This window comes from Rhizobium sp. ZW T2_16 (genome assembly GCF_044987325.1).
Lineage (GTDB): Bacteria > Pseudomonadota > Alphaproteobacteria > Rhizobiales > Rhizobiaceae > Neorhizobium > Neorhizobium cellulosilyticum.
Map to the genome: position 1 here is coordinate 1 of NZ_JBJDRG010000012.1, position 57,671 is coordinate 57,671.

The following is a 57,671-nucleotide window of genomic DNA, read 5'->3' on the forward strand; positions in this document are numbered from 1 at the left end:
GCCCTGGCTCGATCGCATCGGCGAGATTCTGGCCGATCACGCGACAAGCGGTATCGTCCTGACATGCTCGTCACTGAAGAAAGCGTATCGCGACAGATTGCGTGCGGCGGCGGGCGGAAAGCTGGCCTTCGTGTTTTTGGATGGCAGCAAGGCGCTGCTGACCCAGCGCATGGGCAGCCGCGAAGGCCACTTCATGCCGACCAGTCTTCTGGAAAGCCAGCTCGCGACACTGGAGCGACCTGATAGCGAAGCCGGCGTTGTTGTCGTCAATATCGACAACACGCCGGAGATGATTGCCGAGCTGGCAATCGAGGGGCTGAAGGGGCTTGTCTAGCCTAAGACAACAAAGCTGGCTCACCGGTACGGCTGAGCCGTCATTTTAGGCCGACGGCGCCACGCGAGCATAAGCGCCTAGAATAAAGCGCTCGGCACGCAGCAGATAAGCTTCCAGCTTTTCAGCTGCGGCCCCCGAGCGGCCAGCTTCAAGTTCCAGCAGTATTTCGCCATTCTGGTCGATGAACGGGCCGTGCAGAAACTCGGGATCCTGAAGCAGGCCGAAGACGAGGCGCAGTTCCAGCGAAATATGTGCATAAAAACTTGATAGGCGCGGGCTGTCTGCAAGTTCGACGATCGCCGAGTGGAACGAGATGTCGGCGCTCCCGACGCCGAGCCAGTTTCCTGCCTCGCGGCAACGATGCGCATCATCCACCGCCAGCCGCATGCGCTGCGTACCCGGATGGCGCGGATGCGCCTGCGCCAGTGCAGAACATTCGATGAAGCGCCGCACACGATAGATGTCTATGATGGTCGACATGCTCGGCGTGGAAACGAACACGCCTCGGTTTGCTTCGTAGCGCAGCAATCCTTCCTTCGTCAGGATACGGAAAACTTCACGCAGCGTGTTTCGCGAAACCTGCAGCTCTTCACACAGCACCATTTCAGAAAGGTGACTTCCAGGCGTGAGCGTGCCCGATATGACCTTTTCGCGAACGCGCTCGGCGACCGTTTCGGCCAGCGTCTGTACAGGCTCCGCCGCTCGCGATCCTGTCGCGTTGCTGCCGCCAAGGTTTGAGTATCCTGTTTCATCACCTTGCGGTTTACGTGCAGCCAAGCCTTACCCTTTCGCTTCGGACGAGCTTTTCATTTTCGGTAATGCGCTTCCAAGCCGCTCACAAGCAAAATGAACTGAAGGCAGAGGCAGAAAGCGAACTTATCCGTGCAGAATTCATCTTTTGCGCAAATATTGAGCAATTGATCATTTGTAGGGCAATACACAAAAATTGTTCAACACTCTGGACAGTATTGTTCGCCTTTGTTAGCGTTTAGTCAACTTATCAAGACGGATGGAATTTCATGCCGACCATCGACATCAACAGTGACTTGGGCGAGAGCTTCGGAGCCTGGACGATGGGCGATGATTCCGCCATGCTCGATATCGTCAGCAGCGCCAATGTGGCCTGTGGCTTTCATGCGGGCGACCCGGCCGGTATCCTCAAGACCTTGAAGGCAGCTGCCGAGCGCGGCGTCGCCATCGGTGCGCATGTAGGCTACCGCGACCTCGCCGGTTTCGGCCGCCGCAACATGGACCCATCCAGCGAGGAACTGATCGGCGACGTGATCTACCAGATCGGCGCGCTGCAGGGTCTCGCAAAGGCCGCGGGCACGCGCGTCACCTATGTCAAGCCGCATGGCGCGCTCTACAACACGATCGCTATTGATGCCCGCCAGGGCAAAGACGTCATCGACGCGATCCTCGCTGTCGATCCCTCATTGGTGCTGATGGCGCTCGCCGGCTCTCCGCTTGTCGCTCAGGCTCGCACAGCCGGCCTGACTGTCGTTGCCGAAGCCTTTGCCGACCGCGCCTATACACCGGAAGGCAATCTCGTCTCGCGCCGCGAAAAAGGTTCTGTTCTGCACGATCCAGACCTCATTGCCACGCGCATGGTGCGCATGGTCAGGGAAGGCGTGATCGAGGCGATCGACGGGACGTTCACCAAGGTCGATGCCCAGTCGATCTGCGTGCATGGCGACAGCCCGGGTGCCGTTGCCATGGCCAAGCGCTTGCGCGAGGTTTTCGAGCAGGCGGGCCTCAGCATCCGAGCCTTCAGCGGAATTGCCTGAACGATCATGCAGCCCGTCATGCCGAACACGACCCGAGACACGTCGATGCGCATCCTGCCGGTGCGCGGCGATTGCATTCTCGTAGAACTCGCCGACCTCGGTGAGGCGCTGGCGCTGTTCGATGCGCTGAAGACCAGACCAATCAAGGGCATCACCGAAATCATTCCGGCTGCACGCACGCTGCTCGTCTCGTTCGATCCCTACACGGTTTCCGATGAAGCACTGGTTGATGCCATCACGGCCCTAGCCGGTGGTGAGCGCAGGGCGGCAACCGGTGCGCTGGTCGAAATTCCAGTGCGTTATAACGGCGAGGATCTGGCCGAGGTTGCCGGCATTCTCGGCATGAGCGCTGCAGATGTCATCCGGCTGCATGGCGAAAGCGATTATGTCGCCGCCTTTACCGGCTTTGCGCCCGGCTTTGCCTATCTGTCCGGCGGCGATCCGCGCCTTGCCGTGCCGCGTCGCAAGTCGCCGCGCACGCAGGTTCCGGCTGGAGCTGTTGGTTTGGCCGGCGAATTCAGCGGCATCTACCCGAAAACCAGCCCCGGCGGCTGGCAGCTGATCGGCACCACGCCGCTCGCGATGTTCGATATCGACCGCACGCCCGCCTCGCTGCTGCAGCCGGGCAGTCGCATCAAGTTTCGCGACATGGCGAAGGATGCGGCCTACGAGATCCAGACATCGGCCAGATCTGCCGCAGCCAAGGCGATTGTATCGCCAGAAGCCGATACGGCATCGATCGAAATTCTCTCCATCGGCCTGCCGATCCTGTTTCAGGATCTTGGCCGTGCGGGTCAGGCCGGGCAGGGCATCAGCGTTTCGGGCGCCGCCGACCGGGCAAGCTTCAAGGCCGCCAATCGCCTCGTCGGCAATCCGGCAAACACAACCGCACTGGAAATTACCCTCGGTGGCCTCAGCTTCCGCATGCGTGGCCAGAGCGTCATGGCACTGACCGGCGCTACGATGCCGATCTCGATCACCGGCGCTGACGGCAGCAAAATCTCGGGCCTGCACCACACAGCCATCGCGCTCGATGACGGCGACGTCGTTTCGCTTGGCACGCCGGAAAGCGGCATGCGCTCCTATCTGGCGTTGTGCGACGGATTTGATGTTGCGCCGGTGCTTTCCAGCACGGCGACAGACACGCTGGCGCAGATCGGCCCTGCCGCCCCGGCTGTCGGTGATATCGTCAACATTCGGACCGCACCGGCAAACACATTCGTTTCATTGGAAGAGCCTGCCTTTGCCCTGCCGTCCGCCACCGAAACCATTGTGCTCGACGTCGTGATGGGCCCACGCACCGACTGGTTTAGCGACTCCGCCGTCGAAAGCTTCCTCACCCAGGAATGGTCGGTCACGCCGCAGTCCAGCCGCGTCGGTATCCGGCTGTCGGGCGATGCTCTCGAACGGTCCAACCACAGCGAGCTACCGAGCGAGGCCACCGTACGCGGCGCGCTTCAGGTTCCGGCCAGCGGCCAGCCCGTGCTGTTCCTTGCCGATCATCCGCTGACCGGCGGTTATCCGGTCATCGCCAATGTCGCCGGCCATCATCTCGATCTCGCCGGCCAGATACCTGTCGGCGCAAAGATCCGCTTCAACGCGGTGAGCCGCTTCGCGCCCCGTTTCATTCCAGGAAAATGCCCATGAAAAAGGTTCTGATAGCAAACCGCGGCGAGATCGCGGTGCGGATCATCCGGGCCTGCAAGGATTACGGCCTGACCTCGGTCGCCGTTTACGCCGATGCCGATGCGGACGCGCTGTTCACAGACTTGGCCGATGAGGCCTATGCGCTGAACGGCGTGACCGCCAAGGACAGCTATCTCGATATCGACAAGCTGATCGCCATTGCGAAGCGCTCGGGCGCCGATGCCGTGCATCCCGGTTACGGTTTTCTCTCGGAACGCAGCGAGTTTGCGCAAGCTGTCATCGATGCCGGCCTCATCTGGATCGGCCCCGATCCGAAGGTGATCGAGGCACTCGGCGACAAGCTGAAGGCGCGTGCGATTGCCCAGAAGGTCGGCGCGCCTCTGGTTGCCGGTTCCGATGGCGCGATTTCCTCGCCCGCCGAGGCTCTGGCCTTCGCAAAGAAATTCGGCCTGCCGATCGCCATCAAGGCAGCCCATGGCGGTGGTGGTCGCGGCTTGAAGATCGCCCGCGAACTCGGCGAGGTCGAGGAGCTGTTTTCATCGGCCACGCGTGAAGCGGTGGCCGCCTTCGGTCGCGGTGAATGTTATGTCGAGCAGTTTCTCGACCGCCCGCGGCATATCGAGGCGCAGGTTCTGGCGGACCGTCTCGGCAATGTTCTGGTGGTGGGGACCCGCGATTGCTCGTTGCAGCGTCGCAACCAGAAACTTGTCGAGGAAGCACCTGCGCCTTTCCTCTCCGATGAACAGCGCCAAAAAATCCATTCGGCTGCGCGCGATATCTGCGCTGAAGCCGGTTACACCGGCGCCGGAACGGTGGAATTCCTGCTCAGCGCCGATGGCGTGATTTCCTTCCTCGAGGTCAACACCCGCCTGCAGGTGGAACATCCGGTGACGGAAGAAACGACCGGCCTCGACCTCGTCATCGAGCAGTTCCGCATCGCAGAAGGTCTGCCGCTCAGCGTAACGACGATGCCGGAACCCCGCGGCCATGCCATCGAGTTCCGTATCAACATGGAAGATCCCGGCCGTGGCTTTTTGCCGTCTGCCGGCGAGATTTCCGGATTTGCCGCACCTTCCGGCCCCGGCGTGCGTCTGGATTCCGGCGTCGTTTCCGGCTCGGCCATTCCGCCGATGTTCGATTCCCTTTCGGCCAAGCTGATCGTATGGGGCGCGACCCGCGAGCAGGCGATCGCCCGCTCGCGCCGTGCCTTAAGCGAATTCACCATTGAGGGCGTGCCGTCCGTGCTGCCCTTCCACCGCGCCGTCATCGCGCATGACGATTTCGCCAAAAATTTCCGCGTTCACACGCGCTGGATCGAAACCGACTTTGCCGAAACGCTAGAGGCCGCCAGCCGCCCTGCCCCGGCATCGAGCGCCAGCCTTCTGCGCGGCCATGTCGAAATCGACGGCAAGCGTGTGGAAATCGGTATTCCGGATGCCTTCCTGCGCTTGCTCGGACCACTTTCGGCAACCTCGAACAGCGACAAGAAGAACCAAGAGAACGATGCGGGTGCGGTGATTGCACCCGTGCCCGGCCTTCTCGTTCACTGGAATGTTTCCGATGGCGCACTTGTAGAAAAAGGTGAAGTTCTGGCAATGATGGACGTGATGAAGATGGAAACGGCGGTCACCGCATCGGTTTCCGGCACCATCACCATCCTTGCTGAAGCAGGTTCATCACAGACGGCAGGCGCCGTCATCGCCCGCATTGATAGCGGCAAACCTTCAACGACCGAACAGGCCAAGCCGGAGACACGGACATGACCACGAGCGAAACCATCAAACCGCTTCTGTCGGTCGAAAATCTGAGCGTCGAATTCGGCTCCAGCCGTGTCGTCGACGATCTGTCGTTTACGGTCGAGGCCGGCCAGACCGTTGCCGTCGTCGGAGAATCCGGTTCGGGCAAGTCGGTCACCTCGCTGTCGACCATGCGACTTGCCGACATGATGGGCGCGAAATACGCGAGCGGCCGCATCATGTTCAACGACAAGGATCTGCTGAAGGCGTCCCAGAAGGAGATGCGGTCGATCCGCGGCAAGGAGATCGCCATGATCTTCCAGGAGCCGATGACCTCGCTCAACCCGGTCTTCACCATCGGCGACCAGATCTGCGAAGTGCTGATGCTGCATGAAAAGCTCGGCAAATCAGCCGCCATGACGGAGGCCCAGCGCCTGCTCGACATGGTGCGCCTGCCGGATTCAGCCCAGCTTCTTCACCGTTTCCCGCACCAGCTTTCGGGCGGCATGCGCCAGCGCGTGATGATCGCCATGGCGCTTGCCTGCCGCCCAAAGCTGCTAATCGCCGACGAGCCGACCACCGCGCTCGACGTGACCATTCAGGCGCAAATCCTCAACATCATGCGCGACCTGCAGAAGACACTCGGCATGGGCATGGTCTTCATCACCCATGACATGGGCGTGGTTGCAGAAATGGCCGACCATGTCGTCGTCATGTGGAAGGGCCAGAAGGTCGAGGAAGGTCCGGTCAACGAGATTTTCGCCAACCCGCAGCATCCCTATACCCGCACGCTTCTCTCCGCCGTGCCTCGCCTCGGCAGCATGTCCGGCGAAGATTTCCCGAAGCGCATGCCGCTCACCGTTCTTCAGGATGGCGAACCGACCGTGGTCGGTGAAGAGCGCGTGCAGGACACCGCGAAATACAACGAAAAGCCGCTTCTGTCGGTCAAGGACCTGTTCGTTCGTTTCGACATCAAGAAGAACCTGTTCGGCAAGGCCACCCATCGCTGCAGCGCCGTGCAGAAGGTTTCCTTCGACATCCATCCGGGCGAAACGCTGGCACTGGTGGGCGAGAGCGGGTCCGGCAAGTCGACGATCGGCCGCACGATCCAGCAGCTGCAGTCGTCCATGGGCGGCGAGATCGCCTTCAATGGCCGCACCTATTCGTCCATGTCCGCCGCCGAGCGTTTTCGCATGCGTCAGGAAGTGCAGTATATCTTCCAGGACCCGTTCGCCTCGCTCGATCCGCGCAAGACGGTCGGCTTCTCGATCGCCGAACCGATCAACACCCATGGCCTGATCAACGATAGCAAGGCAGTCAAACGCCGCGTCGATGAACTGCTGGAGCGGGTCGGCCTACCTTCGAATGTCGCCTCGCGTTACCCGCACGAATTCTCCGGCGGCCAGCGCCAGCGTGTCTGCATCGCCCGTGCGCTTGCGTCCGATCCCAAGCTGATCATCGCCGACGAAGCACTGTCGGCACTCGACGTGTCGATCCAGGCGCAGATCATCAACCTGTTCATGGACCTTCAGGCAGAGCGTGGCCTCGCCTATCTGTTCATCAGTCATGACATGGCCGTTGTCGAAAAGATGAGCCATCGCGTCGCCGTGCTTTATCTCGGCCAGATCATGGAAATGGGTTCGCGCCGTCAGGTGTTCGAAAACCCGAGCCACGATTATACGCGCCGCCTTCTCTCCGCCGTTCCGGTTGCCGATCCGACGGCGTCGCGAAACACGGCGCTGATTGAGGGCGAAATTCCAAATCCCGTCCGTCGCGTCGGCGACGAGCCGGCCATTCTTTCCCACGAGGAAATCAATCCGGGTCATTTCATCGCCAAAAGCGCCTGAAGAAACCCGGATCACAAACCGCGACACAATCGCAAGCATCTGAAGAGGAACAGGTAATGACAACGTTCAAAAGGGGACTGGCGTCGGCGTTCGTAGCTTTCGCTCTCGCCGGCACCGCACTTTCCGCCGCCCCGGCCTTTGCCGCAGGCAAGATGACCATCTCGTCGCCGCAGGATCCGGGCAGTTGGGATCCGATCGACACTTTCCTTGTTCAGTGGGCGGCGGTTGCCACAAATATCTTTGACGGCCTGACCTATCGCGGTCCCGACCTCAAGCTCGTTCCCGGTCTTGCCGAGAGCTGGGAAGAACTGGACGAAGGCAAGCGCATACGCTTCAAGCTGCGCCAGGGCGTGAAATTCCATAACGGCGAAGACTTTAACGCCGCCGCGGTCAAGTTCACCTTCGAGCGCCTTCTCGGCGAACAGGGTGCCAAGGGCCCGCAGCGTTCCAACTATATCGCCATCGAAAGCGTTGACATCATCGACGATTACACGGTCGACCTGAAGCTGAAGGCGCCGGATCCGGTCCTCTTGACCAAGCTCGCCGGTTACGGCGCGATGATCGTTCCGCCGAAATACATCACCGAAAAGGGTGAGGACAATTTCAACCTTAACCCGGTTGGAACAGGCCCATTCAAGTTTGTCTCCTATCAGCCGAAGGTCGACATCAAGCTTCAGGCCAACCCGGATTACTGGGGCGGGGCGCCGAAGCTGTCGGAACTCGAATACCGCTTCATCTCAGAGCCAGCGACCGCGGTTGCCGAACTGCAGGCCGGCCGCGTCGATCTCGTCATCCCGCCGACCATTCCGATCGGCATGCTGCCGGTCATCCAGGGCGACGACAAGCTTGAGATCGTTTCCGTTCCCGGCCCGTCCGTCGATGCGCTGCGTTTCAACACCCGTGACGGCATCACCGCCGATCCGAAGGTGCGCAAAGCGATCATCATGGCCGTCGATCGCGGCACGATCGTTAAGTCGATCCTCGCCGGCCAGGCCTCCGAGATCACCAGCTTCCAGAGCGCGCTTTCCTTCGGTTTCGATCCGGACCTGAAGGCGATCCCGTATGATCCGGCAGGTGCGAAGAACCTACTGGCGGAAGCCGGCGTAAAGGCTGGTGCGACGCTGCAGATCGACATCCGCGGCAATGACGCGACGATGAACGAAGTTGCGCAGGTTATTTCCAGCTATCTGTCGATGGTTGGCATCACCGCCACGATCAAACCTTACGAAACCAACGTTCTGCTGAACGACATCATCCCGCAGGGCAAGACCGGCGCGATGTTCCAGCAGAAATGGGGCGGCTGGACCTTCGATTACGACAACACGGCGTATTCGATGTACCACTCGGGCGAAAAGTGGAACCCCTACGACAAGGACGAAAAGCTGGACAAGCTGCTGGAATCGCAGCGCCCGCTGACCGACCGTGCCGCGCGCGAAAAGATCCTCAAGGAAGTCGGTGCCTATGCATCCGAACGCGCCCTTGAGCTGCCGCTCTACAACACCAACGCGATCTTCGGCATCAATAAGCGGGTCAAGGGCTTCATCGCGCCTCCGGACAACCGCATGAAGCTGACCGACGTCACCGTCGAATAATCTTCGCGGCGATTTTTCTGTCAAATCGCTTCGCCCGCGTTGCGGGCGAAGCTGAACTTCTCTTTTAGGAACTAGAACTTGGCCGGTTTCCTCATTAAGCGACTGCTACAGGCGATCTTCGTCGTTATCGCCATCACTCTCGTTGTCTCCTTCGCCATTCGCCTGACCGGTGATCCGGCAGTGACGATGTTTCAGGGCGGTGGCAGCATGACGGAGGACGATCTTGCGCGCATTCGTGCAGCGCTCGGCACCGACCAGCCGTTCTTCGTGCAATATCTCAACTTCCTCAACGGTCTGGTCACGCTCGATTTCGGTCGCAGCTTCTCCGGCGGCACCTCTGTCTCACTGCTGATCGGCCACGCCCTGCCCGCCACGCTGCTGCTCGCCTTCATCTCGATGTTCGTGTCGATCGCGCTGTCTATCCCACTCGGCATCAAGGCCGCCACCTCGCGCGGCAAGGCCGCTGACCAGGCGATCCGTATCTTCTCGCTAATTGGCCTGTCCTTCCCGAATTTCTGGCTGGCAACCATGCTGGTCCTACTATTCGCCATCACGCTCGGCTGGCTACCGCCAAGCGGCATGTCTGGCTGGGCAAGCTATGTCATGCCGGCTGTCACCATGGGCGTCATCCTGACAGCGACCAATGTCCGCCTCGTGCGCACGTCGATGCTGGAAACCCTGCAATCACAATATATCATGGTGGCCCGTGCCAAGGGGCTTTCCGAAAGCAAGGTTCTCTACAAGCACGCGCTGCGCAACTGCGCCATTCCGCTGATCACCTATTTCGGCCTGCAATTCGGCGGCCTGCTTGGCGGCATCGTCGTCATCGAGCGCGTCTTCAACTGGCCGGGCATGGGTACGCTAGCCTTCGATGCCGTTGGCGCACGCGATTTCCCGGTGCTCCAGGCCGTCATCACCGTTCTGTCGCTGATGATCGTGGGCATCAACCTTTTGGTCGACATCGCCTATGGCCTCGTCGACCCGCGCATCCGCACGGAGTAACCGACCATGGCTTCCAAAACCTCCCGCCTGTCGCGCTTCGCGAACCTGGAATTTATTCTCGGTGCAGCACTGACCATCATCATCTGCCTCGCCGTGCTGTTCTCCGACCTGCTGTTTCCCGGTGGCGCAGACAAGATCGACCTGATGGCACGTCTGGCAAAGCCCTTTGCGTCAGCGGCGCATCCGTTCGGCACCGATCCGCTTGGGCGTGACGTGCTGGCCCGTGTCGTTGCCGGCGGCAAGATCTCGCTTCTGGTCGGTTTCACCTCCGTCATCGGCGCCGTCATCTTCGGCGTGGTGGTCGGCCTGATCGCCGGTTACTATCGCGGCTTCTGGGACATGCTGGTCATGCGTTTTGCCGACCTGCAGCTCGCCATGCCGTTCATCCTTCTCGCAATCACCTTCATCGCCATCGTCGGCGGCAGCCTGACGAACACGATCATCCTGCTGATCGTGTCGCAATGGGTGCAATATGCCCGCCTCGTGCGCGGCTCCGTCCTGACGCTGCGCGAGCGTGAATTCATCCTTTCGGCGCGTGCCATCGGCGTGAAGGACTGGCGCATCATCTTCCAGCATCTTCTGCCGAACCTGATCGGCCCGGTAATCGTGCTGATGACGCTCAACGTCGCCAACAACATCCTGCTTGAAAGCAGCCTGACCTTCCTCGGCCTCGGCGTTGATCCGACCATTCCGAGCTGGGGCGGCATGCTGGCCGACGGCCGCACCTATCTGCAGACCGCATGGTGGGTCAGCGTCTTCCCGGGCCTCGCCATCTTGCTCACCGTGCTTGGCCTCAACCTGCTCGGCGACTGGCTGCGCGACAGCCTCGACCCGACCGGTCGCACCTCAAGATAAACACTTCGATACACAGCAAGGCATGACACCATGACCACGATATTCGAGACTTCAATCGAGCGTACTCTTGAAACTCTGGTCACCGGTGCCAAGCCCGGCCTCGCTTTCGAAGCCTGGACATTTGACGATACAAAAAGCCGCCGTGCCACCGAGCAGGCGCTGAAGGACAACGGCATCACCGCCCGCATCCGCAGCGCCTACAAGCCGCTTCTCTTCACCTTTCTGGAAGAGATCGACCTTACCGGCGTGACGGAAATCGAGGTGCGTTATCCGGTACATGCCAATGCCCCGGCAAACCGTTTCCGCCTCGAAGCTTATCCGCTTGCATCGCTCGTTGGTGACGCGAAGATCGAATTCATTGCCCGCGAGGACGGTGAGTTCTTTTACGACGTGACGCTGACCCGCAATGGCCAGAGCGAAACGCTGAAAATTCTCGTGCCGAACCGCGTCCACGAAGATGTCGTAGGCGAAACCAATGTCTCGCCAACCGGCTGGTATCGCGCCGAAGGCGATACGACCGGCGAGCGTCTGGAAACCGATTACGAGCGCCTCTTCCACGGCGCCATCGAAGCGGTTGCCGGTTACGACTGGGGTGCCACCGAACCCTATTTCGAAGAACTCAATATCCGCGTTTCCCATCCGGCCGAAGACATGGATCTGCCGGTCGGCGTTGAAGTCGTCAGCCTGCGCGAAGCCCTTCACGAGGATTTCTACTTCTCACTGCTGGAATTCTTTCAGAAGAAATCCGGCCGCCCGCTCGGCGACCGCGGCCTGAAGCCCGGTCAGATTGTGCCGGAAATCATTCAGAGTGCTGGCGAGATCAACATCCGCGTCGAAACCCGGCCTCTGACGACCGGTTTCCTCGACGGCAAGGAACAGGCGATCGATACAGCCATCGAACCACCGGCTGCCGCACAGATGGCCAAGCTACTGGCCGAGATCGGTGGTGAAGAGTTTACCGCCAATTCCCGTTCCGGCCGCATTCTCAAAGCTCACTACGTCAAGGGCAGCGAAGCGGCCGTCATGATCAGCGGCGGCCAGCATCCGAACGAAACGACCGGCATCGTCGGCGCCATCCGCGCCGCACGCGTGCTGAAAGAACGCGCCAACGCGCATTTCACCATCTCGCCGCTGGAAAACCCGGATGGTTACGCGCTGCACCAGCGCCTGCGCGTCGACAACCCGCGCCACATGCACCACGCCGCCCGTTACACGGCTCTCGGTGACGACCTCGAATACCGCACCCGCGAAAATTCAGGCGAGCACCTGAACGAGAAGGCAATCCGCTTCAAGGCGCAGGAAATCAGCGGCGCGAAACTGCATGTGAACCTGCACGGCTACCCGTCTCATGAATGGACACGCCCGCTTTCAGGTTACGTGCCGCGCAATTTCGCCATGTGGACATTGCCGAAAGGCTTCTTCCTCGTGATGCGCCACCACGCAGGCTGGACGGAACAAGCCGAAGCCATGCTCGACCACGTGACACGGCATCTCGGCGCCATTCCGGGCATTCTCGACTATAACAACCGCCAGATCGCGCTTTATGAGATCCATGCCGGCGAAACCGGGTTCCGCATCATCAACGGTTTCCCTTGCCTGTCGTCGATCGACGACCGCCACACCGTACCGCTGACGCTCATCACCGAATATCCGGACGAAACCATCTACGGGGACGATTTCATCACCGGCCACACGGCGCAGATGGAAACCGTCATTTCGGCCTACGAATCGTGGCAGATGCTACAATCACAGGCGTCAGTCTGACCGCGAGATCTGCCGGGGTGTAGGAGGTCCAACGACCTCCTGTGCCTGACAGTTCAACATCACCAGATCGGCTGGCTCAGCCGATCTGCACCACATGTCCCGGTGACACTTCCTTGTATTTCCGCTTTGGCGGCTCATAACCCATTGCCCGCACCGGGCTCTTCAGCTCGTCGTTGGAAATGCCGCGACGGATGCCGCGTCGCGCCGGGTCCGGCACCGGTACTGCGGACATCAGCTTCTTCGTATAGGGATGCTGCGGATTGTCGAAGACCGCCGCGCGCGGCCCGATTTCGACGATCTCGCCCAGATACATGACCGCAACCCGATGGCTGACGCGCTCGACCACCGCCATGTCATGAGAGATGAACAGGAAGGCGAGGTTCAGGCTCTGCTGCAGATCGAGAAGCAGGTTACAAACCTGCGCCTTGATCGACACATCCAGCGCGGACACGCTCTCATCGGCGACAATAACTTTCGGGTCGAGAGCCAGCGCGCGGGCGATGGCAATGCGCTGACGCTGGCCGCCGGAGAATTCGTGCGGATAACGGCTCGCCATATCGGCGGAAAGACCGACCTTTTCGAGCAGATCCGCCGTTTTTTCCTTCGCCTGTTTTGCCGTGCCCAGACGATGTTTGATGAAGGGTTCGGAGATCGCCGTGCCCACCGTCATGCGCGGGTTGAGCGAGGAGAACGGATCCTGGAAGATCATCTGTACCGACTTGCGCATCTGCCGCAGACCCATCGTGTCGAGCCGCATGACGTCATAACCGTCGAGCGCAACATCACCTCCGGTCGGTTCGACGAGACGCATGATAGAACGACCCGTCGTCGACTTGCCGCAGCCGGATTCGCCGACCAGTGACAGGGTTTCGCCCTGGAAGAGATCGAAGGAGACGTTTTCGACCGCATGGACGGCACCCGTCTGACGCGACCAGAGGCCGGAACGGATCGGGAAACGGGTGACGAGGTTCTTCACCTCCAGAACCGGACGCTTCGACAGGACGACGGTATCGGCCACCTCTACCGGTTCGGCCGGTTTACCCGTCTCGGCGTCAAGAACCGGGAACCGTGTCGGCCAGTCGTGCCCCTGCATCGAGCCGAGCTTCGGAACAGCAGAGAGAAGTGCCCGCGTGTACGGGTGCTTGCCGCGGTGGAAAATCTCCTCGGTCGGGCCGGTCTCGACCTCGTCGCCGCGGAACATGACGATGGTGCGGTCGGCGATTTCTGCAACGACACCCATGTCATGGGTTATGAACAAGACGGACATGCCCTCCTCTTCCTGCAGCACCTTGATCAGGTCGAGGATCTGCCCCTGAATGGTCACGTCGAGTGCGGTCGTCGGCTCGTCTGCGATCAGCAGCTTCGGCCGCGAGGCGAGCGCCATGGCGATCATCACACGCTGGCGCATGCCGCCGGAAAACTGGTGCGGATATTCATCGAAACGGCCGGCAGCATTGGGGATGCGAACCTTCTCGAGCAGCCGGATCGTCTCGGCACGGGCTTCGGTCTTCGACATCGCCTTGTGTCTGACCAGCACCTCAGAGATCTGCCTTCCGATGGTAAAGATCGGGTTGAGCGAGGTCATCGGCTCCTGAAAGATCATCGAGACCTCATTGCCGCGCACCGCCCGCATCTCCTTTTCGGACAGTGCAAGCAGGTTGCGGCCATTCAGCATGACCTCACCTTCTATGCGGCTGGTTGCCGGAGCCAGAAGACGCATCAGCGACAGCGAAGTGACGGACTTGCCGGAACCGCTCTCGCCGACGATGGCAACGGTTTCACCCGGCGCAACATCGAAGGACATGTTGCGGACAACGCTCTTCCACTCTCCATCGACGAGGAAAGAGGTCGAGAGGTTTTTCACCGAGAGGACGGGGGCGGTTGTGGTCATGGTGTCATCGTCCTATCGCATAGGCCTGCATCAGACGCGGAGTTGCGGCAGCCCGCAGCAGGCCATCGGCATCGCGTCGGGCGGCCGTCAGCCGACCGACGGACCATGCGTCGGCAACCTTCACCTTGTGGCCACGACGGCGCAGTTCTTCGAGCGTTGCCTCACCGATCGTGCTTTCCACCATGATCTCGCCCGGCGAGCTGGTGCGCGGATAGAAAGAGCCCGGGAAATGGGACGTGTGGAAGAGCGGCATGTCGATCGCCGCCTGCAGGTTCTTGCCGTGATGGGCATACCGCAGGAAGAAAGGCAGCTGCCATTGGTCCTGCTGGTCGCCGCCCGGCGTGCCGAAGACCATAGAGGGCTTGCCCTGATGCAGCGCCAGCGACGGGGTCAGCGTCGTGCGCGGACGCTTGCCCGGCGCAAGCGAAGTCGGCAGGCCGTCCTTCAACCAGAACATCTGGGCGCGGGAATTCAGCGCGAAACCGAGCCCCGGCACGATTGGCGAGGACTGCAGCCAGCCGCCCGACGGCGTGGTCGAGACCATGTTGCCCCAGCGGTCGATGACGTCGATATGGACGGTATCGCCACGCTTTTCGGTCAGGTGCGACATGGTCGGCTCGTAAACTGTGCCCGTGCCGCTCATCTCGGCCAGCATCGCCATGGTCGCGTCGACCTGATGCTCGTAACCCGGCACGGTACCCGGGCGAAGGTCGAGCGAAGCCGTCGAGCCGATCAGCTTGCGTCGCTCGGCATTATAGCCTTCCGAGAGAAGATATTCGGTCGGGATCTGACCAAATTCCGGATCGCCGTAATAGACCTCTCGGTCGGCGAAGGCGAGTTTCATCGCCTCGACCACCGTATGGACGAAATCCGGGCCAGACGGGTCCATGGCGGCAAGATCAAAACCCTTCAAGAGCGCGAGCGACTGAAGAAGCACCGGCCCCTGCCCCCAGGCCGGCGTCTTGGCGATCGTCCAGTCCTGGTAATCCAGCGTCTGCGGTGCTTCGACGGTGGCGCTCCAGTTCGCCATGTCTTCAGCGGTCAAGACACCCTTGTGCTTGGAACCGCTCGCATCCATGACTTCGGCGGTCTTGAGGTAGCTATCGATCGTTTCCGCCACGAAGCCGCGATAGAAGGCGTCACGCGCCGCCTCGACCTGATTTTCGCGGCCGGTCCTGGCTTCCGATTCCGCGATGATGCGCTTGTAGGTCTCGGCCAAGACCGGGTTCTTGAAATTGGCATGTGCTTCCGGTGCCGAACCACCCGGTAGCCAGGTTTCGTAGGAGGTCGGCCATTCCTTCTTGAAGAAATCGGCAAGGCCCTTGATCGTATTCGACACGCGCGGCAGCGTCGGATGACCGTGCTCGGCGTAATAGATCGCAGGCTCCAGAACCTCGCGCACGCTCATCGTGCCGTAATCGCGCAGCATCAGCATCCAGCCGTCGAAGGCGCCGGGGATGACAGTGGCAAGCAGACCGTCGCCGGGGATCAGCTTAAGACCTTCCGACGTGTAATGCTCGATCGTGGCACCGGCCGGAGCCGGGCCCTGTGCGCAGATGACCTCAACCTTGTCGGTCTTCTTGGAATAAAAGACAGCCGGCATGTCGCCACCCGGACCGCAGAGGTGCGGCTCGACGATCTGCAAAACGAAGCCGGTGGCAACAGCGGCGTCAAAGGCATTGCCACCCTTTTCGAGGATGGCCATGCCGACGGCGGATGCGATCCAATGCGTGGAGGTAACGACGCCGAAGGTGCCGAGGATTTCGGGGCGAGTGGTAAAATCGGACATTCTTGGAATTCCCTATGAGATTTCAGGCTTCGCCCAGTCTTAGGCTTCGCGAGGATCGAGTGCGTCGCGCAGGCCGTCGCCAAGCAGATTGAACCCGATGACGACGAGGAAGATTGCGATACCAGGCCACATGGTCATCCAAGGTGCCTGGCTCAGAAAGTTCTTGGCGGTGTTGAGCATCGAACCCCAGCTTGGTGCTGGCGCCTGCTGGCCCAGCCCGAGGAAAGAAAGGCTTGCTTCCGCGATGATCGCGGTCGCCACCGTAAGCGTTGCCTGAACGATGATCGGGGCAAAGACATTGGGCAGGATGTAGCGGGTCATGATGTCGAAATGGTTCAGGCCGATCGAACGAGCGCCCTCGACATAGTCCTCCGTCTTGACCGCAAGCACCTGGCCGCGGGTCAGCCGCACGAAGATCGGCATGGCCGAAAGACCGATGGCGATCATCGCATTGGTCAGGCTCGGGCCGAGAAAGGCGGCAAGCGCAATCGCCATGATGAGAAAGGGCATGGCAAGCAGAGCCTCGGTGACACGCGAGATCACCATGTCGACCCAGCCGCCGAAATATCCGGCGAGCAGGCCAAAGGGCACGCCGATCACCACGGCGATCAAAACCGAGACGACACCAGCCATCAGCGAGGCCTGCGCGCCGTAGATCATCCGCGAGAGAATGTCGCGTCCGAGATCGTCAGTGCCGAGCCAGTGGGCGACGGATGGTGCCTTGCGGATCGCGCCCCAGCTTGTGGCAATTGGATCGGCGATCGGCAGGATCGGAGCGGCGATGGCGAGAATGGCGAAGAAAAGCACGATGATCAGGCCGGCAAGGGCCGACCTGTTGCGCTTCATCTTCTTCCAGGCGCGGCTCTCCTGTCGCTTGGCGGGGATGGAGACGGTTGAGTTGATGGAAGTCATATCGTCGTCCTCAGATAGTCGCCCTGAGGCGCGGATTGAGCAGGACATAGGCAATGTCGGCGAGAAGGTTCATCAGGATGAAGCCGACGGCGGTGCACAGCACGATGCCCTGGACGACGGCATAATCGCGGGTGAACACGGCATCGACGGTCATCTTGCCGAAGCCCGGAATGGTGAAGATCTGTTCGGTCAGGACGGCACCGGCAAGCAGCTCGCCGAAGAGCAGCGCCAGAAGCGTGATGACCGGCAGAAGCGCGTTGCGGAAACTGTGCGACAGGATGATTTCGCTTGGCGACAGCCCTTTGGCGCGGGCGGTGCGGATATAATCGGAGCTCAAAACCGCGACCATGGCCGAGCGGGTATGGCGCATCAGGGTTGCGGCAAGCGCGTTGCCAAGCACGAAAGCCGGCATGATCATCGTCTGGATGGAGCGGACCGGATCGACGAAGATCGACTCGTAACCGGAAGCCGGAAGCCATCCGAGCTGCACTGAGACCAGCAGGATCAGCATGATGCCCAGCCAGAAATTCGGGATGGAGAGGCCGGAAAGCGCCACGATATTGGCGGTGTAGTCGATCCAGGTATTCTTCTTCACCGCAGCCAGAATACCGATCGGGATGCCGATGATCATCGCGAAGAACATCGCCATGACGGCAAGCTGAATGGTGACCGGCAGTTTCTGTCCGATCAGTTCCAGCACAGGCTGGTTGGTTCTGAGCGAAATGCCGAAATCGCCTGTCACGACGCCGCCCAGCCAGTTGAGGTACTGAATCGGCATCGGATCGTTGAGACGATATTTCTCGCGCAGGAATTCGATCGTAGCCGGATCGCGTTCTTCACCGGCCATGGCCAGAACCGGGTCACCGGGCAATAGCTTCTGCAATGAAAAGACGAAGATCGAAATGATCAGCAGCGTCGGGATCGCGACCAGTAGTCGCTTGCCGATGTAAACAGGCATGGCATCGCCCTCGTTCAGGCTAGGTCTCGGTATGGTCAGTGTGGGCGCCGCACGAGGAATGTCCCCGTGCGGCTGCCTTTATGAAATTAGCGATCAGTCCTTGCTGACGCCGAGCAGACGGATCATGCCGTCCGGCGACGGAGCCCAGCCCTTGACCTTCTTGGAAAGGGCGTAGGCATAAGGCTGGTGGCCGAGGTAGATGATCGGCATGTCCTCATCGAGGATCGTCATGGCCGCGTCATACTTTTCCTTGCGGACAGCGTCATCGGTTGAGGCGCGGGCCGCGTTGAGCAGCTCGTCGACCTTCGGGTTGCAATATTTCACGTCGTTAATGCCGCCCTTGCAGGTGACGAACTGGTGAATATTGCCATCCGGATCGATACGGCCGGACCAGTCCGAACGGGACAGCTGATAGTTGCCGGCGGTCTGTTCGGAAAGAAGCGTGGCGAATTCGGTTGCCTTCAGCGTGACGTTGAAGCCGGCTTCGGCCACCATCGACTGGATGACCTGCATCATCTGCGTTTGGGTGGTATTGTTGGCGTGCTGCAGCTCGATATCGAGCTTCTCATAGCCCGCTTCCTTCATCAGCTGCTTGGCCTTTTCTATATCGCGGGCCGGAACCGGGATATCCTTGTCGAACCAGGGACTCGACGGCGGGAACGGCTGGTTGCCGGCCTTGGACGTGCCTTCGAAAACGATCTGGCCGATTGCTTCGCGATCGATCGCCAGCGAAAATGCCTGGCGCAGGCGCTTGTCCTTGCCCAGCGGATTGTCCGCACGCGGGCCGTTGCCGATGTTGACATACATCGCCATGTAACCCGGACCGATGACGTCGGCATAGGTGAGGTTCGCGTCGTTCTTCACCGATTCCGCGTCGGAAGCGGAAATACGCTCGGCCATGTCGAGATCGCCCGAACGCAGGTTGGCGAGCTTCACGGTCGTGTCGGGGATCGGCAGGTAGGTCACCTTGTCGACCAGAACCTTATCCTTGTCCCAGTAGTCGGCGAATTTTTCCAGCACAATACGATCCTGCTGGATACGCTCGACGAACTTGAACGGGCCGGCGCAAACCGGCTTGGAGCCGAAATTGGCGCCGAGTTCCTTGGCAGCCTTCGGCGCAACGATCATGCCGGCGCGATCGGAGAGCTGGGCAAGCAGCGTCACGTCAGCGGATTTCAAGGTGAACTTGACTTCCAGCGGACCGGTTGCCTCGACCTTGGCGACCGAGGAAAGCTCGCTCTTGCGGCGCGATTCCGGCAGCGTCATGTTGCGTTCGATGGTGGCGACAACGGCTGCAGCATCGAGCACTTCGCCGTCATGGAACTTGACGCCATCACGGATCTTCATCGTCAAAACCTTGCCCTCTTCGGACCAGGCCCATTCGGTGGCGAGCTGCGGGACGACCTTCATGTCCTGGTCGATATCGACAAGCTTGTCGCACATCGCGGTATAGACGATGCGGCCGACAAAGGTGCGCGACTGGGCAGGATCCAGCACGTCCGCGTCGTCGTTGAGACCGATGCGTAGTTCAGACGACATGGCCGGCATGGCCATCAAGGCACTGGCGAGCAGCGCCGCACTCAAAGCGGTAATTCTCTTCATGTTCTATCCTCTGGTCTGACTATCTTTGACGTTATTTTTCTTGTTGGCCGGCCCGACGGGCCAGGCGGTCTTCAGTCGGCGGATCACGAGGCGGCGCTGATGTCGCCTCCGTCGGTTTCCTCCGTATCGGACGACGACACCGCCGAAGCAGTGTCGTCGAGAAACTCAAGTGAGGTGGCGCGGATCAGGCGCTCCTGGTGCATCAGAAGGTGCTGGCGCATGGCTTCGCCCGCCCGCCCGGGATCCCGGGCGGCAATCGCATCGACGATCGCCATGTGCTGTTCGTAAGAGGTTCGCCCATTGGTTCCGGTGCGCCGGGCGCGTTCGCGGATGGACTGCCATGCCTCGTCCTGACGAACGCGGTTGACCACGTCGAAAATCGACAAGAACAGGCCGTTGCCAGCGCTCTGGGCGATCTGGCGATGCAGCGAACCGTCCCAAAGCTCCTTGGAATCGGCATCCGTGCTCTGGCCGGTCTTTTCAGCGAGAGCGCGCATCCGCTCGATCTCGGAAGGCTTGGCACGCATTGCCGCAAGTTGCGCAAGCTGCGGCTCGATGCGAAGGCGAACCTCCATGATTTCCATGAAGTCGGTACCGGCAACCAGTTCATCGACCTGAGCAGACCAGCCATCCGGCTTTTCACCCAGAAAGGTTCCGGCTCCCTGACGCCGCCAGACCAGCCCCTCCGCCTCCAGGACTTCCAGCGCACGGCGGACTGCCCGACGGCCGACATTCAAGGTCTCCGCAAACGCCCTTTCCGTCGGCAGGCGGCCATCTTTCGCCAGTTCTTCATTGCGGATGAACTCGCGAAGCCTCGCCAGCGCAAAGTTGGAATTGTCGTTAGGGTTTGCAGTCAACTCGCACCATTTGGTCGAACCAATTGTCTATTGGTTCATCTTGGAGGATTTTTCTCACGCCCGTCAAGCCATTTTTTAGGCTTCGCCGACCATCGCTCAAAATGTAAGCAAACAAGGTTAGTTGGTCCGGCAGTCTTCAACCTGCCGCCACATCTGCACAGCGAAACGCCAGCATCTCGGGTGAGGTGCCGGCAAGGTTGCAGACATCGGAACTGGTGCCGGAGACGGTGTTTCAGACCGTTGCGCGCATGATGACGCGTGGGGACTTTGTGAGGCGAATACCGCCCTGCTTGGCGACCACCACGGTTTCACTAAAGCCGAGGCCCTGCGCTGTGGCATAGAGATGGAAGACCATGCCTTCCTCCAGCGGCCAGTCGGATGTCGGCAGGAAGGTGCCGGAAAAGTCACTGGTACGCGGGGTCCGGGTGTAGAGACCGAGCGTATAGGCAGTGACATTGTCGTAGACCGGCCGCAGGCCGGCATCGAGCGCGCCGTTGCGCATGATCGCGTCGACATCGCTGGCGATAGCGCCGGGTTTCATCGCAGCGATCTGCAGATCCTGTAGCTCGATCAGCTTCCCGGCAGCGGCTGTAAGCGCATCCGATGGCTTGCCCACCACGATCGGCCGCATCATCCGCGCGCCGTAATTGCCGACGCGTGGAATGAGCTCGACATGCAGCACGTCGCCCTCCTCGATCGCCTCGGTCTTGAACACGCCGTGAAGAAACTCATGGCTGCCGGAGGCCTTGACCACCGGACCGACCTCACCGGTATCGGCGCCCTCGCGCAGGAACACACCTGATGCAATGGCGGCTGCATCGCGCGTCGTCATGCCGGGCTTTGCCTGTCTTGCGATCTCCGCCATCGCCTTATCGGCAATTTCGGATGCCTGGGCAAGAACGGCAATCTCTTCCTCGGATTTCACCCAGCGCAGGCTGTCGCTCAGGCCGGGCATCGGCACGAAAGTGGCTTCGGGCAGAAGCGCCTGCAGCCGCATGAAAGTGGCGGCACTCATGCTGTAGGAATTTGTATCGAGAGCAATCCGCGCTCTGCCAAAACCGTGGTCGCGGATGCTTGCGGTAACGGCCGAATGCGCTTCATCGGTATCGGCAAAGCCGACGACATCGGTAATCCAGCTCTTCTCCCGGCATGGGGCTTCATCGAGCGCACGCAAACAAAACCAGGCTTCACCTTCGCGCGGCAGGAACGCCGCGCGATACATGGTTTCGGAGACAGTATAGCCCGTCAGCCATGCGAGAAGTTCGCCGCTGTCGACGAGAAGCAGATCGGCGCCAGAAGACGCCATGGCGTCCCGGGCGAGAGCGATACGACGATCATATTCCGCCCGGGAGAACATCTTATGCCACCTCGCAGATATCGAGGATGGTCAGCATGTAGACGCGGATCATGTCGAGGAAGTCGATGGTATCGACGCGCTCGTCCGGCATGGTGTTGTACCGGCCACCCGGACCGCAGACGATGCCTTCCATGCCAAGTTCATGATAGAGATGGCCAGCATCGGTGCCGTAGAAACGCGTGGGGGTGATAGCACCGGTTGGCTGCTTTTCGCCGCGCACGGCTTCGTAAGCGGCATTGATCGACTTGACGATGCGGCTATCCGGCGAAACCTCGAAAGGCGGCATCAGCGGGCGGCCTTCGATCATGTCCGGAACGAGCTTGGCCCGAAGCCCGGGGAAACGGCCTTCGAGCAGGCGCAGTTCAGCTTCGACGTCTGCCAGCACGCTCTCCTGCGTCTGGCCCGGCGCATAACGCAGCGAACCGCGCAGGCGGACGAAATCGGCCACCTGCGGCGGACGCCATTCGGCAAAATCGCGGCCGAGCGCGCCATGAACGACGCCGACATGGCCACGATTGATCGAGCGATGTTCATCGCTCTTGGCGCCGCTGAAGGTCATCGCATTGATGCGCGGAATGATATCGCAGGCGGCTGCAATCGCATCGACGGATTCCTCGCGCTTCGACAAATGACGCGTGTCGCCGGTCAGTTCGATCACATAGCTGAGTGCCGCCGCATGCATGGTCACGGCAACGAGATCGCTCGGCTCGCTGTTGATGAAATAGTCGGCCTTCACGCCGCTCCTGATCGCCGCCAGCGTGCCTACGCCGCCCTGCAATTCGCCGACGACGAAGGTCAGGACCACATCGCCCTTCAGCTTGACACCGGCATCGAGCAGGGTCTTTACCGCGCAGAAATAGGCCGCATCACCGGCCTTCATGTTGGACACGCCGATGCCGTAGATGAACTTGTCGTCGACCAGGCCGGCATAAGGATCGACCGTCCAGCCTTCGGTCACCGGGTTGGTGTCGAGATGGCCGTTGAACAGCAGGCTCTTGCCCCCGCCCTCACCTTTCAGGCGACCGATCGTGTTGAAACGGCGGCCTTCGTCAAACGCCTGAAGCTCGGCCTCGACGCCGATCTTTTCGAGTTCCTTGGCCATCCAGCGGGCGAGATCCTTCTCGCCTTCGGTCTCCGAATGGCTCTTGTGCTGGACCATTTTCGACAGGAAATCGAGGCAGGCCTTTTCGTCGATCCGATCCACGAGGGACTTCGGGTCCATTGTCATGCTCCTTGATGCAGTATCACTTGTATTGGTCATTGAAATTGGGCCGCCGCGCGCGGCACCGCTTCGATCAGCCGGCGGGTATAGTCGGCCCGGTCAGGGCTATCGATCTCGTCGGCCTTCACCACCTCGATCAGATCGCCGCGATACATGACGGCGATCCGGTGGGCGATCTGGCGGATCAGGTTGAGATCATGGGTGATGAACAGATAGGCCGTGCCGCTCGCCTTCTGCAGTTCGAGCAGAAGCTCCACCACGGAAGCCTGAACCGAAACGTCGAGCGCCGAGGTGATCTCGTCGCAGATGACCAGCTTCGGCTTCGAGGCAAAGGCACGGGCAATTGCCACACGCTGTTTCTCGCCACCGGAAAGCTGGTGCGGATAACGGTTGGCATGGGTGCGTGGCAGGCGCACCTGTTCCAGCATGTCGCCGACCTGCTTTTCGAGATCGCTCCCATCACCGAACAGTTTCAGCGGCCGCGAGAGGATCTCAAAGATCTTCTGGCGCGGATTGAGCGAGGCATCCGGATGCTGGAAGATGATCTGCACGTCCTTGCGATAGGCATTGTCCATATCGCCGAGATGCCTGATCTCACGCCCGTCGAACCAGATCTTGCCTTCGAACCGGTTGAGGCCTGTCATGGCCTTGGCAAGCGTCGACTTGCCCGACCCGCTCTCGCCGACGATGCCGAGAATCTCACCCGGATTGACGCTGAGGCTGATCGCGTTATTGCCGGTAACACGATCGGTCTTCTTGCCGATCAGTGCCGCGAGGAACGACTTGCGGCCGAAATGCACGCTGACATTCTCGACCTTCACCAGCGGCTTTTCGGCCACGACCACATCCTCCTTCACCAGACGATGAGCCGGGTCGGGAACGGCGTCGATCAGCTCGCGGGTATAGTCCTGCTGCGGATTGGTGAAGATGTCGCGGACCGTGCCCTGCTCGACGATATCGCCACGCTTGATCACGGCCACGCGGCTTGCCGTGCGGGCAACCAGCGCCAAATCATGCGAGATATAGAGCGAAGCGACACCCGTCTCGGCCTGCAACTCGACGAACAGATCGAGGATCTGCCGTGAGGTGATCACGTCGAGCGCCGTGGTCGGCTCGTCGAAAATGATGCATTCCGGGTTGCAGGCGAAGGCCGACGCGATGACGACACGCTGCTTTTCACCACCGGAAACCTCATGCGGCATGCGGTGCATCATCTGCGCCGGCGTCTTCAGCCCCACATGGGCCAGCCGTTCCTCGCCTTCCTTCCACGCCTGCTGGCGGGTGAGGCCGCGGTGGCGAATGAGAACTTCGGCCAACTGCGTGCCGAGCGACAGCGTCGGGTTGAGTGACGTGCTCGGGTCCTGAAACACCATGCTGATGCGCCGGCCGCGGATGGCCTCCATCTGCCGTTCGGATTTATCGAGCAGGTTGTCGCCGCCGAGCAGGATTTGCCCGCCCGGTTCACGGGCATTTTTCGGCAGGTAGCGCATGATCGACCATGCGAGCGAGGTCTTGCCTGAGCCGCTTTCGCCGACGAGGCCGAGGATTTCGCCGCGGTTGATGGCGAGATCGATGTTTTTCAGCGCGTGAAACGTGCCGTTAGCGGTCTCGTAATCCAGCGAATAGTTCTCGATGGAGAGCACCGGCTTGTTCTCGGTATTTGTCATGGGTGTCACCTCAGGTCCGCGGATTGAGGGCATCGCGGAGACCGTCGCCCAGAAGGTTGAAGCCGACGGCGACGATGGCGATCGCCACGCTCGGCCAGATCAGGATGCCAGCCGACATATGCATGTAGCGGCGGGCTTCCGAGACCATCAGGCCCCATTCAGCAGCCGGCGGCTGTGCGCCGAGACCGAGGAAGGAGAGCGTCGCAAACAACATCACGGCAAAGGACACACGAATGGTCATCTCGACGATGATCGGCGCGATCACGTTCGGCAGCATTTCGCGGCGGATGATGTAGCCGGAGCTTTCGCCGCGGGCGATTGCCGCATTCACATAATCCTGCTTGCGCACCGACAGCGCCACGCTTCGGGTGATCCGGGCCATGCCGGGCGCGAATGCGATAGCAACAGCGACCAGCGCGTTGACCGTGCTGGAGCCGAGCAGGTTGACCACCAGTAGCGCAAACAACAGGCTCGGGATCGACATGACCGCATCGATGGTACGCATGATCAGCTCGTCGGCGCGGCCGCCGAGGAAGGCGGAAGCGGTGCCGATCAACGCGCCGATCAGCGTCCCGGCGATGGTCGCCAGAACCGCCATGACGACGGTGGCGCGGGCGCCGATCAATAGCCGGCTGAAGATATCACGGCCATACTGATCGGTGCCGAGCCAGTAGGCGGCACTGGGCCCCTTGTAGCGGGCGAGCGGCGACAATTTTTCCGGATCATACGGCGCGACCAACGGGCCGAACACAACGATCGCGAGGACCAGCACCACGAGGAAGGTGCCGATCGCGCCTTGCGGCGTCTTCAGCAGGCGTTTCATGAACTCAGTCATACTGGATCCTCTTGTCGAGCCAGGCATAGAGGATGTCGGCAATGAAATTGACGATCGAATAGGTGGCAGCCATGATCAGCACACCGGCCTGGATGGCAGGCAGGTCACGCGCCTGGATGGCGACGATCAGCTGGCGTCCGATACCGGGAATGGCGAAGATTTCCTCGACGACAATAACGCCGCCGAGAAGATAACCGACATCGAGCGCGACGATGGTGATGGTCGGCAGAAGCGCATTGCGCAACGCGTGGTGGCGCAGCACGTGACCGCGCGACAGGCCTTTAAGCCTTGCGGCGCGGATATAGTCCGTATGCAGCACATCGACGAGTTCGGAGCGCACCATGCGGGACACGTGGGCGATCAGGATGATCGAGATGACGCAGACCGGTAGCACCAGATGCGCGATACCGCCGAAGAAATCCTCCGTCAGCGGCACGTAACCGGTCGGCGGCAGCCACTTCATCCAGTCGGCAAAGAGAAGAACGGCGATCGTTGCCGTAACGAATTCGGGAAGTGCTACGCCGGCATAGGAAATCAGGCTCACCACCATGTCGGCGATCTTGCCGCGACGGATGGCGGCGATGATGCCGAGCGGAATGGCGAGGATAAGCATCAGGCCGATCGAGAAGAAGGCCAGAATGAGGGATCGACCAAGCGCTTCGAACATGGCGGGGCCAACCGGTTGGCCGGTGCGCAGCGAGGTGCCGAGGTCACCCTGCACGACATGCCAGAGCCAGGTCGCATATTGCTGCCAGATCGGCGCATCGAGACCCATCGTCTGGCGCAGCGCATCGAGCGCTTCCGGGGTGGCGTTTTCGCCCAGCATCATCACCGCCGCGTCGGCGGGCAGGATCTGGGTAATGGCAAAGACGATCAGCGACACGACAAGAAGCGTGTAGACGATCATCACCAGCCGCTTGGCTATATAGTTCGGAGACAGGGGCGTATTCCTTGGTCAAGAGGGCCGGACGCCATCAAGGCGCCCGGCGATATTGGCGGTCGGATGGATCAGCCGCGCTTCGGTGCCTTATCGGAAAGCGAAGCGTAGTCGAGGCGATAGACGGATGCGCGCGGATGGGCTTCGAAACCTTCGACCCAGCTGCGCTTGGCGGCCAGAACGTCGAAGAAGGACGGGATGATCGAGGGAACTTCCTCGTTCATGATTTCCTGTGCCTTGGTGTAAAGCTCGGTGCGCTTTGCCTCGTCGGTCGTGCCGCGGGCTTCGCCGACCAGCTTATCGAATGCCTTGTTGTTCCAGCGCGTCTCGTTCCAGGCCGCATCCGAGGTGTAGAGCAGCTTGAAGATGCCATCCGGGGTCGGCTGCATGTTGTAGAAGCCGACGTAGAACGAACCCTTCTTCCATACCTGCTCCAGATAGGTCGCATGCGGCATGGTCTGGACATTGATGTTGATGCCGGCTTCCTTGGCCATTTCACGCAGTGCGACGGCAAGCTGGGTGCGCACCGCCGGGCGGTCGGAGGCGATCAGGGTTGCTTCGAGACCATTCGGGAAACCGGCCTCAGTGAGAAGCTTCTTGGCTTCGGCGATATTGGCCTCACGCTGTTTGACCTGTTTGAAGAACCGGTAGGACGGGTTGAGCGGCGTGTCGTTTCCGATCGTGCCGAAACCTTCGGTGACGAAACCGACCATGGCTTCGCGGTCGACGGTCAGCGCGATGGCACGGCGGACGCGCGGATCGTTAAACGGTGCCGTGTCGCAACCGAAGTTGATGTTGCAGAACTGGCCAGACGGCGTGCGCAGCGTGGTAATGCCGTCATTGCCATCGACGCGCATGAATTCCGGCGGCTGGATGGTGGAGATGATGTCGATATCGCCGGACAACAATGCAGAGCTTTCAGCCGACGTGTCCGGGAAGACATGCACTTCGACGCGGTCGAGATAAGGGCGTGCCGGGTCGTAATACTTTTCGTTGCGCTCGACGACGATCAGGCGGTCCGGCTCGTAGGAAACGAGCTTGAACGGGCCGGTGCCGATGGCCTTGGTCGACAGGCTTTTCAGGTCGCCGGTGGCAATGGCGGCCGGAATGATACGGGCATTCGTATAAGCCATAGAGACGGGCAAGTCGGCATAGCCGCCGGAAAGCTTGAACAGCACGGTCGCATCGTCGACGGCGACGATATCGGCGATCGGGCCGACATTGTTGCGGCCCGGCGAAGCCGTTGCCGGATCGAGGATCGCCTTGAAGGTCGCGACGACATCCTTGGCGGTGAAGGCGGAACCGTCATGGAAGGTAACGCCTGTGCGCAGCTTGAAGGTCCATTCGGTCAGCGCATCGTTGGCGCTCCAGCTCTCGGCCAGATCCGGCTCGACAGACATGTCGACGCGTAGGCGCGTCAGGTTGCTGTAGAGCAGCTCAGTGACGAGATATTCTGGGTTGACGCGAGTAAGCAGCGGATGAATGACGCTTGCCGCCTGGTCGACAGAGATCTTCAGCGTGCCGCCCTTGGCCGGCGTCGCTTGGGCAAAGCTCATCGAAGGTGCTGCAAGGATGGCGGCGGTGCCCGCGAGGAAGAAGCGGCGTTTCATTTCCAGCATGTTTCAGTTCCCTTGGTTATTTGCTGCGGTTTTCAGGAATGGCGTATTTCTGGGATCGAATCGGCGGCAAAATCCGCCGCGAGATAGGCGAGAATGCTTTTGGCGAGCGCGATAATGTCCTGCCGAGTCGTGTGTTCTTCCGGGCTGTGGATGCAGCTTTCCGGCCGGCCGAGGCCGCCGAGCAGCACTTCGGGGCCGAAGCCAGCCTTCTGCACGTAACCGAAGTCCGAACACGAGGCCGCGCCCCATTTGGCAAAGTCTTCTTCGCCGTAGCCGAAACCTTCCGACAGCGCCTTTTGCCAGCGCGGCCAGTGCGGGCCGTCCGGATCATCGGTCGGGATCAGGTGGCCGACGAGATCGACGGCGAGCTTGAGATCCGTTCCGGCAAGGCAGGTGCGGATCGTGGCCTCGATCTCGGCGCGCGCCGCTTCATAATTTTCTTCCGGCGCATAACGACGCGAAACAAGGATCTTGATTTCTGCCGGCACCTGCCCGCCCGCCGTCCCGCCATTGACCGCCGCAATCGTCAGCGATGGCCGAAGCGGGCCGGTCGCATGCGGCGGCGGCGCGAGCTTCGATTCCCGCTCAGCGACGATGGGCTTCAGCGCTGCAAGCGCGTTCAGCACCGGCAATGCGCCTTCGATGGCGTTGAGGCCTGCGCCAGTCCTGTTGCCCTCGCCTGCATGCACTGCATGGCCGGTGATGGTCACCTGCAGATTGAAGATACCGAAACAGCCGGCCCAGACACGCGGCGCAGCCGAGCCGTTGAAATTCAGGATATGGCCCTTCAACATGCCCTGTTCAGCGAGATAGCGGATGCCCGGATAAAGGCCGCCTTCCTCATCGGTGCAAAGCAGCAGCATCGGATCGTAGGCAAGCGGCACGCCGCATGATTTGGCGGCGTGCAGCGCTAGAAGCGTTGCGGCGATCGTGCCCTTCATGTCGGCAGCGCCCAAACCATAGAGATTGTCGCCCTCGATCGTCAGAGAGAGCGGGTCGCGCGTCCATCCGGGCGCGACCGGAACCGTATCGACATGATAATAAAGACCACAGACCGGCTTGCCGGTCTCGCGTGTCGCAACCAAGTTCGTACGCTCGCCGGATGCCGGACCACCGGCAACATGCCAGAGGTCGCGCGGTACCGTCACACGCTCAAAATCAAAGCCAAGCGGCGTCAGCAATTCGCTCATCAGATCGGCAAATGGCCCATAGCCTTCGCCTGGCGGAAAGGACGTATCGACCGCAACCATGCGTGACAAATCCCGAACCGCGATCTCGACATCGCGCTCAATCGCTGTCATGGCAGACGTAAGAGGGTCATGATGAAGATCGGGCTGCGGCACGGTCATTGTGGTATCCTCGGCCTCCGGCGCTCGCCTCCTCAGCTTGCGCTTTAATATAAACTATATAGTAATACTGCGTAGATCGGGATAGCGAGTCAACTCCAAAGAAGAGGCAAATAATTGCCGGAATTGCCCAATATATCATCAGATGCCGGAAAGCTCGGCGAGCTTTCATTACCGCTTTATGAAGTGGTTAAGCGGCAGATCACGGAAGCGATCATGATCGGCAAACTTGAGCCAGGGTCGGTTCTGCCTAGTGAAGTGGCATTGTCGCAAACCTACGGGGTCGCCGTCGGCACCATCCGTCGTGCCCTCATGGATCTCACCAATGACGGCATCCTCAGCCGCCGCCGCAAGACCGGCACGGTCGTCACCGGCCGCAAGCCGCAGCACAGCCTTCGCTTGTTTTTCCAGTATTTTCGCCTTCACGGTCTCGATGGCTCGCTGAGCAAGTCGGTAACAACGGTGACCTCACTTGATCATGCGACGGCATCCGCAGATGAGGCTGGAAAGCTGCAGATCGAAAAAGACGCGCCAATCGTCCGTTTCCATCGTTTCAGAAGCATCGATGACCGACCGATCATGCACGAGACACTCACCCTCTCACGCGAAAAGGTGCCGAATTTTCCGGAGAGGAAAGAGGATATTCCGTCGCTGTTTTACCTGCATCTTCTGGAACATCACGGCCTTCGCATATCTGCGGTGCGCGAACAGATCGGCGCTGATCTTGCCAACGAGGATGATGCCCGCTGGCTGGATCTGAAACTGCCGGCAGCCGTGCTCACCATCGATGAAATAGCCTATGACCAGATGGCAGTGCCCGTGCTGATTTCGGCGCACCGGGCAACGACCGCCAACCATCGTTATGTCAACGAAGTCCAATGATCTCGACGCCGGACCGATATCTCGGTCCGGCTGATACCACCCTGTTCAATAACCCTCGTCACAAAGCCTTGCGACCTCATCGATCGTCAGCGCATCGATACCGAGCGCCGGCAGAAGATCATTCTGTCCCGGCAGGTCGTGGCCGGTCGCGGCCGACATCATCGCAATTCCCGCATCATGCAGCATCGTCGGCTTGCCGGCGAGACGACCGAGCAACGAGGTCGGCACGAGGCCGAAGGGCACGTCCTCGTAGATGTAGCGACTGTCGACCGTCGTCGGGCCAAAGCCGCCGCGACCTTCCGCATGCATCTGCTGGTTCATCTCCGACACGCTGCCCATCGGCACATGGAAGGACAGCGAGAAGTGCTCGCGCACGGTGCGCACAGACAGGCCGAGCGTCCCGGCAATCGCAAGCCGCTCCTCGTCGAGTGTCTCGATGACGCGACCGACGGTCGGGGTAATGTTGTCGCCCTGTCCCCAGGTCTCGCCCTTTTCCATGCGGGTAAGGTTGAGCAGCGCAATGCCAAGGTGGTTCTGCGGGTTGAGGTTGCTGAGCGAAATCGCCATCACGCCATCGCGCTTGACGAAACGATCGCCGAAAAGCTCGGTGCAAAGCGCATGCCCTGCATCGATGTCGGATTTCGGCAGGGTGGCGATATCCACCTTCTGGCGAACCGTATTGACCTTCACCGTCGTCATATCCGGCTGCACCCGGCCGGTCAGAAGCGTCGTACCCCAGACGCTGATCGGCAGTTTTACGCCACGCGCGGCAAGTCCCTTCGAGAGATAAAGCGCGCCAAAAGAGCAATGCGAGGAGATGATCACCGGCTGACCGGATTTGAGATACGGAATTGCGGCATCGAACGCGGCCTTGTGGCCGTAACCCGGCAACGCGACGACGATGACATCGGCAGAGGTCACCGCCTCTTCGCAATCCTTGGCAATGCGCACCCGGCCGGAGAAGTCGAAGGCACCATTCGCGGTCAGTTCGGCTCCGTCGGCGAGCGCCTGCGCGCTCTTTCCGGATGGTGACCACAGCATGGGGTCATGGCCTTCCTTTGCAAGATAGGCGGCCATTCCGAATGCGATCGATCCGGCTCCGAGGATACTGACGCGCATGGTTTCTCCTTGATGATTGAGACGATTTATAAACGTAGGGGTGGGCGCTACATGTATTTGGTCGGCAGCGCCGTTGTAAACTTCATTTCCTCCATGGCGATGGAAGAACTCAGGTCGGAGAATTCCAGCCGGCTGATCAGGTTCTTGTAAACCTGGTCGTAGACATCGATATCTGGCACCACGACGCGCAGCAGATAGTCGGCATCGCCGGTCAGCCGATAGGCCTCGAGAATTTCGGGGATTTCCTTGATCTCTTTGCGGAAATCGTCGAGCCAGGTCGTGGTGTGTCGCGGCACCTTCACCGAGATGAAGATCGTCATCGGCACATTTGCCATACGTCGGTCGATCAGTGCCACCTTGGAGCGGATCAGCCCAATATCCTCCATCCGCTTGATCCGGCGCCAGCAGGGCGTATGCGACAGGCCCACCTCTTCAGCGATCTCGACAACCGATTTTTCGGCATTCTGTTGAAGGATTTCGATGATCTTCCGGTCGATTTGGTCAAACATGACAGCTCCGGGATAAAATTGCGCTTTGACAAGTTTGCGTGGGAATTTTTTCCATTCGTCGCCGCAGCAATAGGGGATGATTGTTCGCACAGGAGCGTATCGAGCGATATTTTGCGCGCACTCCACCCTCCCGGCGGATGGACATCCGCCCAAAATCCATGCAGCGATGATCAAAATTTAAACGATCCAACAATTCTGTCAAATCATCCTATCAAATTCGTGATTTGCTAGGATGACATTGCAATATCAATCTGATCATTGTCAAAAAAAGCAATCCGTCTCCATGCCTGTTTGTCTACCCTCTTTCCAAACACAACAACCTGATGGGTGGAAAGATGAAAAGGATTGGTCTGATCGGTGGCATGAGCTGGGAAAGCACTGCTGTCTATTACCGTCGCGTCAACGAGCAGGTGCGCGAGCGGCTCGGAGGGTTAAATTCTGCGGACGTGGTAATGCGTTCTGTCAATTTTCAGGATATCGTAACCCTTCAAAAACTGGGGGCCTGGGAACAGGCGGCAGGCGAATTGAGCAAGGTGGCGAGAGATCTGGAACAGGCTGGCGCGGACATGATCCTGATCTGCACCAACACGATGCATCTTCTGGCGGACGACGTGCAGAACTCCGTCGACGTGCCGCTGCTGCATATTGCCGACGTGACCGGCGAGGCCGTGACGGCCGCCGGCTGCAAACGGCCGCTGCTTCTCGCCACACGCTACACGATGGAACAGGATTTCTACCGTCGCCGGGTGGAAGACAAGTTCGGCCTGGACGTTCTGATCCCCGATGCGGAAGACCGGCAGGACGTCCACGACATCATTTTCGGCGAATTGTGCTGCGGCGTCGTCAAGAGCGCCTCGCATCAGCGCTATCTGGATATCGTCGCCAAGGGCAAGGCGGCCGGTGCCGACAGCGTCATCCTGGGCTGCACCGAGATCGGCCTTCTGGTGAGCGCCGACGATTTCGACATTCCGACATTCGATTCGACCCTGCTGCATGCCGATGCCGCGGTCGACATATCTCTTGCGGCGGCCCGAGCGGCCAAGGCGGAAACAGGGCTGGCAGCGCCGATACACTAACTGGGGGTGTGAAGTCTGCAATGCCTAGGGGAACCCGGACAGGAAAGTAAGGAGACTGACATGCGAGACTTCACACAGACACGCCGTTCGACGCTCAAGATGCTGGCCGCTGGGACCGGCATCCTGGCTGCACCGTCGATCATCCGCCCTGCGATGGCGCAGAGCAAGGTGGTCAACATCACCACCTATGACAAATTCGTTCCCCAATCCTTCATCGACCAGTTCCAGAAAGATACCGGCATCGAAGTCCGCATCCGCCTGACCGACGACCAGGGCAAGCAGTACAATCTGCTTGCTGCTGAAGGCAACGCGCCGTCCACCGATATCGTCACCGTCACCGGCCATCGCCTGTCGCAGTTCATCACCTCCAACCTCCTGTCCCCGCTCGACACCGGCCGGATCGGAAACTGGAACAAGCTCGCGCCTGCCTATGCCGGCGCGCCGCAGCTGACCATCGACGGCAAGACCTATGGCGTGCCGCTTCTCGCCGGGTTCGAAGGTCTCGTGCGCAACACCGATTACACCAAGGCTTCCGACAGCTGGGACATCATGTTCGACGAGCAGTACAAGGAACTGACGTCCTACATCGTCTCCGACTTCCTTTCGATCACCATGAAGTATCAGGGCACCGACGGCGATTACGTCACCTATGAGGGCAAGGAAGCCGAAGCGCTTGCAGCCACCAACAAGGCCCGCGACTACCTGATCAAGAACAAGGGGCAGGTCCGCAAATATTACGATGCCGGTTCCGAAGTGCAGCAGATGTTCGTCAACGAGGACATCTATGTCGCGCAGGCATGGTCCGGCCCGGCCGCCAAGCTGATCATGGACGGCCACCCGATCGAACTTTCCATCCCGAAGGAAGGTACCTACGGCTTCCTGTACTCGTTCAACGTCGTCAACAACGCGCCGAATGCGGAAGCGGCCTATCAGTTCCTCAACGCCATGCTGGCCTCGCCGGAAATCGGTGCGGCGATGACCCGCCAGTCCGGTTTCGCGTCGGCCTTTGCCGGTGTCGACACGGTCCTGACCGACAAGGAACGCGCTGCCATGACACTGCCGGACGAACAGATGCAGCGCATCCAGTTCTTCAGCTCTAAGAACCGCAAGATGAAGAACGACATGATCGACAAGGCTTCGGCCGAAGTTAAGGCCGGCTGAGCCGCCCATCCGTGACACCGACGGCCGGTCCCACAACAGGGACCGGCCGCTCGGAACTGCAGTCAAAAGCAAAAAGACGAATGGGAACGTAATGATGGTCGACAGTAGTATGAGCGACACCGCGAAAGTGTCTCCAAGGGCCGGCCCCTCCTATGCCGGATGGATCGGCAAGCTGGCGAATTCGCCGATTTACGCCGCAACGATCGGCCTCATCGCCAACAGTCGCATGGCCCGCCTCGCGCTGCTTCTGGTAATCCCGCTGGTCTGGATCATCACGCTCCATATCGGCCCGATCTACCAGATGGCCCGTATCAGCATAATGGACAACTATCCGCCGGCACCGGGCGGCGCGATCTACACGCTCGACAACTACCGACTGTTCTTCCAGGAACCGCTCTATTTCATGCCGTTCCTGCGCAGCATCGTATTTGCCGTCTGCGTCACCGCCACGACGCTGGTCGTTGTTTATCCCGTCGCCTATTACGTTGCCAAAGTGGTCAAGCCGGAAAACCGCACCCGTGCCCTGCTGCTGCTGCTGACGCCCTTCTGGGCCGGTGAGCTGATCCGCACTTTCTCGGTCATCATGTTTCTGGCAAACCGTGGCGCCGTGAACGTCTTCCTGCGCGAGATCGGCTTCATCGATCGCCCGATCATCCTGCTCTACAACTATTTCTCGTTGAGCTTCGGCGTCATCTACCTGATCTCGCTGTTCATGCTCCTGCCGCTCTATTCCGCGATCGAAAAGATCCCCACCTCGCTGGTCGACGCAGCAGCGGATCTCGGCGCGGGACCATGGCAGCGTTTCCGCCGGGTTATCCTGCCCTTGTCGAGGGACGGCATCATCTCGGGCTGCAGCCTCGTCTATCTCACCTCGATCGGCGTCTTCGCCGCCCCGCTCCTTCTCGGCGGGCCGAACTCGACGATCTTCCCGGAAATCATCGCCAGCCTGTTCCATGGCTCCAGCGACAAATGGCCGGAAGGTGCCGCCTTCTCCATCCTGATGCTTGCCGTCTCGCTATCGACGGTCGGTCTGTTCATGCGTGTCGTCGGCGGCCGTACCGTCAAGCTGATGTGAGGATCTGACCCATGCGCACGTATTTTTCCGACTTCCCCAAAACCGCGCTTCAGGCCTCCTACTGGCTGTTCGTCATCTACCTGCTCCTGCCGCTGGCGCTGATGATGGCGATCTCCTTCAAGGATGCCAATTTCGTCGCCTTCCCGATCGATAAGTGGACGCTCAAATGGTATGCGCAGGTGCTGCAGGACAAGCAGTTCCTCGAAGCCTGTGCCTATTCGATCTTCATCGCCCTGATGACGACGCTGTTTGCGACGATCGTCGGTGTGTGGATTGCGCTGCTGATCACCACCGAGGGCATGATCGCCCGCTCCGTGATCTTCGCACTCGCCTGTCTTCCGGCGGTTGTGCCGGGCCTGATCAATGCCATCTCGATGCGTATCTTCATACGCGTTCTGGACATCCCGACCGGCACCGGGGCGATCATTCTCGGGCATACCGTTCACGCCGTGCCCTTCGTCGTCATCATGGTGCTGACCCGGCTGCGTTCGATGCCGAACAATCTCGTCGATGCGGCCCGTGATCTCGGTGCCGACAGTTTTGTTGCCTTCATGCGCGTCACGCTGCCTTATCTGGCACCGGCGCTCGCCGGCGGCATGGTCTTCTGCGTGCTTACCAGTATCGACGATTTCGTTCGTACCTTCTTCCTGGGCGGTTACCAGACCACCCTTCCCATGCTGATCTTCGCCAAGGTGCAGGGCGGCATGTCACCTGAAATCAACGCCATAGCGACCCTCGTGCTGATCGTAACCGCAGCCGTCGGGCTTTATGCCGAACATCTCACCCGCCGTTCGAGGACCCGATAGCCATGCAGCCAGTCGTTCATTTCCGTAACGTCAACAAATCTTACGGCTCCTCGCTCGCGGTCGACAATCTCGATCTCGCCATCGAACCCGGCCAGTTCGTCACCCTGCTCGGCCCCTCCGGCTGCGGCAAGTCGACGACGCTGCGCATGCTCGGCGGCTTCGAGACGCCGACGTCCGGCGAGATCTTTCTCGACGGCCAGGAGATCAGCAAGCTCCCGCCCAACAAGCGCAACGTCAACATCGTCTTCCAGGACTATGCGCTCTTTCCGCATCTCAACGTCCGCCGCAACGTCGCCTTCGGTCTGGAACTGAAGGGCATGGCATCCGACGCCATCCACAAACGCACGATGGAGCTTCTGTCGCTGGTCAAGCTCACCGATTTCGCCGAGCGCATGCCGGGTCAGCTTTCCGGCGGCCAGCGCCAGCGTGTCGCGCTGATGCGCGCACTTGCACCCAACCCGAATGTCCTGCTGCTCGACGAGCCGCTGTCCGCGCTCGATGCAAAACTGCGCCAGCAGATGCAGATCGAACTCAAGTCGATCCAGAAAACCACCGGCAAGACCTTCATCTTCGTCACCCACGACCAGGAAGAAGCGCTCACCATGTCGGATGTCGTCGTCGTCATGAATGCCGGCCGCATCGAGCAGATGGGCGACCCCCATACGCTTTACGCCAAGCCGCGCAGCCGCTTCGTCGCCAACTTCATCGGCGAGACGAACTTCATCGAAGGCAGGCTGAAGGCCATCGATGGCGGTCTGGCCGCCATCGAATGGAACGGCAGCGTTGTCCATGCGAACCTCAACGGTCAAAGCCCGGCGGTCGGCAACACGGTTGCAGCAGCGCTGCGCCCGGAAGCAATTTCCATCCTGTCGCAAAAGCCGGCCAACACGATTGCCGTTTCCGGCCGCATCACGCAGAGCATCTTCAAGGGCGATCATACATCGCTGACCGTCAGCCTGGCGAATGGCCAGTCGGTTGTCGCCCAGCTCGATCCGGTGGCGCTTTCGGCCATAACCGGCGACGATGTCTGGCTGACATGGCGCGAGAACGACGCCGTGGTGCTGGCCGACTGACCATGACAGCCGGCATCCCCGGCATCTTGCCCGGCCGTGTCACGCGGCCGGCAACACCGAATATTTGAACCGAACAGGACCTGACAAATGAGTCCCGAACCGATCCGCAGTTTCAACGATCCAAAGCTTGCCGAACTGAACGCCCGCGTTGCGCAGGACCTCGAATATCTGAACTATCCGCCCGCCAACTGGTCGCCTGCTTCGGCCAAGGTTGATGGCAGACCGGTCAGCGACGTTGTCATCATCGGTGGCGGCATGTGCGGTCTCGTCGGCTGGTTCGCGCTTTCCCGCGTCGGCATCCGCAATATCAGGATCATCGACAAGGCGCCGAAGGGTCGCGAAGGTCCGTGGAAAACCTTCGCCCGCATGGAAACCCTGCGCTCGCCGAAAACGCTGCTCGGGCCGGCAGCCGGCATGGCGTCATTGACTTTCCGCGCCTGGTATACGGCGCTTTTCGGCATCGCCAAGTGGGAAGAACTGTACCGGATCCCCCGCCCAATGTGGATGGATTACCTCGACTGGTACCGCGACGTCCTCTCCATTCCGGTCGAAAACGGCATCAACGTCACCCGCATCGTCCCGCGTGAAGACGGGCTTCTGGAGCTTGAAATCGCCGGCGGCGCTGAGAAGCCGATCCTTACCCGCAAGCTCGTTCTGGCGACCGGACGCGATGGCCTCGGTGCCGCTGAAATCCCCGGCTTCGTCGAAGGCATGCAGCGCGGCAAAAGCTGGGCGCATTCGGCCGACGAGGTTGATTTCACCACCCTCAAGGGCAAGCGCGTCGTCGTCATCGGCGTCGGCGCATCCGCCGTCGATAACGCAGCGGAAGCACTCGAAGCCGGTGCCGGCGAGGTCCGCCTTCTCGCCCGCCGCAAGAAGATGCCGACGGTCAACAAGCTGATGGGCATCGGCTCCTACGGCGTCACCGCCGGGTTCCCGAAGATCGATCCGAAATGGCGATGGCGCCTGATGGATTATTCGACACGGCAGCAGACCCCCGCCCCGCACGGTTCGACGCTGCGCGTCAGCCGTCACGCCAATGCCTTCTTCCATTTCGATTGCGGCATTGCTTCGATGAAGGAGGAAGGCAGCGAAGTGGTCATCACCACGACGAACGGCCGCATCTTCCGCACCGATTTCGTCATCCTCGGCACCGGCTTCACCGTCGATCCGCTGGCCCGCAGCGAACTCGAACCCTACAAGGATCAGATCGCCTGCTGGGAAGACCGCATCACGCCGCCGGCTGACGAGAAACACCCGAGCCTTGGCCGTTTCCCCTGGCTGGAGGACGATTTCGCCTTCACCGAAAAGACGCCGGGCAAGGCGCCCTGGCTGAAAAACATCCACTGCTTCAACTACGGTGCGACGATGAGCCTCGGCAAGGTCAGCGGCGATATCCCGGCAATCAGCGAAGGTGCGCAATGGCTTGCCCGCGGTGTGGCTGCCGGCCTGTTCATCGACGATATCGACTACCACTGGGAAGCCCTGCTGGCTTACGAAAAGCCGGAACTCGACGGTTCCGAATGGGTCGATGCCGACGCCGATCTCCCCGAACAGAAGACAGCTTGAGGATAATCATGCGCAAGACAGTCTATTATTACCACGCCCTCAGTTCTCCGTGGGCCTATCTCGGCTGGCCGCAGTTCAAGGCGCTGATCGAAAAACACGATCTCGACGTTGTGGTGCGCCCGACGCGCATCGTCACGGAAAACGGTGGCGTACCCTTGCGCTCCCGCCCGCAGCCGCGTCAGGATTATCACGCGGTCGAACTCGATCGCTGGCGCAAGCGTCTCAACATGCCACTGGTGCTCAAGCCCAAATATTACCCGACCAATAACGAATTTTCCGCGCGCATGGTAATCGCCGCCGACAGGCTCGGCCTGCCGTCGCTGGAACTCAGCCACGCCCTTCTTCACGCTCTCTGGAGCGAAGAGCTGGACGTGACCCAGCCGGATGTCCGTATCGACGTCGCCAACCGGCTCGGCCTTGACGGCGTCAAGCTGCAGGCGATGGAAGACCAGCCGGAAATCATGCAGGCCTGGCTCGACAGCCACGAAGAAGCCGGCAAGCGCGGTGTCTTCGGCACCCCGACCTGGATCTACAAGGACGTGCTCTATTGGGGGCAGGACCGCCTGGACTTTCTCGACGAAGCCCTTTCGCAAGATTGAGGAATAAAATCATATGACCACCGAAACGACTGTCGATGTGATCGATAAGGTGCTGGGCCTTGCCCCCGCCTCGCCGCTGCTTGCCCTGCGTGAACAGCGCGCCAAGCTGAGGCACCTCACCCAGACGAGCTATGTCGCGGCACTCCACCCCACCGATCCGCGCAATTTCTCCTATGCGGAGCGTGCAGCTTTTGCCGCCCGCATGGCCGCACTCTGGACCTCGCAGGAACTTCAGGCCCATTACCGCGACGTCGCCGCGACGGAAGGCGCGAGCGGCGATGTCCTCTCGATTGCTGATCCCGCATGGAAGCCGGAAGACGAGGCAAGCCGCCTCGCCGTCATCCTGCGCCATGTCGATCTGGTGACGAAGAACCCGAAGGCTGCCACCCGCGAAAACATCGAAAAGCTCTATGCCGCAGGCCTCGACGATCGCGATATCGTCACGCTCGCCGGCATCATCGCTTTCGTCAATTACCAGGTCCTGGTCGTCGCCGGCCTGAAGATGCTGAGGGACAACTGACATGTCTGACGCGGTTCATGAATTCACCCTCGATGCGCTCGAATGGCAGCCTTACGTCAAGCCGGTCGACCTGCAGACGGCGACGCCCGAACAGCTGGATGCGCTGAAGGTCACGCCGTCCAATACCAAGGTGTCCGCCTATGTGCTGGTGCTGGCGCAGGAAACCGAGATGCTGGCCGAGCGCTCGCCGCTTTTCAACGATATCATGTATAGCGATGGCGGCCTGTCGCGCGGCGGCCGCGAACTCGGCGCGCTTGCCGCCTCCTTCGTCAACCACTGCATCTATTGCGCCCAGGTTCACGCCAACCGTTTCATCCAGCTGGAAAAGCGGCCGGAAGTGGTGGAGGAAATCTACCAGAACGGTCTCGAAGCCGATCTCGGCGAATACGATCAGGCGCTGTTCAATTTCGGCGTCGATCTGACCGCCCATCCGGATAATGTCGGGGTCTACCAGTTCTACCACTTGCGCGAGACCGGCCTGAGTGATCTTGAAATCCTCGACCTTATCCATTCCGTGGCGATCTTCGGCTGGGCCAACCGGCTGATGCACACGCTCGGAGAACCGCATCGGAAAGACTAAGTGGCAACCGCGACGAGCGCAGACACCGCACCCTCCTTCGGGGTTACCCATCGCGAAGTGCTGCGCATCGCGATCCCGATGATGATCGCCCATTTCTCGACCCCGCTCGTCAGCCTCGTGGCGACGGGCGTGATCGGGCAATTGGGGCAGGAGGCGCTGATCGGCGGCGTGGCGCTCGCCGCCGTCATTTTCGACGTGCTGTTCGTCACTTTTAATTTCTTACGCGGCGCGACGACCGGCTTTACCGCCCAGGCTTTTGGCGCCGGCGACCGCCGTTATGAGCAGCGCATGCTTCTCGGCGGCCTGACCATTTCCATGGTCGCCGGCCTCGCCATCCTCCTCCTCCACGTCCCGATCGGCAATCTCGGCCTCACCGTGCTCGGCGCCGATGGTGCGGTCGCAGACGCCGCAAAAGTCTATTTCTCCTGGCGCGTCTGGTCGGCCCCTTTCGTGCTGTTCAATTTCGTCGCCTTCGGCTGGATCATCGGCCGGGGTGATGCGCTCACGGCCATGCTGCTGCAGGGCCTGCTTAACGGCCTCAATCTGGGCTTGAGCATCTGGTGGGTACTCGGTCTCGATGGCGGCGTTGCCGGCCTTGCCATCGCCAGCCTCGTCTCGGAAATCGTCACAGCACTTGCCGGTGCAATCATCATCCTCTGTCGCACCGACAGGGCCAGCTGGAACTGGCCGGATCTGAAAAGCCTGCGACGACTCTTCTCGGTCAATGGCGACATGATGATCCGCTCGTTTGCGCTGCTGATCGGGCTTTCCTTCTTCACCCGCCAGAGCGGCGAACTCGGCATCGATATCCTCGCCGCCAATACGATCCTCCTGCGCTTCTACTTTTTCGGCGTCGCCTTCCTCGACGGCATCGCGACTGCGGCCGAACAATTGGCCGGCCGTGCCGTCGGAGCCAGAAACCGAGCCGCCTTCGACCGTATGATAAAACTCACCACTCTCTGGGCGCTGGTTTTCGGTGCGCTTGTTGCGCTGTCCTTCCTCGCCGGCGGCTGGTGGGTCATCGATCTGGCATCCCCCAATGCGACGGTCGAACAGCTGGCCCAAGGTTTTCTGCCCTATGCCGCGATCATGCCCTTGGTCGGCGCCATCGCCTTCCAGATGGACGGGGTTTATATTGGCGCGACATGGTCACGCGAGATGCGCAATCTCATGCTCTTGTCGCTCGCCACCTATTTTGTCGCCTGGGCCGTTCTGCAGCCGCTCTTCGGCAATCACGGCCTGTGGATCGCGCTGCTTCTCTTCCAGAGCGCCCGCAGCATCGCCTTCCGCCTGATGCTGCCGAAACTGACGGCGAGAACGCTCGGATAGGGCCTATCTCATCCTCACCCCAGCGATGATGCGTGCCTGAAGGGAGGCTCCTCCCCCTCGGCGTCGTGCTCCTTCACGCCCTGTATCATCTCGTCGGTCACGCGGATCTCTGCTCCGATCGGCGACATCGCCGTAGCCGGCGCGAAAGGCGCAACCTGCGTGGCATCCGGCCGCGCGCCACGCCGCCAGATGAAGAACACCACCATCAGGATGTTCAGCACCGCCAGCGACCAGAACAAACCCGATGCCCCAAACGCGCTCATCACAGCAGAGATCGAAATCGGGCTGATCGCCGAACCAAGCGAATTGACCAGCAACATGCCCTGTATCATCGGCACCAGCGATGCCGCCGAGGCCCTGTCCGCCGAAAAGCTGATCGATACGGGATAGATCGCAAAGATGCCGCCACCCAACAGGAAAAGGGTAATCATCAGGGTCGTTGGGCTATGCGGCAGAAACAGGATCGCGGCGCAGAGCAGCAGGCAGGCAAAGGCGAGCGTGATCAGCACCACGCGCCGGTCCTGGTTGTCCGACCAGCGCCCGACGGGATATTGCAGCACCATCGCGCCGAGAATGACACAAGCCATCATCATCCCGACCTCATCCACCGGCATGCCATTCGTCTGCAGATAGAGCGGAAAGAGCGTATAGACGGCCGCGATCGCTACACCCGATCCGAAGCAGCCGATCACGCCGCTCGGCGACATCTGAAACAGCTGCAGGGGTTTCAGCGCCTCCACCCGTTCCATCAGCGGCATTTCGCGCGGCAGGATCACGATCGGCAGAACCGACAGCGAGGCCAGCATCGCGGCCGCGATGAAGGGTGCGAACTCGCCCAGCCCGTCGACCGTTCCCAGCAGCGCCTGCCCGACTGCACCCGCGCCGTAGAACGCGATCATGTAGAGGGCCAGAAACCGGCCGCGCACGGTCTGGTCCGCAACCAGCAGCAGCCAGCTTTCGATCACGAGAAAAACGCCGACCGTCGTCCAGCCATAGATCAGCCTGACGAGGATCCACAGCATCCAGTCGGCAGACAGAACCTGCATGAGAATGCTGACGACGCCGAGCGAGGCAAAACTGGCATAGGCGCGAATGTGCCCGATCCGCACGATCAGCCGGTCATGAAACATCGCCCCGAGCGTCAGCCCGACAAAATACGCCGAGGACACCACACCGATCATTGCCGGCGAGGCGCCCGCAGCATCGAGTCGCAGAGTGGTCAGCGACGACAGAAAACTGTTGCCAACGCTCAGGATGAAAAGGCCGAGAAGCGGCGCCATCACCGTCGTCAGGGTTTGCCTCGACATGAAGGTCTCGTTTTTATGATTTTTAAAAATGGCGATGCCTGATCCCGGCATCTCGCCTCGCCGTGGCGGTAACTACGACCGCGAATATTGTGCAGCGTGATCGACACGAGATCGTCAGCGCCTTGGTGCCTGGCTTCTTACACGGAAATCAACCCATGGATGCTTGAGACGGCGAATGGTGGTGCCCGTCCCGAATGTTCAAAATTCGACGTCTGTGTCGTCTGATTGCGACAATACTTCTTGCCTGAAAACGGCATCATCATGTCGCAAATGCATCAATCCGCAATTGCTTGAATTTGAGGTCGGATCAGTCGCCGAGAAGCTGGCGGTCATCGCCATCGCGGTTGCGCACCAGTTCTTCCTTGATCGCGCGCAGCGATTTCAGCGCTCTGGTGCGATCGGCATAGGCGACCATGTTGGCGAGAATGTCGACCGCCGCCAGATAGGCATAACGTGTCGAGGTCGGCCGAAAGATGTTCTTGCCCTCGGGCATCTCAATGGCGATCACCAGATCCGCAGCGCTGGCGACCGGCGAACCGCCCTGCGTCATCACGATAGTCGGGATCGAGCGCTCGCGCAGTAGGTTGAGGCAATGGACAAGCCCCATGTCGCGGCCGGTAAAGGACGAGCCGAAAACGACAGTGCCCGGCTGAGCCGCTGCCGAAATCATCAGGTTCATCCCATGGTCGCTGGATGCATTGACCCGGCAGCTGAGACGAAACAGCCGGTTATGCAGCTCGTTGACGATCATTGCCGAATTGCCGCTGGCACCGAAAGCCTGGATGAACTCGGCAGCCCTGAGCATCTGTGCCGCCTTTTCGATCACTTCCAAATCGAGCTGGCGGTGGACCTCGAACAGCGCGTTCTGCGCCTTCGACACGATATCCTGCGCTACTTCCTCGGCCGTCGCGGTGGGTGCTTCCGGCGTCAGGTAACGCAGGCCGACATAGGCGAGTTTTGCAAGCTGCACCTTGAAATCGGAATATCCCTGGCAACCCAGCCGCCGGCAGAAACGCGTCACCGTCGGCGGCGAAACGCCGGCCTTTTCCGCCACCTCGATGATCGACGCATTGACGACGAAATCGACATTTTCCAGCGCGAACTGGGCAAGCTTCGCCTCCAGCCCGGAAAGCCGGCCATCCTGATCGGAAAGGGCATGAAACAGATCCATTCGGTCTTCCCTTCAGATTGGCAGCACTAGAAAAATGCATGCGCCTGTGAAAATGAATTTCACTGTCTGGTAATTTGATAGCATAATGCCCGCCAGCATCAACGAAACTCGGCTGTTTCAAGAAAATAAAAACAACCTTCCCGCGCCGATGCCGCTTCAGGCACGGTCGCTTCATCCCGATGAGGTCTCTCCATGAACTATCCCTGGCCCGAACCCGGCACGCCGCTCAATGAGGTTGCAACCCCGATGCCGGTCATTGACGAGGCGCGGCTTGCCGCCAACATCGCCCGCGTTCAGGCCTATTGCGAAAGCCATGGCAAGGCGTTCCGCCCGCATATCAAAACCCACAAGATCGCAGCCGTCGCCCGCCAGCAGGTGGAAGCCGGGGCCGTCGGCCTCAACTGCCAGAAGGTAACCGAGGCGGAAGTGTTTGCCGATGCCGGTTTTAACGACATCCTGATCACCTATAACATTCTCGGCGCAGCAAAGCTCGCCCGCCTCAAAGCGCTCAATGCCCGCGTCGCGAAACTCGCCGTCGTTGCCGATAGCGAGACGACGGTCGCAGGCCTTACGGCAACGTTCGATGCCGACAAGCCGCTGACCGTGCTGATCGAATGCGACACCGGCGCAAAACGCTGCGGCGTGCAGACACCGGAAGCAGCCGTGGCACTCGCCGAAAATATCGCGGCTGCACCGGGCCTCCGTTTCGGCGGCATCATGACCTACCCGGCCACCGGTGGTGCCGAGCAGGTCGAGGCTTTCATGTCGAAGACCATGGCGCTGCTTGCCGAAAAAGGCATCGATTGCCCTGTCCGCTCCAGCGGCGGTTCGCCGGACCTGTTCTTCGCCCATCTCGTGCCGTCTGCCACCGAACATCGCGCCGGCACCTATGTCTATAACGATCGCAGCATGGTCCGCGCCGGCCATTGCACCGATGACGATCTCGCCATGCACATCCTCGCCACCGTCGTTTCCCGCCCGGCCCCGGACCGCGCGGTTCTCGACAGCGGTTCCAAGGCGCTGACATCCGATCTTCTCGGCTTTTCGGATTACGGTTCGATCGCCGGCTACGAAGGTGCAAAAATCGTTTCGCTTTCGGAAGAACACGCCGTGGTCGATATTTCCGGCTGCACCACGCCCTTCCCGGAGATCGGCGCCCAGGTGAAGGTCGTGCCGAACCATACCTGCGTCGTCACCAATCTCTTCGACCGCATGGTCTTCCACAAGGACGGCTTGGTCACGCGGGTTGAAAATATCGATGCCCGCGGAACGGTCTGGTAAGGCCCGTCTTGAAAATTTTTCTCGCGCCGACCCGATAGGCAGCGACCCCGCTGCCACGGTTCAAGCGACATGATGAAAATCGGGCGCCTGTCGAGGGCGCCCTTTTTCATGGCGGATTTTCTCTCCGCAGCTAGTGCCCCATGTTCACGGCTAGGGAAATCATTGATTCAAAACGGATTGCGGTTGCGACAACGCACGCAGCGGAGTCCGGCATCTCCAGCCGGCATGAAAATTTTCCGCGAAATTCCCGTTCAAGAAAATAAATTACACAAAATAGTGCGAAATCTGAAAATCCATTGACTTGACTTTGATTTGGCGCATTATGAAGAAAATAAATTACACCGAAACGGTGAGCGGGCGAACTTGAGGAAAACGGGAAATCGAATGATCCGAGAGCATCACGACTGTCGCTAAGCGACATCCAGGCGGTAGCTCCGGCAGACTTCAAATCAGCACAACATGGCAACGGCATTCGGGCACGGCAGCGTCGCCCTGAGGCCGAAGTGTATTCGGATAACAAGACATGCGCATCTTCACCGCCTCGCTGGCGACCGAAACGAACACTTTTTCTCCCGTGCCGACGGATATGAACGCCTTCAAGGCGGCGTTTTATGCCGGACCGGGCGAACATCCCGATACGCCGACCCTGTGCTCCTCCGTCGTCCCGATCTTGCGCCGCCGCGGCAAGGCCGAGGGTTTCACCGTCATCGAGGGCACATCCTGCTGGGCCGAACCCGCCGGCCTCATCCAGCGCCAGACCTACGAGACGCTGCGCGACCTGATTTTGGCAGAGTTGCAAGCCGCCCTGCCCGTCGAGGGCGTCGTTCTCGGCCTGCACGGTGCGATGGCAGCCCAAGGCTATGACGATCCCGAGGGCGATCTTCTTTCACGCGTCCGCGAAATCGTCGGCCCCGATGTGCTGATCGCCGCCGAATTCGATCCGCACAGCCACCTCACCGCCCTGCGCGTTGCCAACCTCGACATCATGGCCGCCTTCCTCGAATTCCCCCATACGGATTTCGAACAGCGTGGCGAGCATGTGGTGGAACTCGCGCTCCAGGCGCTGCGTGGAAAGATCAAGCCGGTCATTTCCACCTTCGACTGCCGGATGATCACCATCTTCCCCACCAGCCGCGAGCCGATGCGCTCTTTCGTCGATCGCATGCAGGCGATGGAAGGCAAGGACGGCATCCTGTCCGCCTCCGTCATCCACGGCTTCATGGCTGGTGACCTGCCCGACATGGGCACCCGCATCGTCGTCGTCACCGACAATGACAAGGAGAAGGGCGACGCACTGGCCGCAAAACTCGGCCGCGAACTCTACAGCCTGCGCAAGACGACCGCGATGCCGATGTTCGATACGGAGGCCGGCCTCGACAAGGCCATCGCCATTCGCGCCGCGCATCCGGAAAAACCGGTCACCATCGCCGATGTCTGGGACAATCCCGGCGGCGGCGTGGCGGGCGACGCCACCTATATCCTGCGCCGGATGATGGAACGCGGTATGGACGATTTCGCCGTGGCCACCATCTGGGACCCGATCGCCGTCACCTTCTGCCATGCGGCGGGTGAAGGCGCGGAACTGGCACTGCGCGTCGGCGGCAAGTCGAGCCCGGAAGGCGGCGATCCGCTGGATCTGCGCGTCACCGTCAGACAAGTTTTCGATGCCGGCTGGCAGAGCTTTCGCAATTCGCGTGTCACGCTCGGAAGCGCCGCCGTCATTCGCCCGGTCGGCACCAATATCGATATCGTGCTGATCACCAGCCGCACCCAGACTTATGAGCCGGATATCTTCGCCAATCAGGGCATCGATTTCGCGCGCAAGTCCTACATGCTGATCAAGTCGACCAACCATTTCTACGCAGGCTTCCAGCCGGTCTCGTCAGAGATCGTCTATATCGCCGCGCCGACCTCCTATCCGACCAACCCGGCGACAACGCCCTATCGCAAGGCGAGCCTGAAGCTCTGGCCGCGCGTGGCCGATCCGCTGGGACTGGATGCCTGAAATCCCGGCCGGACAGGAAAGCCGGCCGCTATATTAAACGCAACAAGGGGATGACCATGAAAAAGAGTGCACTTGTTCTGATGACGCTGGCGGCCTTGGCCGGCACCAGCAGCCTCGCAATGGCGCAGGCGAGCGACGGCGTATTGACCGTTGCCACGATCGGCGAGCCGCCGACGCTCGACGTCATGCAGACGGCGACCGATATCGTGCTGACCATCGACCAGCACATTTTCGAAACGCTCTACACCTATGACGCCGAATGGAAGTCCGTACCGCTGCTCGCAGCCGGCATGCCGAAGATTTCCGAGGACGGCCTCACCTACACGATCCCGCTGCGCGAAGGCGTCACCTTCCATGACGGCAGCACCTTCGATGCCAAGGACGTTACCGCCTCGCTGAAGCGCTGGATGGCGGTCAATTCCAAGGGCAAGCAGGTCGCAGCGATCGTCGAAAGCCTGACGGAAGATGGCGATCATGCGGTCGTCTTCAAGCTGAAGTCGCGTTATGCGCCGCTGCTCGCCACCCTGTCGCAGGCTTCCGTCATCCTGCCGTCGGAAAAGATCGCCGACACGCTGACCGAATTCGTCGGCACCGGCCCTTACGCCCTGAAGGAGCGCAAGCCAGACCAGTACACCCAGCTCGTCCGTTTCGACGGCTACAAGTCGCCTGAAGGTGCGCCGAGCAACTATGCCGGTAAGCGCGAGGCGATCGCCAAGGAAATCCGTTTCGTTCCGGTGCCGGATGCCAACACCCGCGTTGAAGGCCTGATCTCTGGCCAGTTCGATTATGCGGACTCCCTTCCGGTCAGCGCATTCGAGCGCGTCGAAAAGAGCGGCAATGCCAAGCCCGTCATCTTCCGCGATGCCGGCTGGGCGTCGATGAACATGAACATGAAGGAAGGTCTTCTCGTTAAGAAAGAGCTGCGTCAGGCGGTTCAGGTTGCGCTCAACCCGAACGACATGATGATGGCCGCCTTCTCTGACGACCGCTTCTTCAGCGTCGATGCCTCGATTTTCCCGGAAGGTTCATTCTGGCACACCGAAGCCGGTGTCGCCCGTTATGGCGATGGCAATCCGGAAGAAGCCGCCAAGCTCTTGAAGGATGGTGGTTACGACGGAACCCCGATCCGCCTTCTGACCAGCCGCCAGTACGAATTCCACTACAAGATCGGCGAAGTCGCCAAGGCCTATCTCGAAGCCGCGGGCTTCAAGGTCGATCTGCAGGTGGTCGACTGGGCAACGCTGACGACCCGCCGCGCGGATTCGAAGGCATGGGATATCTTCATCACCCATTCCAACTTCCCGGGTGACCCGACGACGATCAACACGATCACCGACACCTATCCGGGCTGGTATGTGTCCGATCAGAAGGCAAAGGCTGTCGCCACCTACATGGACGCCACCACCGACGATGCCAAGAAGGCGGCATGGGACGGCATCCAAACGGTCATCTATGATGATGCACCGCTCTACAAGGTCGGCAACTTCAATGCCGTTTCCGGCGTCGCCAACGGCGTTTCCGGTTACGAGCCAACCTACTGGCCGCATTTCTGGAACGTAGCCCCGAAGAAGTAAGGCTGAAAGCAATTCCAGCAGAAGCGGCAACCGGTTTTGCTGGAATTGCGTAGAAACTGAGGACTGACAATGGCAAGGATCGCACAAGCGCTGCTGAAACGGCTGGGGGGCATGGCAATCGTGCTTGCCCTCGTCGTGACGGTGGTCTTCATCATCGTTCGCGTCACGCCCGGCGATCCTGCCGCCGTCATGCTGGGGTCGGATGCGACCCCGGCCGATATCGCGCAATTGCGCGAGAAGATGGGGCTCGATGCGCCGCTTCTCCTGCAATACGGCCAGTTCGTTCTGGGCATATTGCAGGGCGATCTCGGCCAGTCGATCTTCCTCAATCAGCCGGTCACGACAGCACTTGCCGCCCGTGCCGAGCCGACCTTCTTCCTCACCCTCTTCTCGATCCTGATCGCAGTCGGTATTGCGTTGCCGGTCGGCATCCTGTCTGCCGTCAAACGCGGCACGATCTTCGACCAGATCGTCGTGACGCTCACCATGGTCGCCGCCAGTGTCCCGAGCTTCTGGCTCGGCCTGATTCTGATCCAGGTTTTTGCCGTCGGCCAGGGCTGGTTCCCGGCCTCCGGTTACGGCGGGCCCGAAACGCCTTTCTTCGAACGCCTGCACCATCTCGTGCTGCCGGCAGTCGCACTCGGCGTCGTCAATTCGGCTCTCATCACCCGCTTCACCCGCGCCGCCATGCTTGATGTCCTGGGCGATGATTACGTCCGCACTGCCCGCGCCAAGGGTGCCGGCGAGGGCCGCGTCATCCTCAAGCACGCCCTGAAGAACGCGATGATCCCGATCATCACCGTCATCGGCCTGTCGGTCGCCATGTTGGTCGCCGGTGCCGTCGTCACCGAAACCGTCTTCGGTCTTCCGGGCGTCGGCAATCTCGTCGTCTCGGCCGTCCTGCGCCGCGATTATCCGGTCATTCAGGGCGCGCTGCTCGTCGTGGCCGCCATCTATGTCCTCATCAACTTCATCGTCGACATGCTTTATATTCTCGTTGATCCGCGGGTGCGCCTATGAACACGATGGCCTCCCTCTCCATGCCTTTCGCAGCCGGCCTGCGTCGCCTGTTCGGCAACCGTGCCATGCTGTTCGGCGCCATCATCCTGGCGATCGTCATTCTGGCTGCGCTGCTCGCTCCCTGGGTCGCGCCTTACGCGCCGAACAAGCTGTCGATCATCAACAAGCTGAAGCCGCCGTCGATGACGAATTTCTTCGGCACCGATGAATTCGGCCGCGATATCTTCTCCCGCGCCATTTTCGCCGGCCGTATCTCGCTGCTCGTCAGCCTCGGTGTCGTCGTCATCTCGACGGTGCTCGGCGTCATCCTCGGCGTCGCCGCCGGCTTCTTCCGCAGCCTCGATGCGCCGATCTCACGCCTGCTCGATGCGATGATGTCCTTCCCCGACATCCTGCTCGCCATCGCACTGGTTGCGGCCCTCGGCCCATCGCTGACGACGGTCATCCTTGCCCTCGGCATCACCTACGCCCCGCGGCTTGCCCGTATCGTCCGCGGCTCGACGCTGGTCCTGCGCGAACTGCCCTATATCGAGGCGGCCGTCGCCATGGGCTTGCCGACCTGGCAGATCCTTGCCCGCCACGTGCTGCTCAACCTCGCATCTCCCATCCTCGTGCAGGCCACATTCGTCTTCGCCTCGGCGATGCTGGCGGAGGCGAGCCTCTCCTTCCTCGGCGTCGGCGTTTCCACCGATATGCCGACCTGGGGCACGATGCTGGCATCCGGCCGCGAATACATGAACAACGCTCCGTGGCTGATGGTGTTTCCGGGCCTTGCCATCGTCTTCTCGGTTCTCTCCCTGCAATTGCTGGGCGACGGCCTGCGCGATCTCGTCGATCCGCGTCTCGCCAAGGAAAGCTGATCATGACCGATATAACGACCACCAAACGGCCGGTGCTTGCGGTCGAGAACCTGACCACTTCGTTCAAGACTGAAGGTGGCTGGAAAGCCGTCATCCGCAATATCAGCCTGCATGTCGATGCCGGCGAAACGGTTGCGATCGTCGGAGAATCCGGCTCGGGCAAGAGCGTCACCGCTCTGTCGACCATGCGGCTTCTGCCGGCCGGCCGCGCGCGCACCGAAGGCCGGATCCTGCTCGACGGCAAGGACCTGCTTGCCGCCAGCGAAGCCGAGATGCGCAAGGTGCGCGGCGGCTCGATCGGCATGATCTTTCAGGAGCCGATGACCTCGCTCAACCCGGTCTTCACCATCGGCAACCAGATTGCGGAAGCTCTCGTTCTGCATCGCGGCCTGTCATGGAGCGAAGCCGAGACTGAGACTGTGCGCCTGATGGAGCGCGTCCGTATTCCCGCGGCCAAAGCCCGTCTTCACGAATATCCGCACAAATTCTCCGGCGGCATGCGCCAGCGCGTGATGATCGCCATGGCGCTCGCCTGCCGTCCAAAACTGCTGATCGCCGACGAGCCGACCACCGCCCTCGACGTGACGATCCAGGCCGAAATCCTCCACCTGCTGCGCGAGTTGCAGCGGGAGGAAAACATGGGCGTTCTGTTCATCACCCACGACATGGGCGTGGTCGCAGAAATCGCAGACCGCACCGTTGTGATGTTCCGCGGCGACATGATCGAAACCGGTAAGACCGACGAAATTTTCGCCACGCCGAAAGCGATCTACACAAAATCCCTGCTCGCCTCGATCCCGCGTCTCGGCACGATGGGTGCCGCCGCCGCACCAAAACGTTTCCCCGAGGTCGATGCCTCGACCGGTATTGCCGTCGATGGCCGCGAGATGAACCCGGTCGCCTTGAGCGTCGAGCCGATCCTCAAGGTCGATAATCTCGCCGTCCGTTTCGACCTGCCCAATGGGCGCGTCCATGCGGTGGAAGATGTCTCCTTCGACCTGCGTCCAGGCGAAACCCTGTCGCTGGTCGGAGAGAGCGGCTGCGGCAAATCCACGACCGGCCGCGCCATCATCCGCCTGCTCAATCCCTCCGCCGGTTCGATCGTCATCGGCGGTCAGGATGTCACCAAGGCCGGCACGCGGGAATTGCGGACCATGCGCCGCACCTCGCAGATGATCTTTCAGGACCCGTTCGCCTCACTCAACCCGCGCATCACCGTCGGCTCCGCGATCGCCGAACCCATCCTCGCCCACGGCCTGATGGGTCGGAAAGATGCCAAGGCCCGCGTCTCCGAACTGTTGGAACAGGTCGGCCTTTCCGCCGCCATGGCCGATCGCCACCCGCACGAATTCTCCGGCGGCCAGCGCCAGCGAATCTCGATTGCCCGCGCGCTCGCCCTCGACCCGAAATTCATCGTCGCCGACGAAGCGGTCTCCGCACTCGATGTGTCGGTCAAGGCGCAGGTCTCCAACCTTCTGCTCGACCTGCAGGAAAAGAGAGGCCTCGCCTATCTGTTCATCAGCCACGACATGGCGGTCGTGGAGCGGATGAGCCACCGCGTGGCGGTGATGTTCCTAGGCGAAATCGTCGAGATCGGCCCGCGGGTGGCGATCTTCGACAACCCGCAGCATGCCTATACGCAGCGCCTGATCTCGGCCGTGCCGATCCCTGATCCGTCACGCCGCGGCCAGACCCCAGCACCGCTTTCCGAAGAGATCAAGAGCCCCGTGCGCCCCTTCGATTACGTCGTGCCGAAGCGGACCTATCGCGAGGTTTCCCCCGGCCATTTCGTGCAGGATGCCCACTGAAACAATGCCGGCAGAAGCGTAAAGCAGTTGCCGGCATTGCGAAAACAGGCAAGCCCGGCCCCTACCCCACTGGAATAGAAAGACCACCCCATGACCAGCAAGAAACTCATCCGTTACGATGTCGCCGACGCCCAGGCCGGCGGCCAGCGCCGCCCCTTCGCCAAGGCTGTCCGCGCCGGTGATTTCGTCTATGTTTCGGGCCAGGTGCCGACCGTCGATGGCGAAGTCATCGTCGGCAATATCGTCGCCCAGACCGAACAGGTGATCGCCAACATCAAGTCGGTTCTGGCGCTTGCCGATTGCACGCTGGAACATGTCGTCAAGGTCAATGTCTGGCTCGACGACGCCCGCGATTTCTCCAGCTTCAACGCCGTCTTCCAGAAGCACTTCATCGACCACCCCCCGGCCCGCTCCACCGTCGAATCCCCGATGATGGTCGACGTCAAGGTCGAGATGGACGTGATCGCGTATAAGCCGCTGGATTGATCGGGAAAGACCGGCGGGAGACATTCTGTTTCGAAAGTTCGCCGGTTACCTCAAGTGCATCCCCACCACGGCCGTCATCCTCGGGCTTGACCCGAGGATCCAAGTACGAGCTGACAACGACCGACCAAAGCCGATCGTTGTCGTCTTGAAAGCAACACAACGAAAAGCGGCCTGCGTCTGGATCCTCGGGTCAAGCCCGAGGATGACAGCTGAGAGGAAGGCGTCCTCCCTAATGCGAGCGCTTACAGCGCCGCCCGCTTGTCGTGCCTTGCCACCCGCGCCAGCAGGTAATCCACCTCGGCCTTCGCCGTCGCCGTCAGCATCTGGCCCGGCTTGCGCTGTGCGTCCGATGCAATCACGCCGCGGCGTTTGAGGATGTGCTTGCGCACCGCCAGGCCCACGCCGAGCTGCTGCTCGTAGCGGATCAGCGGCAGATGTGCGTCGAACAGGTCATGCGCCTCGTCGCGCTTGCCCTGCTCAAACAGCGACACAAGCTCGCTCAGCATGTCGGGGAAACCGTAACCGGTCATCGCGCCGTCTGCGCCGCGTTCCGGTTCGAAATCGAGGAACATGCCGCCATTGCCGCAGAGGATGGAGAATTCGCGCAACTCGCCGGATTTCTGCATGGCTCGCAGTTTTGAGATCTTTTCCAGACCCGGCCAGTCCTCATGCTTCAGCATCAGGCATGACGGGTGGTTGGTGATGATCTTGGCAACCACGCTGGTGGCGATCACCGTGTTGAGCGTCAGCGGATAGTCCTGCAGCACCCACGGCACGTCTTCACCGACCGCTTCCACGGCACCGGCGAAATAGTTGATGGTCTGCTCGTCGGTCTTTGCACCCTGCCCCGGCGCGATCATCACGCCGGCAGCACCCATGTCCATCGAGCTGCGGGCCAGCGAACGCATCGCGGCAAAACCCGGCGCCGAAACGCCGACGATGACCGGCACCTTGGCGCGCTCGACGACGCGCTTGATGATCGCCCGGCTTTCATCCGCTTCCAGCTTCGGCGCCTCGCCCATGATACCGAGGATGGTGATGCCGGTGCAGCCGCTTTCCTCGTAAAAATCCGTCAGGCGGTCGACCGAGTTGAAGTCGATCGCGCCATCGTCGTGAAACGGCGTGGCGGCAATCGCATAGACGCCCTTGGACTGAGTGCTGAATGTCATGTCTTTCTCCCGGATGCGATATCGATCAAAGCCGCAGCTTTTGATCCTAATTTCTAATCAGATGTTGGCGAGAAGGCCACCGTCGATGCGGATCACCGAGCCGGTGATGTAGGATGCGCGCGGGCTGGCCAGGAAGGTGACGGCATCGCCATATTCCTGCGGATCGCCATAACGGCCGACCGGAATGGAATTGGTGCTTTCCTTCGTCACATCCGCCACCGGCCGGTCCTCTCGCTTGGCCTTCTGCTCGTCGAGAAAGACGATACGACCCGTGGCGATGCGGCCCGGCAGCACGACATTGGCGGTGATCCCGTCACGTCCGACTTCGCGCGCCAGCGTCTTCGACCAGCCGACCAGCGCCAGCCGCAGGCTGTTGGAAATGCCCAGATTGGCGATCGGCGCAACCACACCTGAAGAGGTCGAGCTGATGATACGGCCAAAGCCGCGCTCGCGCATCGACGGCAGGATCGCGTCGGTTACGGCGATCACCGAGCGCACCATGCTGTCGAAATATTTCGACCAGATTTCCGGCGCCTGACCAGTAGCTGGCGTCGGCGGCGGACCACCTGTGTTGTTGACCAGCACGTCCACCGGCCCGAAGGTTGAAGCGATCAGCGCCAGCCGCTCCCCGATCACCGAGAGATCACCAATATCCCATTGCAACGCGAAAGCCTTGTGGCCTTCAGCCTCGATTGCCTGCGCCGTCTTTTCGGCAGCGGCGAGATCGATATCGGCAACGATGACATTGGCCTTTTCCGCTGCCAGCGACCGGGCAATCGCACCACCAAGTCCACCGCCTGCGCCGAATACCAGCGCGGTCTTTCCGCTTAATTGAAGATCCATGAATGCCTGCTCTTGTCTTTTGTTTCGATGCAATTCCGGACGCAAAACCGGTTGCCACTTCTGCTGGAATTGCTCTTGATTTTGGTGTCTGCCGCGCTCAGCAGCAGTAGAGTTCCACCGGAAGGTCGCTGAACACTTCAGGCGCGCCCTCGGTGATCGCGAAGGTCTGGCCGACACCGGCAACCAGCCCGGTTTCCGCGTCGGGGATCATGATGTGGACGAAGAACACCATGCCCGGCGTCATGATCAACGGATTGCCGGAATAGATCATCGGCGGCACGTCCATCCAGGTCGGCTTGAAGGTGCAGCCCAGCGCATAACCGCAGGCGGCGTACCGCGCCTTGGCAAAACCGGCATTGTCGAGCACGCGGCGATGGATATCGTCGAGCGTGCCGAGCGCCGCCCCTGCCCTTGCCGCATCCTTGATGCCGTCGAGCGCTTCCTTCGCCACCTTCAGCATGTCGAACTGCCGCGGATCCGGCTTGCCGGTCACCAGCGTATGCTCGACCACGACATGATAGCGGCAATGCGAGCCGGCGAGTTCAACGAGAATCTGGTCCTGTTCCTCGATCAGTCGCGGCCCGCCGATGCCGCGGCCGTAAAGCGCGCGCGGCCCGGAATTGACCAGCGGCCCGCCGGAGGGAATGTCACCACCGCCGGAAAGCATCGAGGTAAGCGCCGCACCCGAGAGCACGGTGTCGGGAATGCCGGGCTTCGTCACACCGATCGCCGCACGCACGGCGGCATCCGCCAGCTTGCCCGCCATGCGCACATGCTCTAGCTCGGCTGCGGATTTCACCAGTCGCCCGGTGCGGATGATGTCGGACGCATCCTCGGTCACGCAGAAACCATCGAGCGCCGTATCGACCATCCGGGCATTGGCCCCGGTCAGGCCATAGGTCGCATATTCGACGCCGACTTTTTTGCCGGAAAGCCCCTTCTCGGCCATGATCGCGCGCAGATCGTTGGCCGGGTTGGCATCCTCGGCATTCAGCCAGACCAGAACGTCGTCATAAAGCGACGCGACATTCGCCTGTCTGAGATCCGGCGTTCGGGTCAGAAGCACCGTGTCGCTGCCATCATCGGCCAGCACCAGACCGGCCTGGAAGAAGACGTAACCGGCCGTGTCATAGCTCGTCAGCCAGTAATGGCTTTCCTGCGAAAACACGATCAGCGCATCGAGTCCGCGCTCCCGCATCCGGCGACGGGTTGCGGCCAGACGGGTTTCGAACTCGGCCTGCTTGAACTTCAACAAGACTTGCCGGCCACCGCGCGTGGAACCGGCAAACTCCTGGGGAACATACATGCTCATGCGATTTCAAAAGCCTCCACGGGCGTATGAACCGGCACCGCATCGAGCAGCGCCTTGGTATAGGGATCGCGGTCTTCCGAGCGCGCATCCGGCCTGTCGAAGAAATCGACCAGCTTGCCGTGATGCATCACCGCGATGCGATGGGCGAGCTGGCGGATCAGGTTCAGGTCGTGGGTAATGAACAAGCAGGCCGCACCGGTATCCTTCTGCAGCTTGACCAGCAGTTCGGCCACCGCCGCTTGAACCGACACGTCGAGCGCCGCCGTCACCTCGTCGCAGATCACCAGTTCAGGCTCAGCGGCAAAAGCGCGGGCAATCGCCACGCGCTGCTTTTCACCGCCGGAAAGCTGGTGCGGATAACGGTCGGCATACTCGGCCGGCAGCCGCACCATCTCCAGCAGTTCGGCAATCCGCGCCTTGATTTTTTCACGCGGGACAACGCCGTAGAGTTTCAGCGGCCGGGCGATGATCGTGCCGATCTTCTGGCGCGGGTTGAGCGAGGCGTCCGGATGCTGGAAAACGATCTGCACCCGGCGACGATAGGCCCGGTCGATCGCCTTGCGGCTGCCCACCGTCTTACCCTCGATTTCCAGATTGCCCTGAAAATCCTGCAGGCCGGCCAAGACCTTGGCGATGGTCGACTTACCCGATCCGCTTTCGCCGACGACGCCGAGAAGCTCACCCTTGCGAACCTCGAAATTGACGTCCTTCGCCCCCCAGAAGCCGACCTTTTCGGCATCTTCCGGCCAGAACATTTTCTGGATCTTCGATGGCGCTCCGTAATGCACGCCGATCCCGTCGAGCTTGATCAGCGTCTTCGGCTCGGCCGGCGCATCGACACCGATCCAGCGATCCGGGTTCGGAACCGCACCGATCAGCTGTTTCGTATAGGGCGCGGAAGGCCTGGCGAACACCTCGCCGACAAGCCCACGCTCGACGATCACACCCTTGTGCAGCACCGACACCTCGTCCACCACGCGG

The 57,671-nt window shown here is 60.8% G+C and carries 49 protein-coding genes (1 of these 49 running past the window's edge); 27 read left to right on the top strand and 22 right to left on the bottom strand.

What is annotated here, in order from left to right:
* On the top strand, positions 1 to 334 hold a 334-nt coding region (locus ACI3K0_RS22215; RefSeq protein ID WP_404946273.1), incomplete at its 5' end, for a gluconokinase.
* A gap of 45 nt (positions 335 to 379) precedes the next feature.
* On the opposite strand, the gene ACI3K0_RS22220 is transcribed toward ACI3K0_RS22215, so the two are convergent.
* Positions 380 to 1,015 (bottom strand): GntR family transcriptional regulator, encoded by a 636-nt coding sequence (locus ACI3K0_RS22220; protein ID WP_246436277.1) that lies wholly within the window; start codon positions 1,013 to 1,015, stop codon positions 380 to 382.
* Between the two features lie 338 nt (positions 1,016 to 1,353).
* Between ACI3K0_RS22220 and ACI3K0_RS22225 the strand changes: the two genes are divergently transcribed.
* From ACI3K0_RS22225 to ACI3K0_RS22260, 8 genes are all read left to right on the top strand, one after another.
* The gene (locus tag ACI3K0_RS22225) at positions 1,354 to 2,121 is read left to right on the top strand and encodes a LamB/YcsF family protein (RefSeq protein ID WP_206828525.1); all 768 of its coding nucleotides are present in this window, start codon (positions 1,354 to 1,356) and stop codon (positions 2,119 to 2,121) included.
* A 45-nt stretch (positions 2,122 to 2,166) separates the two neighbouring features.
* Positions 2,167 to 3,768 (top strand): 5-oxoprolinase subunit PxpB, encoded by a 1,602-nt coding sequence (gene pxpB / locus ACI3K0_RS22230; RefSeq protein ID WP_206828592.1) that lies wholly within the window; start codon positions 2,167 to 2,169, stop codon positions 3,766 to 3,768.
* Entirely contained in the window at positions 3,765 to 5,531 is a 1,767-nt protein-coding gene (locus tag ACI3K0_RS22235; RefSeq protein ID WP_404946274.1) for an acetyl/propionyl/methylcrotonyl-CoA carboxylase subunit alpha, read from the top strand. Before pxpB ends, ACI3K0_RS22235 begins: the two co-directional genes overlap by 4 nt.
* Positions 5,528 to 7,351 carry an ABC transporter ATP-binding protein gene (locus ACI3K0_RS22240; protein ID WP_404946275.1) on the top strand — a complete coding sequence of 608 codons (1,824 nt, stop codon included), beginning with the start codon at positions 5,528 to 5,530 and terminating at the stop codon, positions 7,349 to 7,351. Before ACI3K0_RS22235 ends, ACI3K0_RS22240 begins: the two co-directional genes overlap by 4 nt.
* Positions 7,352 to 7,407: 56 nt before the next feature.
* Positions 7,408 to 8,943, top strand: coding sequence for an ABC transporter substrate-binding protein (locus tag ACI3K0_RS22245; protein WP_404946276.1), 1,536 nt, complete (start codon positions 7,408 to 7,410; stop codon positions 8,941 to 8,943).
* Positions 8,944 to 9,021: 78 nt separating this feature from the next.
* Positions 9,022 to 9,945: an ABC transporter permease gene (locus tag ACI3K0_RS22250; protein ID WP_206828533.1), complete on the top strand. Its 924-nt coding sequence runs from the start codon at positions 9,022 to 9,024 to the stop codon at positions 9,943 to 9,945.
* A 6-nt stretch (positions 9,946 to 9,951) separates the two neighbouring features.
* Entirely contained in the window at positions 9,952 to 10,800 is an 849-nt protein-coding gene (locus ACI3K0_RS22255; protein WP_148146653.1) for an ABC transporter permease, read from the top strand.
* A gap of 30 nt (positions 10,801 to 10,830) precedes the next feature.
* Positions 10,831 to 12,564 carry a M14 family metallopeptidase gene (locus tag ACI3K0_RS22260; protein WP_404946277.1) on the top strand — a complete coding sequence of 578 codons (1,734 nt, stop codon included), beginning with the start codon at positions 10,831 to 10,833 and terminating at the stop codon, positions 12,562 to 12,564.
* Between the two features lie 76 nt (positions 12,565 to 12,640).
* On the opposite strand, the gene ACI3K0_RS22265 is transcribed toward ACI3K0_RS22260, so the two are convergent.
* From ACI3K0_RS22265 to ACI3K0_RS22325, 13 genes are all read right to left on the bottom strand, one after another.
* Positions 12,641 to 14,455 carry an ABC transporter ATP-binding protein gene (locus ACI3K0_RS22265; RefSeq protein ID WP_148146656.1) on the bottom strand — a complete coding sequence of 605 codons (1,815 nt, stop codon included), beginning with the start codon at positions 14,453 to 14,455 and terminating at the stop codon, positions 12,641 to 12,643.
* A 4-nt stretch (positions 14,456 to 14,459) separates the two neighbouring features.
* The gene (locus ACI3K0_RS22270) at positions 14,460 to 16,244 is read right to left on the bottom strand and encodes a gamma-glutamyltransferase family protein (RefSeq protein ID WP_404946278.1); all 1,785 of its coding nucleotides are present in this window, start codon (positions 16,242 to 16,244) and stop codon (positions 14,460 to 14,462) included.
* Between the two features lie 39 nt (positions 16,245 to 16,283).
* Positions 16,284 to 17,156 (bottom strand): ABC transporter permease, encoded by an 873-nt coding sequence (locus ACI3K0_RS22275; protein WP_404946279.1) that lies wholly within the window; start codon positions 17,154 to 17,156, stop codon positions 16,284 to 16,286.
* Between the two features lie 10 nt (positions 17,157 to 17,166).
* The gene (locus ACI3K0_RS22280) at positions 17,167 to 18,114 is read right to left on the bottom strand and encodes an ABC transporter permease (protein WP_148146659.1); all 948 of its coding nucleotides are present in this window, start codon (positions 18,112 to 18,114) and stop codon (positions 17,167 to 17,169) included.
* Between the two features lie 93 nt (positions 18,115 to 18,207).
* On the bottom strand, positions 18,208 to 19,716 hold the full coding sequence (locus ACI3K0_RS22285; protein WP_148146661.1) for an ABC transporter substrate-binding protein: 1,509 nt from the start codon (positions 19,714 to 19,716) through the stop codon (positions 18,208 to 18,210).
* Between the two features lie 83 nt (positions 19,717 to 19,799).
* On the bottom strand, positions 19,800 to 20,573 hold the full coding sequence (locus tag ACI3K0_RS22290) for a FadR/GntR family transcriptional regulator (RefSeq protein ID WP_183685512.1): 774 nt from the start codon (positions 20,571 to 20,573) through the stop codon (positions 19,800 to 19,802).
* Positions 20,574 to 20,805: 232 nt separating this feature from the next.
* Positions 20,806 to 21,930 carry a Xaa-Pro peptidase family protein gene (locus ACI3K0_RS22295; RefSeq protein ID WP_206828545.1) on the bottom strand — a complete coding sequence of 375 codons (1,125 nt, stop codon included), beginning with the start codon at positions 21,928 to 21,930 and terminating at the stop codon, positions 20,806 to 20,808.
* A gap of 1 nt (position 21,931) precedes the next feature.
* Positions 21,932 to 23,152, bottom strand: coding sequence for a M20 family metallopeptidase (locus tag ACI3K0_RS22300; protein ID WP_404946280.1), 1,221 nt, complete (start codon positions 23,150 to 23,152; stop codon positions 21,932 to 21,934).
* Between the two features lie 35 nt (positions 23,153 to 23,187).
* On the bottom strand, positions 23,188 to 24,819 hold the full coding sequence (locus ACI3K0_RS22305; RefSeq protein ID WP_183685516.1) for an ABC transporter ATP-binding protein: 1,632 nt from the start codon (positions 24,817 to 24,819) through the stop codon (positions 23,188 to 23,190).
* Positions 24,820 to 24,829: 10 nt separating this feature from the next.
* Entirely contained in the window at positions 24,830 to 25,654 is an 825-nt protein-coding gene (locus ACI3K0_RS22310; RefSeq protein ID WP_148146670.1) for an ABC transporter permease, read from the bottom strand.
* Positions 25,647 to 26,594 (bottom strand): ABC transporter permease, encoded by a 948-nt coding sequence (locus ACI3K0_RS22315; protein WP_148146671.1) that lies wholly within the window; start codon positions 26,592 to 26,594, stop codon positions 25,647 to 25,649. The genes ACI3K0_RS22310 and ACI3K0_RS22315 overlap by 8 nt, the downstream gene beginning before the upstream one ends.
* A 68-nt stretch (positions 26,595 to 26,662) precedes the next feature.
* Complete coding sequence (locus ACI3K0_RS22320) at positions 26,663 to 28,210, bottom strand: ABC transporter substrate-binding protein (RefSeq protein ID WP_206828551.1); 1,548 nt, start codon at positions 28,208 to 28,210, stop codon at positions 26,663 to 26,665.
* A 32-nt stretch (positions 28,211 to 28,242) separates the two neighbouring features.
* Positions 28,243 to 29,559 carry a M20 family metallopeptidase gene (locus tag ACI3K0_RS22325; protein ID WP_206828553.1) on the bottom strand — a complete coding sequence of 439 codons (1,317 nt, stop codon included), beginning with the start codon at positions 29,557 to 29,559 and terminating at the stop codon, positions 28,243 to 28,245.
* Positions 29,560 to 29,673: 114 nt separating this feature from the next.
* Here ACI3K0_RS22325 and ACI3K0_RS22330 point away from each other — a divergent pair, with 114 nt between their 5' ends.
* Positions 29,674 to 30,438, top strand: a complete 765-nt coding sequence (locus ACI3K0_RS22330; protein ID WP_183685522.1) for a GntR family transcriptional regulator — start codon at positions 29,674 to 29,676, stop codon at positions 30,436 to 30,438.
* A gap of 45 nt (positions 30,439 to 30,483) precedes the next feature.
* Here the strand turns inward: ACI3K0_RS22330 and ACI3K0_RS22335 are convergent, their stop codons facing one another.
* On the bottom strand, positions 30,484 to 31,557 hold the full coding sequence (locus tag ACI3K0_RS22335) for an NAD/NADP-dependent octopine/nopaline dehydrogenase family protein (RefSeq protein ID WP_183685524.1): 1,074 nt from the start codon (positions 31,555 to 31,557) through the stop codon (positions 30,484 to 30,486).
* 47 nt (positions 31,558 to 31,604) lie between these two features.
* Complete coding sequence (locus ACI3K0_RS22340) at positions 31,605 to 32,066, bottom strand: Lrp/AsnC family transcriptional regulator (RefSeq protein WP_148146678.1); 462 nt, start codon at positions 32,064 to 32,066, stop codon at positions 31,605 to 31,607.
* A gap of 335 nt (positions 32,067 to 32,401) precedes the next feature.
* Here ACI3K0_RS22340 and ACI3K0_RS22345 point away from each other — a divergent pair, with 335 nt between their 5' ends.
* The 10 genes from ACI3K0_RS22345 (at position 32,402) to ACI3K0_RS22390 (ending at position 41,854) form a co-directional block, all read left to right on the top strand.
* A complete protein-coding gene (locus ACI3K0_RS22345; RefSeq protein ID WP_183685526.1) occupies positions 32,402 to 33,142 on the top strand; it encodes an aspartate/glutamate racemase family protein in 741 nt (246 codons plus the stop codon).
* Between the two features lie 60 nt (positions 33,143 to 33,202).
* Entirely contained in the window at positions 33,203 to 34,303 is a 1,101-nt protein-coding gene (locus ACI3K0_RS22350; protein ID WP_183685528.1) for an extracellular solute-binding protein, read from the top strand.
* A 94-nt stretch (positions 34,304 to 34,397) separates the two neighbouring features.
* A complete protein-coding gene (locus ACI3K0_RS22355; RefSeq protein WP_183685529.1) occupies positions 34,398 to 35,378 on the top strand; it encodes an ABC transporter permease in 981 nt (326 codons plus the stop codon).
* Positions 35,379 to 35,389: 11 nt separating this feature from the next.
* Positions 35,390 to 36,184: an ABC transporter permease gene (locus ACI3K0_RS22360; RefSeq protein ID WP_183685531.1), complete on the top strand. Its 795-nt coding sequence runs from the start codon at positions 35,390 to 35,392 to the stop codon at positions 36,182 to 36,184.
* Positions 36,185 to 36,186: 2 nt separating this feature from the next.
* Positions 36,187 to 37,257 (top strand): ABC transporter ATP-binding protein, encoded by a 1,071-nt coding sequence (locus ACI3K0_RS22365; RefSeq protein WP_183685533.1) that lies wholly within the window; start codon positions 36,187 to 36,189, stop codon positions 37,255 to 37,257.
* Positions 37,258 to 37,344: 87 nt separating this feature from the next.
* Positions 37,345 to 38,826 (top strand): NAD(P)-binding domain-containing protein, encoded by a 1,482-nt coding sequence (locus tag ACI3K0_RS22370; protein WP_404946281.1) that lies wholly within the window; start codon positions 37,345 to 37,347, stop codon positions 38,824 to 38,826.
* Between the two features lie 8 nt (positions 38,827 to 38,834).
* Positions 38,835 to 39,425, top strand: a complete 591-nt coding sequence (locus ACI3K0_RS22375) for a 2-hydroxychromene-2-carboxylate isomerase (RefSeq protein ID WP_286195029.1) — start codon at positions 38,835 to 38,837, stop codon at positions 39,423 to 39,425.
* A gap of 13 nt (positions 39,426 to 39,438) precedes the next feature.
* A complete protein-coding gene (locus tag ACI3K0_RS22380) occupies positions 39,439 to 39,945 on the top strand; it encodes a CMD domain protein (protein WP_404946282.1) in 507 nt (168 codons plus the stop codon).
* A gap of 1 nt (position 39,946) precedes the next feature.
* On the top strand, positions 39,947 to 40,525 hold the full coding sequence (locus ACI3K0_RS22385; RefSeq protein ID WP_148146691.1) for a peroxidase-related enzyme: 579 nt from the start codon (positions 39,947 to 39,949) through the stop codon (positions 40,523 to 40,525).
* On the top strand, positions 40,526 to 41,854 hold the full coding sequence (locus ACI3K0_RS22390; protein ID WP_404946283.1) for an MATE family efflux transporter: 1,329 nt from the start codon (positions 40,526 to 40,528) through the stop codon (positions 41,852 to 41,854).
* Positions 41,855 to 41,868: 14 nt separating this feature from the next.
* Here the strand turns inward: ACI3K0_RS22390 and ACI3K0_RS22395 are convergent, their stop codons facing one another.
* Together ACI3K0_RS22395 and ACI3K0_RS22400 are read right to left on the bottom strand one after the other, a co-directional pair.
* Positions 41,869 to 43,161 (bottom strand): MFS transporter, encoded by a 1,293-nt coding sequence (locus ACI3K0_RS22395; protein WP_286195030.1) that lies wholly within the window; start codon positions 43,159 to 43,161, stop codon positions 41,869 to 41,871.
* A 307-nt stretch (positions 43,162 to 43,468) separates the two neighbouring features.
* Positions 43,469 to 44,332: a MurR/RpiR family transcriptional regulator gene (locus ACI3K0_RS22400; protein ID WP_183685539.1), complete on the bottom strand. Its 864-nt coding sequence runs from the start codon at positions 44,330 to 44,332 to the stop codon at positions 43,469 to 43,471.
* A 192-nt stretch (positions 44,333 to 44,524) separates the two neighbouring features.
* Here ACI3K0_RS22400 and ACI3K0_RS22405 point away from each other — a divergent pair, with 192 nt between their 5' ends.
* The 7 genes from ACI3K0_RS22405 (at position 44,525) to ACI3K0_RS22435 (ending at position 53,366) form a co-directional block, all read left to right on the top strand.
* Positions 44,525 to 45,613 (top strand): D-TA family PLP-dependent enzyme, encoded by a 1,089-nt coding sequence (locus tag ACI3K0_RS22405; RefSeq protein ID WP_148146696.1) that lies wholly within the window; start codon positions 44,525 to 44,527, stop codon positions 45,611 to 45,613.
* A 523-nt stretch (positions 45,614 to 46,136) separates the two neighbouring features.
* Complete coding sequence (locus ACI3K0_RS22410; RefSeq protein WP_148146697.1) at positions 46,137 to 47,618, top strand: M81 family metallopeptidase; 1,482 nt, start codon at positions 46,137 to 46,139, stop codon at positions 47,616 to 47,618.
* A gap of 56 nt (positions 47,619 to 47,674) precedes the next feature.
* On the top strand, positions 47,675 to 49,192 hold the full coding sequence (locus ACI3K0_RS22415; protein WP_148146699.1) for an ABC transporter substrate-binding protein: 1,518 nt from the start codon (positions 47,675 to 47,677) through the stop codon (positions 49,190 to 49,192).
* 78 nt (positions 49,193 to 49,270) lie between these two features.
* Positions 49,271 to 50,212, top strand: coding sequence for an ABC transporter permease (locus ACI3K0_RS22420; RefSeq protein ID WP_183685812.1), 942 nt, complete (start codon positions 49,271 to 49,273; stop codon positions 50,210 to 50,212).
* The gene (locus ACI3K0_RS22425) at positions 50,209 to 51,072 is read left to right on the top strand and encodes an ABC transporter permease (RefSeq protein ID WP_148146703.1); all 864 of its coding nucleotides are present in this window, start codon (positions 50,209 to 50,211) and stop codon (positions 51,070 to 51,072) included. The genes ACI3K0_RS22420 and ACI3K0_RS22425 overlap by 4 nt, the downstream gene beginning before the upstream one ends.
* A 2-nt stretch (positions 51,073 to 51,074) precedes the next feature.
* Positions 51,075 to 52,880: an ABC transporter ATP-binding protein gene (locus tag ACI3K0_RS22430; protein ID WP_148146705.1), complete on the top strand. Its 1,806-nt coding sequence runs from the start codon at positions 51,075 to 51,077 to the stop codon at positions 52,878 to 52,880.
* Between the two features lie 90 nt (positions 52,881 to 52,970).
* Complete coding sequence (locus ACI3K0_RS22435; RefSeq protein WP_112456178.1) at positions 52,971 to 53,366, top strand: RidA family protein; 396 nt, start codon at positions 52,971 to 52,973, stop codon at positions 53,364 to 53,366.
* A 242-nt stretch (positions 53,367 to 53,608) separates the two neighbouring features.
* Here ACI3K0_RS22435 and ACI3K0_RS22440 read toward each other — a convergent pair whose 3' ends face one another.
* The 4 genes from ACI3K0_RS22440 to ACI3K0_RS22455 form a co-directional block, all read right to left on the bottom strand.
* A complete protein-coding gene (locus ACI3K0_RS22440; RefSeq protein WP_148146706.1) occupies positions 53,609 to 54,535 on the bottom strand; it encodes a dihydrodipicolinate synthase family protein in 927 nt (308 codons plus the stop codon).
* Positions 54,536 to 54,592: 57 nt separating this feature from the next.
* A complete protein-coding gene (locus tag ACI3K0_RS22445; protein ID WP_148146708.1) occupies positions 54,593 to 55,378 on the bottom strand; it encodes an SDR family oxidoreductase in 786 nt (261 codons plus the stop codon).
* Between the two features lie 97 nt (positions 55,379 to 55,475).
* Positions 55,476 to 56,690 carry a Xaa-Pro peptidase family protein gene (locus ACI3K0_RS22450; RefSeq protein WP_148146709.1) on the bottom strand — a complete coding sequence of 405 codons (1,215 nt, stop codon included), beginning with the start codon at positions 56,688 to 56,690 and terminating at the stop codon, positions 55,476 to 55,478.
* A protein-coding gene (locus ACI3K0_RS22455; RefSeq protein ID WP_286195031.1) for an ABC transporter ATP-binding protein crosses the window boundary here: on the bottom strand, positions 56,687 to 57,671 show its 3' portion. Its footprint extends 698 nt past the window's final position; 985 of the gene's 1,683 nt are visible here — the last part of the coding sequence; its start codon lies beyond the right edge, outside the window — the gene reads right to left on this strand; it ends in the stop codon at positions 56,687 to 56,689. Before ACI3K0_RS22455 ends, ACI3K0_RS22450 begins: the two co-directional genes overlap by 4 nt.

Excerpts from the sequence above, each read along its gene's own strand:
- ACI3K0_RS22350 (WP_183685528.1), top strand. The coding sequence starts at position 33,203 with ATGCGAGACTTCACACAGACACGCCGTTCGACGCTCAAGATGCTGGCC.
- ACI3K0_RS22430 (WP_148146705.1), top strand. The coding sequence starts at position 51,075 with ATGACCGATATAACGACCACCAAACGGCCGGTGCTTGCGGTCGAGAAC.
- ACI3K0_RS22360 (WP_183685531.1), top strand. The coding sequence starts at position 35,390 with ATGCGCACGTATTTTTCCGACTTCCCCAAAACCGCGCTTCAGGCCTCC.
- ACI3K0_RS22285 (WP_148146661.1), bottom strand. The coding sequence starts at position 19,716 with ATGAAGAGAATTACCGCTTTGAGTGCGGCGCTGCTCGCCAGTGCCTTG.
- ACI3K0_RS22370 (WP_404946281.1), top strand. The coding sequence starts at position 37,345 with ATGAGTCCCGAACCGATCCGCAGTTTCAACGATCCAAAGCTTGCCGAA.
- ACI3K0_RS22335 (WP_183685524.1), bottom strand. The coding sequence starts at position 31,557 with ATGCGCGTCAGTATCCTCGGAGCCGGATCGATCGCATTCGGAATGGCC.
- ACI3K0_RS22245 (WP_404946276.1), top strand. The coding sequence starts at position 7,408 with ATGACAACGTTCAAAAGGGGACTGGCGTCGGCGTTCGTAGCTTTCGCT.
- ACI3K0_RS22265 (WP_148146656.1), bottom strand. The coding sequence starts at position 14,455 with ATGACCACAACCGCCCCCGTCCTCTCGGTGAAAAACCTCTCGACCTCT.
- ACI3K0_RS22440 (WP_148146706.1), bottom strand. The coding sequence starts at position 54,535 with ATGACATTCAGCACTCAGTCCAAGGGCGTCTATGCGATTGCCGCCACG.
- ACI3K0_RS22400 (WP_183685539.1), bottom strand. The coding sequence starts at position 44,332 with ATGGATCTGTTTCATGCCCTTTCCGATCAGGATGGCCGGCTTTCCGGG.
- ACI3K0_RS22275 (WP_404946279.1), bottom strand. The coding sequence starts at position 17,156 with ATGACTTCCATCAACTCAACCGTCTCCATCCCCGCCAAGCGACAGGAG.
- ACI3K0_RS22395 (WP_286195030.1), bottom strand. The coding sequence starts at position 43,161 with ATGTCGAGGCAAACCCTGACGACGGTGATGGCGCCGCTTCTCGGCCTT.
- ACI3K0_RS22450 (WP_148146709.1), bottom strand. The coding sequence starts at position 56,690 with ATGAGCATGTATGTTCCCCAGGAGTTTGCCGGTTCCACGCGCGGTGGC.
- ACI3K0_RS22375 (WP_286195029.1), top strand. The coding sequence starts at position 38,835 with ATGCGCAAGACAGTCTATTATTACCACGCCCTCAGTTCTCCGTGGGCC.
- ACI3K0_RS22385 (WP_148146691.1), top strand. The coding sequence starts at position 39,947 with ATGTCTGACGCGGTTCATGAATTCACCCTCGATGCGCTCGAATGGCAG.
- ACI3K0_RS22410 (WP_148146697.1), top strand. The coding sequence starts at position 46,137 with ATGCGCATCTTCACCGCCTCGCTGGCGACCGAAACGAACACTTTTTCT.
- ACI3K0_RS22380 (WP_404946282.1), top strand. The coding sequence starts at position 39,439 with ATGACCACCGAAACGACTGTCGATGTGATCGATAAGGTGCTGGGCCTT.
- ACI3K0_RS22240 (WP_404946275.1), top strand. The coding sequence starts at position 5,528 with ATGACCACGAGCGAAACCATCAAACCGCTTCTGTCGGTCGAAAATCTG.
- ACI3K0_RS22325 (WP_206828553.1), bottom strand. The coding sequence starts at position 29,559 with ATGACCGTGCCGCAGCCCGATCTTCATCATGACCCTCTTACGTCTGCC.
- ACI3K0_RS22295 (WP_206828545.1), bottom strand. The coding sequence starts at position 21,930 with ATGTTCTCCCGGGCGGAATATGATCGTCGTATCGCTCTCGCCCGGGAC.
- ACI3K0_RS22435 (WP_112456178.1), top strand. The coding sequence starts at position 52,971 with ATGACCAGCAAGAAACTCATCCGTTACGATGTCGCCGACGCCCAGGCC.
- ACI3K0_RS22305 (WP_183685516.1), bottom strand. The coding sequence starts at position 24,819 with ATGACAAATACCGAGAACAAGCCGGTGCTCTCCATCGAGAACTATTCG.
- ACI3K0_RS22425 (WP_148146703.1), top strand. The coding sequence starts at position 50,209 with ATGAACACGATGGCCTCCCTCTCCATGCCTTTCGCAGCCGGCCTGCGT.
- ACI3K0_RS22235 (WP_404946274.1), top strand. The coding sequence starts at position 3,765 with ATGAAAAAGGTTCTGATAGCAAACCGCGGCGAGATCGCGGTGCGGATC.
- ACI3K0_RS22300 (WP_404946280.1), bottom strand. The coding sequence starts at position 23,152 with ATGGACCCGAAGTCCCTCGTGGATCGGATCGACGAAAAGGCCTGCCTC.
- ACI3K0_RS22415 (WP_148146699.1), top strand. The coding sequence starts at position 47,675 with ATGAAAAAGAGTGCACTTGTTCTGATGACGCTGGCGGCCTTGGCCGGC.
- ACI3K0_RS22365 (WP_183685533.1), top strand. The coding sequence starts at position 36,187 with ATGCAGCCAGTCGTTCATTTCCGTAACGTCAACAAATCTTACGGCTCC.
- pxpB (WP_206828592.1), top strand. The coding sequence starts at position 2,167 with ATGCGCATCCTGCCGGTGCGCGGCGATTGCATTCTCGTAGAACTCGCC.
- ACI3K0_RS22345 (WP_183685526.1), top strand. The coding sequence starts at position 32,402 with ATGAAAAGGATTGGTCTGATCGGTGGCATGAGCTGGGAAAGCACTGCT.
- ACI3K0_RS22355 (WP_183685529.1), top strand. The coding sequence starts at position 34,398 with ATGGTCGACAGTAGTATGAGCGACACCGCGAAAGTGTCTCCAAGGGCC.
- ACI3K0_RS22340 (WP_148146678.1), bottom strand. The coding sequence starts at position 32,066 with ATGTTTGACCAAATCGACCGGAAGATCATCGAAATCCTTCAACAGAAT.
- ACI3K0_RS22405 (WP_148146696.1), top strand. The coding sequence starts at position 44,525 with ATGAACTATCCCTGGCCCGAACCCGGCACGCCGCTCAATGAGGTTGCA.
- ACI3K0_RS22445 (WP_148146708.1), bottom strand. The coding sequence starts at position 55,378 with ATGGATCTTCAATTAAGCGGAAAGACCGCGCTGGTATTCGGCGCAGGC.
- ACI3K0_RS22310 (WP_148146670.1), bottom strand. The coding sequence starts at position 25,654 with ATGACTGAGTTCATGAAACGCCTGCTGAAGACGCCGCAAGGCGCGATC.
- ACI3K0_RS22225 (WP_206828525.1), top strand. The coding sequence starts at position 1,354 with ATGCCGACCATCGACATCAACAGTGACTTGGGCGAGAGCTTCGGAGCC.
- ACI3K0_RS22320 (WP_206828551.1), bottom strand. The coding sequence starts at position 28,210 with ATGCTGGAAATGAAACGCCGCTTCTTCCTCGCGGGCACCGCCGCCATC.
- ACI3K0_RS22280 (WP_148146659.1), bottom strand. The coding sequence starts at position 18,114 with ATGCCTGTTTACATCGGCAAGCGACTACTGGTCGCGATCCCGACGCTG.
- ACI3K0_RS22270 (WP_404946278.1), bottom strand. The coding sequence starts at position 16,244 with ATGTCCGATTTTACCACTCGCCCCGAAATCCTCGGCACCTTCGGCGTC.
- ACI3K0_RS22255 (WP_148146653.1), top strand. The coding sequence starts at position 9,952 with ATGGCTTCCAAAACCTCCCGCCTGTCGCGCTTCGCGAACCTGGAATTT.
- ACI3K0_RS22260 (WP_404946277.1), top strand. The coding sequence starts at position 10,831 with ATGACCACGATATTCGAGACTTCAATCGAGCGTACTCTTGAAACTCTG.